The following is a 54,687-nucleotide window of genomic DNA, read 5'->3' on the forward strand; positions in this document are numbered from 1 at the left end:
GCCACGCAGCAGGCCAGCAGCACGGCGATGGGCAGGCCTTCGGCCACACGCAACGAGGGCGAGTTCTGCTCCTCGGTCGCCCAGAAATGGCGTATGCCGGCGCGCACCAGCGACAGCAGGGCGAGCAGTCCCGTGGCGATCATCAGCGCCACCAGCACCCAGCCGGCCCAGCCGGCCTGGAAGCCGCTGGAGTTGCCCAGGCCCAGCGGGTTGAGCAGGGCAGACAGCATGGCGAACTTGCCCACAAAGCCCGAAAGCGGGGGCAGGCCGGTGACCACCAGGGTGGCCAGCATGAAGCTCAGGCCGATGAAGGCGGCCGCTGCGGGAATCGCGCGGCCGATCAGCACCTCTTCGGATTCGTCGAGGTTGAAGCCCTCCGTGGGTAGCAGTTCGGCGTTGAGGAAGGGAGCCTCGTCATCCTCATAGGGCTCGCCCGCATCGTCATCCACGCGCCAGCGGTCCACCACGTCGGCGATCAGAAACAGGGCGCTCACGGCCAGGGTGGAGCTGGGCAGGTAGTACAGCAGCCCCGCCGTCAAGGCGTTCTGGCCAAAGCCCGTGGCGGCCAGCAAGGTGCCCGAAGAGAGAACGGCCGCAAAGCCTGCGATATGCGTCAGGCGCTGCGAGCCCAGCATGCCCAGGCCGCCGAAGGCCATGGTCAGCATGCCGCCGACGATCAGCCAGGTGCTGCCGAACAGGGCGGAGGCGCCGGCCTCGGAGCTGAACAGCAGCGTCCACAGCCGCAGCACCACGTAGACGCCCACCTTGGTCATGAGCGCGAACACGGCGCCCACGGGAGCGGTGGCTGCGCTGTAGGCCGGCACCAGCCAGAAGTTCAGCGGCCACATGGCTGCCTTGGTCAGGAAGGCAATGCCCAGGATGGCAGCGGCCGAATGCAGCAGCCCGCGGTCGTCGCTGCTGACCTGGGGGATGGCACGTGCCAGGTCGGCCATGTTCAGCGTGCCGGTCAGGCCGTAGAGCATGGACACGCCGATCAGGAACAGCGACGAGGCTGCAAGATTGATGGCGATGTAGTGCAGGCCCGCCTGGATGCGCGTCCGCCCGGAACCATGCAGGACCAGTCCATAGGAGGCCGCGAGCATGATCTCGAAGAACACGAACAGGTTGAACAGGTCCGCCGTGAGGAAGGCGCCGCTCAGGCCCATCAGCTGAAACTGGAACAGCGAGTGAAAGTGCATCCCCGCGCGGTGCCAGCGGGCGCTGGAGAAGACCAGCGAGGCCAGGGCCACCGTATAGGTCAGCACCAGCATCATGCCGGTCAGGCGGTCCAGTGCCAGCGAGATGCCGAAGGGCATGGGCCAGTTGCCCGGCATGTAGACGCCCAGGTTGACGGGCGCGCCGGCCTGGTCGGTCCACAGCATCAGCATCACGGCCACGCCCAGCCCCATCAGGGTGGATACCAGTCCAAGAGCGAATTTGAGGCGCTGGCGCTCTTCGCGCAGCAACAGCATCAGCGCTGCCGAAAGCATGGGCAGCACGATGGGCGCCAGCATCAGGTGCGGCATGAGACGGGCGGTCAGCTCGTTCATGGCATCTCCTGCTCGGTGCGGGAATGGGCTCCGTCCACATGGTCGGTGCCCGTGGTGCCGCGCGAGGCCAGCAGCACCACCAGGAACAGTGCCGTCATGGCAAAGCCGATCACGATGGCCGTGAGCACCAGCGCCTGCGGCATGGGATCCGCATAGTGCGCAAGATCCTGCGGCACGCCGGCGCGCAGCACGGGCTCCTTGTCGATGGCCAGGCCCTGGCGGCCCATGCTGAAGATGAACAGGTTGACTGCGTAAGACAGCAGGGCCAGGCCCATGATGACCTGGTAGGTGCGTGGGCGCAGCAGCAGCCACACGCCCGAGCCCGTCAGTACGCCGATGGCAATGGCAAGCACGACTTCCATCAGAAACCTCCTCGTGCAAGCGCTGCAGCGGTGGCCTGCTGCACGGCGGCTTCGGCCTCTTCGGCCTGTTGCTGCTGCTCCTCCAGCAGACGGGCGTGGTAGCGGTGGCTGCGCACCGATTGGTGGGCGATGGCCGTCAGAATGAGCATGGTCGCGCCGACCACCAGCGAGAACACACCGATGTCGAAGAACAGGGCGCTGGCGAGATGCACGTCGCCGACGACTGGCAGGGTCATATGGAAGGTGTGGCTGGTGAGAAAGGGATAGCCGGCCACGATGGAGCCCATGCCGGTACCCAGTGCGAACAGCAGGCCGACACCGATCCATCGGCGCGGGAAGATCGGCAGGTGGGCCTCGACCCACTGCGTGCCGGAGATGATGTACTGCATCAGCAAGGCGACCGAGAACACCAGGCCGGCCACGAAGCCGCCGCCGGGCTCGTTGTGGCCGCGCATGAAGATGTAGACGGAAACCAGGGCGGCAAACGGCAGCAGCAGCCGTACCAGCACGGCGGGCACCATCAGGTAGCCCACGGCCGTATCGCCTGCGTTGCGCGGATTGAACAGATCGGTCTGCAGATCGCCAGGCATGTAGCGCTGCTGCTCGGGCAGGTCCAGCGTCTCGCGGGCCGGGCGAAAGCGCCTGAGCAGCGCATAGACGACCAGGGCCACGATGCCCAGCACCACGATCTCGCCGAAGGTGTCGAAGCCCCGGAAGTCCACCAGCATGACGTTGACCACATTGGTGCCGCCGCCATCGCTGAGCGCATGTTCCAGGAAGAAGGTGGAGGCCCCGTCATAGAAGGGGCGGCTCATCATGGCGAAGGCCAGCCAGGCCATGCCGCCACCTGCAACCAGCGACAGCAGCAGGTCACGCATGCGGCGCGAGCGGGCGCGCAGCTCGGCGGACAGCACGGGAATGTGCAGGCTTTTGTCGCGCTTGGGCATCCAGCGCAGGCCCAGCAGCATCAGCACCGTGGTGGCGACCTCGACGACCAGCTGGGTCAGCGCCAGGTCAGGCGCCGAGAACCACAGGAAGGTCAGGCAGGTGCACAGGCCGGCGCCGCCCAGCATGATCAGCGCCGTCAGCCGGTGGTACTTGGCCTTCCAGGCCGTACCCAGGGCGCAGAGAATGCCCACGGCCCACAGCATCACGAAGGCGGGCGACAGCGGCAGCATGCTCCGGTCTCCAAGCTTGATGCCTTGCAGCCACAGCGGCAGAACGCCCGCCAGCACGGCGGTGCAGACCAGCCACAGCATCTGCCACTGCAGGCGCATGGTGGACAGGCGCCGGCGCGACCAGCGGCCCAGCAGGGACAGGCGGGCCAGCAGGTTCTCGAAAACACGCTGGCCGCTGAGCGTGCCCACCAGCGGCGCGGTATCCATATGGCCGGCCTGGCGCTGCCAGCGCAGCAGCATGTACAGCAGGATGCCGCCAATCAACGCCACAAGGCTCATGATCAAGGGCATGTTCCAGCCGTGCCAGATGGCCAGGCTGTACTCGGGCAGGTCGCCGCCGACCACGGGCGTGGCGGCCGCTGCGAGAAAGCTGCCCACCGCCCACGCCGGCAGCATGCCCACCACCAGGCAGGCCAGCACCAGCAGCTCGACGGGCACGCGCATCCAGTGCGGAGGCTCGTGCGGGTCATGCGGCAGGTCGGTGGCCTTGGGGCCGAAGAAGACGTCGATGGTGAAGCGCAGCGAATAGGCCACGCTGAACATGCCCGCCACCGTGGCTGCCACCGGCAAGGCCGTGCGCACCCAGGGAGCGGCATCCAGGTAGACGGTCTCGGCGAAGAACATCTCCTTGGACAGGAAGCCGTTGAGCAGCGGTACGCCCGCCATGGCCGCGCTGGCCACGCAGGCCAGCGTGGCCGTGATGGGCATCATGTGCCGCAGGCCCGAAAGCCGGCGGATGTCACGCGTGCCGCTTTCATGGTCGACGATGCCCGCGGCCATGAACAGCGAGGCCTTGAAGGTCGCGTGGTTCATGATGTGGAACACCGCAGCCACGGCGGCCAGCTTGCTGTTCAGGCCCAGCAGCAGCGTGATCAGGCCCAGGTGGGAAATCGTCGAATAGGCCAGCAATCCCTTGAGATCGTGCTGGAACATGGCCAGATAGCCGCCGATGAGCAGGGTTGCCGCGCCCGCTCCGCCCACCAGCCAGAACCAGGCATCGGTGTCACCCAGCACGGGCCACATGCGCGCCAGCAGGAACACGCCGGCCTTGACCATGGTGGCGGAATGCAGATAGGCCGACACCGGCGTGGGCGCGGCCATGGCGTGCGGCAGCCAGAAGTGGAAGGGGAACTGCGCACTCTTGGTCAGCGCGCCCAGCAGGATCAGCACCAGGGCGATCAGGTACAGCTGGTGGTCACGCACCTGCTGGCCGGCGATGAGCACGTTGTCCAGGTCATAGCTGCCCACGATGTGGCCCAGCACCAGCATGCCGGCCAGCATGGCCAGGCCGCCTGTGCCCGTCACCGTCAGCGCCATGCGCGCGCCGCGGCGTGCATCCTTGCGATGGTGCCAGTATCCGATCAGAAGAAAGGAGAAGAGGCTGGTCAGCTCCCAGAAGAAGGCAATCTGGATGATGTTGCCCGACAGCACCACGCCAGCCATCGCGCCCATGAAGGCCAGAAAGAACGAGAAAAAGCGCGGCACCGGATCGGCCGGCGACATGTAGTAGCGCGCATACAGCACGACCAGCGAACCTATGCCCAGCACCAGCATGCAGAACATCCAGGCAAAGCCGTCCATGCGGATCACCAGGTTCAGTCCCAGTGCCGGCAGCCACTCGATCTCCTGGCGCAGCACTTCCCCATCGGCGATCTGTGGAAACAGCAATGCGGTCTGTATGGCACAGCCCAATGCGATCACGCCGGCCAGAGTCGACTCCGTATTGCGCGCATTGGCGGGCAGCATTGCGGCAATCAGGCTGCCGATGAAGGGTAGGAGTATGAGGGTGATCAGGGGCATGGGCGGTCCATTTTACGGGCAAGGTTTTTTGCTTCGCTATGAAAACCTGAGCATGTTTCAGGCTATGGCCGCGCATACCCCGAGGGTCGTACGCATGAAAAACCCGCCGAAGCGGGTTGGATAGAGACAGTTCGCGTCTTCAGGAGGCCGAGCCGGCCTTGGCTGGAGTGGCCGGCTTTGCCGCCTGCTCCTTGGTCGGCTTGGTGCCCTGGGCCGCCGTGTCCTTGCCCCCCTTGGCCGCAGTGTCCTTGGCATCAGGCTTGGCGCTGTGGCCTTTGTAGCTGCTGCCGTTGACAGTCAGGCCTTCGCCCGAAAACTTGGTGGCTGTCGGTTCGGCCACACCCTTGACCCGTGCGATGAAGTCGGGCCAGTCCTTGAAGGGGGCGGATTTGCGTTCCTCGAGAATGCGTGCCGACATGGCCGGGCCTATGCCCTTGATGGATGTCAGTTCGGCTTCATTCGCCTTGTTGGCTTCCACAGCGGCCAAAGCCATCACGGACCACAGCAGCGCAATGAAGCCAGCCATCAATTTTCTGAACATACAAACCTCCTGATCCCTCAATGTTGAGGGCCGCAACATTGCGACCCAGAAGCATCTTATGCAGGCCTCTGGCGTGCCGCCAGGCAGTCGCGGGCTCCAGGAGGCCGGCGCAGGCACGGCCGCACGCGCCCAAAGCCAATGGCCACGCGCCCTCCAGGGCGGTTTCTAGGAATACTCTGAAAATACACTGGCCATGCCGTGTTTGCCAATGGGGGTGACGCGGTGCCGGGGATATGGCCGCCTTTCGCCACCCCGGCCCATCACAGCTCCTCGACGCGCCGGGCCGGGTAGCTGTCCCAGCTCTGGCAGCCGGGGCAGTGCCAGAAATGCTGGCGCGCCTCGAAGCCGCAGGCCGCGCAGCGATAGCGGGTCAGCGGTTTGGCGGCGTGGTCCAGCGCGCGTTGCACGGCTGGGTGGTATTGCTCCTCGGACAGTTTCTCGCCAGCCAGCCACTGCGCAGCAGCCACCAGGGAAGGTTCCCGGTCCAGATGCTGGACCAGGCGGGCGCGTCCCGGTGCCTTGGTTTCACCATCGGTGCGCTGTTCTTCAATTTGAGCGTCCAGCGCAACCAACGCCTGCAGCAGGTCCAGCGAAGGTGCCTGGGTGTATTGCTGGCTGAGCAGCTGGTGGACATGCTGGCGTTGGCCTGTGGCGGCGGCGATGTCCACCAGCAACTGGGCTGCCAGCGGCAGCGCGGCGGGGGACTGCTCGGCCAGGCTCTCCAGCGTTTGCAAGGCCTGGGCCGATTGCCCCATGCGATGCTGCAGCTGGGCATGCTCCAGGCGCGGTCGCGCAGCCTGGGGTGCTGTGGTGATGGCTTGCTGCAGCCGCTGCAGCGCCTCGGCCTGCTGGCCCTGCGTGAGCAAGGACTGGGCGTCTTCGCACAGGTAGTGCGCCAGCCGGCCACTGAAGTCCCCCTGGTTGGCATCCTGCATGCGGCGAGCAATGGCGGCGGCCTGTGTCCAGTCGCGCGAGCGCTCGTAAATGGCCAGCAGGGCCAGGCGGGCCTCGGCCTCGAAGGCCGTGCCTTCCAGGCGGCGCAGCGCGTCCTCGGCGCGATCGAGCAGGCCTGCCTTCAGAAAGTCCTGGGCCAGCGCGTGCTGGGCGCGGTCGCGGTCCACGCGGCTGAGGTCGCCGCGCGACAGCAGGTGCTCATGCACGCGCACGGCGCGGTTGTATTCGCCGCGGCGGCGAAAGAGATTGCCCAGGGCGAAGTGCAGCTCCGAGGTGTCGGGGTCGTTCTGCACGGCTTCGATGAAGGCGTCGATGGCCTTGTCCTGCTGCTCGTTGAGCAGGAAGTTCAATCCCTTGAAGTAGGCCTTGGGTGCCTGGCGGTTTTCGGCGCGGATCTGCCGCAGGTCCCAGCGCGAGGCCAGCCAGCCCAGCACGAAGGCCACGGGCAGGCCCAGCAGTATCCAGCTCAGATCAAATTCCATGCACGTCGCCCGGCAGGATGGGGGAGGGGGGCGCCTTGGGCGCCGTGGCTGGCGCCGCTCCTTCGGCTGCAGGCGCGGGGGCCTGGGTCGAGCGCGCGGCATTGCGGTGCTTGAGCCAGCGCGGCACCATGCCCAGCACGCCCACGATCAGGCCCAGTGCAAAGGCGGCCAGCACCACCAGTACCAGCGGCGCAGTCCAGGAGGTGCCGAAGAAGAAGTGCACCGTCGCGTCCTGCTGATTGTTCAGTGCGAAGGCGAACAGCGTAAAAAAAATGGCCGCCTTGAGCAGCCACAGGAAGTACTTCATGTGTTCCCTTGTGTGACGGGAACGATTCTAGAGCCTGGCGGTGACGACGGCTGCAGTGCGAGCAGCCGGCAAGCCGGCTTTCAGGCGGCAGGGCCGGTGCCTGCGGAGCTGGCGGCACCCGTGTCGGGCGCCGCGCCGGGGCGCAGGTCCACGGCTTCGCGCAGGGCCTTGCCGGGCTTGAAGTGCGGCACGCGCTTGGACGGAATGTGGACGGCCTCGCCACTGCGGGGATTGCGGCCCATGCGGGGCGGGCGGTGGTTGACCGAGAAACTTCCAAAGCCGCGGATTTCGATGCGATGGCCGCGCACCAGGGCATCGCTGACGGCGTCAAGAATCGTCTTGACGGCCTGCTCGGCGTCGCGCTGGCTCAGTTGGCCAAAGCGTGCTGCGAGTTCTTCGACGAGATCGGATCGGGTCATCAAGGATAGGAATCAGGGGTTGAAATGGCGACGGGCGCCCGGAGGCACCCGTCGCATCCGACCTTCAGCGGTCAGCAGACTGGCTGCTGATTACTTGTCGGAGTTGTCCAGCTTGGCGCGCAGCAGGGCGCCCAGGCTGGTCGTGCCGGCGTTTTCCTTGGCCGACTGGGCGGACAGGGAAGCCATGGCTTCTTGCTGGTCAACCTGGTCCTTGGCCTTGATCGACAGCTGGATGTTGCGGGTCTTGCGATCCACATTGACCACCACGGCGGTGATCTCGTCGCCTTCCTTCAGCACCGAGCGGGCATCTTCCACGCGGTCAACGGCGATTTCCGAAGCGCGCAGGTAGCCGACGATGTCTTCGCCCAGGTCGATTTCAGCACCGCGTGCGTCCACCGTCTTGACCTTGCCCGACACGATCTGGCCCTTGTCGTTCACGGTCACGAAGGTCGTGAAGGGATCGCTGTCCAGCTGCTTGATGCCCAGGGAGATGCGCTCGCGCTCGACGTCCACGGCCAGCACGATGGCTTCGACTTCCTGGCCCTTCTTGTAGTTGCGCACGGCAGCTTCGCCGGGCTCGTTCCAGGACAGGTCGGACAGGTGCACCAGGCCGTCGATACCGGCAGCCAGGCCCACGAACACGCCGAAGTCGGTGATCGACTTGATCGGGCCCTTGACGCGGTCGCCGCGCTTGGTGTTCTGCGCGAACTCTTGCCAGGGGTTGGCCTTGCACTGCTTCATGCCCAGCGAGATGCGACGCTTGTCTTCGTCGATCTCCAGCACCATGACTTCGACTTCGTCACCCAGGGTCACGAGCTTGGTCGGAGCAATGTTCTTGTTGGTCCAGTCCATTTCGGAGACGTGCACCAGGCCTTCGATGCCGGGTTCCAGCTCGACGAACGCGCCGTAGTCGGCAATGTTCGTGACCTTGCCGAACAGGCGGGTGCTCGAGGGATAGCGGCGCGAAACGCCCATCCACGGGTCGTCGCCCATTTGCTTCAGACCCAGCGAGACACGGTTCTTCTCGGTGTCGAACTTGAGGATCTTGGCGGTGATTTCCTGGCCAGCCTGCACGACTTCCGAGGGATGACGCACGCGGCGCCATGCCATGTCGGTGATGTGCAGCAGGCCGTCGATGCCGCCCAGGTCCACGAACGCACCGTATTCGGTGATGTTCTTGACCACGCCTTGAACGATGGCGCCTTCCTTCAGCGTCTCCATCAGCTTGGCGCGCTCTTCGCCCATCGAGGCTTCGACCACGGCGCGGCGGCTCAGCACCACGTTGTTGCGCTTGCGGTCCAGCTTGATGACCTTGAACTCCATCGTCTTGTTTTCGTACGGAGTCAGGTCCTTGATCGGACGGGTGTCGATCAGCGAACCGGGCAGGAAGGCGCGGATGCCGTTGACCAGCACCGTCAGGCCGCCCTTGACCTTGCCGGAGGTCGTGCCGGTCACGAATTCGCCCGATTCCAGGGCCTTTTCCAGAGCCAGCCACGAGGCCAGGCGCTTGGCGGTGTCGCGCGACAGGATGGTGTCGCCGTAGCCGTTTTCGATCGAGCCGATGGCGACCGACACAAAGTCGCCCACCTGGACTTCGATTTCTCCCTGGTCGTTCTTGAATTCGTCGATCGGCACATAGGCTTCCGACTTCAGGCCAGCGTTCACGACGACGAAGTTGTGCTCGACGCGCACGACTTCAGCGGTGATGACCTCGCCAGGACGCATTTCCGTGCGTTGCAGCGATTCTTCAAACAGGGAGGCAAAAGATTCAGACATGTATTTCCTTGCCCGCAAACAGGTTTCCGTTGGCACCATTGCCAAGCGTTTCTAGGACTGTTTGCGGAGGTGTTGTGGGTTCAACCACGGGGTTGGAGTCTATGAACCTCGGGCCGTTCACGGGGCGGTGCCGCCATGTCTGGGCCCTGAGGGCGGGTTGCCGACCGTGCGGCGCAACTGGCAATCAGTCGCGGCCGAACGGCTGGCGTTCCTGCCACCATGAAAGCACCTGCTCTGCCACCTCTTCGATGGAAAGCTCGGAGCTGTCAAGCAGCATGGAATCCTGGGCGGGCTTGAGGGGTGCAACGCTGCGGTTCATGTCCCGCGCATCGCGTGCTTCAAGGTCTGCCCGAAGGGCGCTTATGTTAGCGGCAATTCCTTTGGAAATCAACTGCTTATGCCGGCGCTCGGCGCGACAGGCGGCGGAGGCCGACAAATAGACCTTGAGGGGAGCATGGGGAAAGATCACCGTGCCCATGTCGCGGCCGTCGGCGACCAGCCCCGGCAGCTGCTGGAAGGACAGCTGCAGGTCCACCAGTGCATCGCGCACGGCCGGCAGGGCCGAGACGCGCGAGGCGTTCATGCCCGACTCCTCGCTGCGCAGGATCAGGGTGACATCCTCGTCGCCCAGCCAGATGCGCTGCTCGGCATCAAAGCGCACGGGCAGCGCGCGCGCCAGCGCGGCAATCTGCGGGGCGTGGGATTCGTCCAGCACCATGCCGGCCCGCGACGCGGCCAGTCCTGTGAGGCGGTACAGCGCGCCCGAGTCCAGCAGGTGGTAGCCCAGGGCCTCGGCCACCTCGGCGGCGATGGTTCCTTTGCCGGAGGCGGTGGGGCCATCGATGCAGATCACGGGGATGCGCGCGCGGGCGGTCTCGCAGACCGAGAACAGGGCCTCGAAGTAGTCGGGGAAGGTCTTGGCGACGCACTTGGGGTCTTCGATGCGCACCGGCAGGGCGGCCGGGTTGAAGGCCGCCAGCGAGAAGCACATGGCCACGCGGTGATCGTCGTAGGTGTGGATGCTGGCCGCGCGCCATGCGGCGGTGGATGCGGGTGGTGTGACGCGGATGAAGTCCGCGCCTTCCTCGACTTCGGCGCCCAGCTTGCGCAGCTCCTTGGTCATGGCCGCGATGCGGTCGGTCTCCTTGACGCGCCAGCTTGCGATGTTGCGCAGCGTGGTCGTGCCATCGGCATACAGGGCCATGACGGCCAGCGTCATGGCGGCATCGGGGATGTGGTTGCAGTCCAGGTCGATGGCCTTGAGCGGCCAGGCGCCGCGGCGGATGCGCAGCCAGTTCGGGCCTCCCTCCACCTCGGCGCCCATGGCGCGCGCGGCTTCGACAAAGCGGATATCGCCCTGGATGGAGTCCAGTCCCACGCCGAGGATGCGGATGCCTTCGGCGCTGTCCGAGGCGATGGCGCCCAGTGCTATGAAGTAGCTCGCCGACGAGGCGTCTGCCTCGACATGGATCTCGCCCGGCGAGCGGTAGCGACTGCCGGCCGGGATGGTGAAGCGCTGCCAGTTCTCGTTGTGCACGGCGATGCCGAAGCGGGCCAGCAACTCCAGCGTGATATGGATGTAGGGCTTGGAGATCAGCTCGCCCACGACTTCGATGGTGATGTCGCGCGTGGTGGCCAGCAGCGGCAGCGCCATCAGCAGCGAGGTCAGGAACTGGCTGGAGACATCGCCACGCACCTGGATGGGGCTGTGCGGCAGCTGCGAGAAATCGGGCTGGCGGATGTGCAGCGGAGGAAAGCCCTCGTTGCCCAGATAGTCGATGCGGCAGCCGAGCTGGCGCAGCGCATCGACCAGATCGCCGATGGGGCGCTCATGCATGCGCGGCACGCCGCTGAGTTGGAAGTCGCCGCCCAGCACGGACAGGGCTGCCGTCAGCGGCCGCATGGCCGTGCCGGCGTTGCCCATGAACAGCTCGGCACTGGCGCCGGAGGGCAGGACGCCGCCCAGGCCGGTGATGCGCACAGGCTGGCCGAGGGTGATGGCGGCGGGCTCCACCGTGCAGCCCAGTTGCTGCAGGGCCCGGAGCATGACGCGCGTGTCGTCCGAGTCAAGCAGGTCGTGGACCACGGTCGTGCCCTGGCTCAGCGCTGCCAGCAGCAGCACGCGGTTCGAGATGCTCTTGGAGCCTGGCAGGCTCACCGTGCCCTGAGCGCGGGAAAGAGGGGGGATATCGAGGAAGGCGGTACTGAACATGGCAATTCGGAGGCAAACAGGCTATCGGAAGGCATTGCGGCCGCGCTGGCCGCAATCCACAGATGCGCTCGGGGCGCTTGGAGCGCGGCCGGCGTTGCGCGTCAGCGGCGCGGTACGCCCATGCGCCAGTGGGCACGCGCCGCGCTGGCCAGGGTCAGGTGGTCTTCCAGGCCTTGGCCGTCGCCGGCCTGGATCAGGCATTCGAGTTGCTGCAGCGCCTGTTGGAACTGGCGCGACTGCGCCAGCACCTGTTCGCTGTTGGCCAGCAGCACATCGCGCCACATCTTGGGGTCGCCTGCTGCAATGCGTGTGAAGTCACGGAAGCCGGGGCCGGCCAGGGACAGCACCTCATCGGAATCGGGCTGGGTGATCACGCTTTGCATCATGGCGAAGGCCAGCAGATGCGGCAGGTGGCTGACCGTGGCAAAGGCGCTGTCGTGGGCTTCTGGCGACATGGCGCGCACGCGGCAGCCCAGCAGCTCCCACAGGGACTGGGCCTTTTGCAGGTGCTCGGTCAGTGTGCGTTCCGTGGGCGTCAGGATGACCTGTGCGCCCTTGTACAGCTGGGGGTCGGAATGCTCGACGCCCGAGACTTCCTTGCCCGCAATGGGGTGGGCCGGCACGAAGGAGCCGAGCTGGTCGCGCAATGCCGAGCGGGCGGCATGCACCACATCGACCTTGGTGGAGCCCACGTCCATGATCATCATCCCGGGCGTGACCAGGTGCTTGATGGACTTGAGCGTGGCCTCGGTGGCCGCCACGGGCACCGCCAGCAGCACCAGGTCTGCGCCGGCGGCGGCCAGCAGGGCCGAGGGTGCCTCCACATCGATGACGCCCATCTGGCGTGCGCGCTCGGTGGTGGACGGGGATTTGCTGTAGCCCACGACACGCTTGACCAGCCCGGCCTGCTTGAGCGCCAGCGCGAACGAGCCGCCCATGAGGCCGCAGCCGATCAACCCCAGTTGTTCGAACGGCTGCATCACTTGGAGACCGGATAGGTGCCCAGCACCTTGTAGAAGGCGCACAGCTCGCGCAGCTCTTGCAGCGCGCTGGCCACGTTGGGCTGGGCCGGGTGACCTTCGAGGTCGATGTAGAAGTAGTACTCCCACTGGCCTGTGCGTGCGGGGCGCGATTCGAAGCGCGTCATGGAGACGCCGTGCCGCTTGAGCGGTACCAGCAGGTCATGCACGGCGCCGGGACGGTTGGGCACGGAGATGATGATGCTGGTGCAATCCTGCCCGCTGGGTGCGGGCGTCGCCAGCGTGTGCGGCAGGCAGATGACGGCGAAGCGCGTGCGGTTGTAGGCATCGTCCTGAATGGCATGCGCCACCACGTGCAGGCCGAATTGCTGGGCCGCGCGTTCGCTGGCCAGGCCGGCGATATCGGGGTGCAGCGCCGCCAGGCGGGCGCCTTCGGCGTTGCTGGACACCGGGCGGCGTTCGGCATGTGGCAGATGCTTGGACAGCCAGCCCTGACATTGGGCCAGGGCCTGGGGGTGAGCCGCAACCACCTTGATGCCTTCGGTCGTGTTGGTGCTGCGCAGCAGGTTGTGGCGCACCAGCAGGCTGACCTCTCCCACCACGTGGCAGGGCGTATGCAGGAACATGTCCAGCGAGCGCGTGACCACGCCTTCGTTGGAGTTCTCCACGCCCACCACTCCGTACTGCGCGCTGCCCGCGGCCGTGGCGTGGAACACCTCGTCGAAGCTGTTGCAGTACATCAGGTCGGCCGCGCCGCCGAAATACTGGATGGCCGCTTCCTCGCAGAACGTGCCCGCCGGGCCCAGCACGGCCACGCGCTGGGGTGACTCCAGCGCCAGGCAGGCCGACATGATCTCGCGCCAGATGGCCGAGACATGGGCGTTCTTGAGCGGGCCGGGGTTGGCGGACTCGATCTTCTGGATGACCTGGGCCACGCGGTCAGGGCGGAAGAAGGGCGTGCCTTCCCGCTTCTTGACCTCGCCGACCTGCTCGGCCACGCGGGCGCGTCGGTTCAGCAGATCCAGCAGTTGCTGGTCGATATCGTCGATCTGCACGCGCAGATGCGCCAGATCGGGAGAGGCTTGGGGTGGGGTGCTCATGGAAGGGGGTGTGGTCGGTCAGGCGTTGCGCTGTTCGAATTCGCGCATGTACTCCACCAGCGCCTGCACGCCAGCGATGGGCATGGCGTTGTAGATGCTGGCACGCATGCCGCCGACGGACTTGTGGCCCTTGAGCTGCAGCAGGCCGCGTTCCCGGGCTCCGGCCAGGAAGGCGTCATTGCGCGACTCGTCGCGCAGGAAGAAAGGGATGTTCATGCGCGAGCGGCAATTGGCAGCGACCTTGTTCACGTAGAACGAGGACTGGTCCACGTACTGGTAGAACAGGTCGGCCTTGGCGATATTGCGCGCCTGCAGGGCCGCCACGCCGGTCAGGCCGCCTTCGGTCTGGCGCTTGATCCACTGGAAGGTCAGGCCCGCGATGTAGATGCCCCAGGTGGGCGGCGTGTTGTACATCGACTGGTTGTCGGCCACGGTCTTGTAGTCGAAGGCCGAAGGGCAGGCGGGCAGGGCGTGGCCCAGCAGGTCCTCGCGCACGATGACCAGGGTCAGGCCGGCCGGGCCCAGGTTCTTTTGCGCACCGCCGAACGCCAGGCCCACGCGGCTCCAATCGACGGGGCGCGAGGCCACGTGCGAGGAGAAATCCACCACCAGCGGAGCATCGCAGCCCAGCGCCTTCAGGTCGGGCAGTTCCTGGAACTCCACGCCATGGATGGTTTCGTTGCTGCAGATGTGTACGTAGCTGGCGCCACGGCTCAGTTGCCAGCTTTCAGGGGCGGGCAGGGTGGTGAATTGGCTGTCCTCGCCGCTGGCTGCGATGTGTGCATCGGCCACGTACTTGCGTGCTTCCTTGGCCGACTTCTGGCTCCAGCTGCCGCTGAGCACGAAGTCCACCGTGCCGGCGCGCGACAGGTTCAGCGGAACGATGGCGTTCTCGGCCAGGCCGCCGCCCTGCATGAACAGAATCTTGAATTCGGGCGGCACGGCCAGCAGCTCGCGCAGATCGGCCTCGGCCTGTTCGTAGATGGAGATGAACTCCTTGCCGCGGTGGCTCATCTCCATCACGCTCATGCCGGACCCGTGCCAGTCGAGCATTTCGGCGGCTGCCTGCTGCAGCACTTCGGCGGGAATGGCGGCAGGGCCGGCGGAGAAGTTGTAAGGGCGGTTCATGGAGTTCAATGTCAAGTCACGCGCAGGCGCCAGGTCGGGCAGGGCCTGCAACTGTCAAAAATCTGGGCCGCCGCTACGGCTGCGCTCCCGGTGTGGGAGGCAGCCCCAGCGGCGGCCGGGTCATCAGGCGGGCTCGCCCGTGCCTTCGGCAGCGGCTTCGTCGCCGCCCGGGGCTTCCTCGCCCGTGGCCTCGCCCTCGACTTCGTTGGCATCGTTTTCGACGATGCGCTGCAGGCCGCCCAGCTTGGCGCCTTCGTCCAGCGAGATCAGCGTCACGCCCTGGGTGGCTCGGCCCAGCTCGCGGATTTCCGACACCCGGGTACGCACCAGCACGCCAGTGTCGGTGATCAGCATGATTTCGTCATCGGCGTGGACCAGGGTGGCGGCGACCACCTTGCCGTTGCGCTCGGACTGCTGGATGGCGATCATGCCCTTGGTGCCTCGGCCATGGCGCGTGTACTCGACGATGGAGGTGCGCTTGCCGTAGCCGTTTTCCGTGGCCGTGAGCACGCTTTGCGATTCGTCCTCGGCCACCAGCATCGCGATCACGCTCTGGCCCTCTTCCAGGGTCATGCCCTTGACGCCACGCGCATTGCGGCCCATGGGGCGCACGTCGTTTTCGTCGAATCGAACGGCCTTGCCGCCGTCGCTGAACAGCATCACGTCATGCTTGCCGTCGGTGAGGGCTGCGCCGATCAGGAAATCGCCCTCGTCCAGGCCCACGGCGATGATGCCGGCCTTGCGCGGGTTGGAGAACTCGTCCAGCGCCGTCTTCTTCACGGTGCCCATGCTGGTGGACATGAACACATAGTGGTCGGCCGGGAAGCTGCGGTACTCGCCCGTCAGCGGCAGCACCACGTTGATCTTCTCGCCATCCTGCAGAGGGAACATGTTGACGATGGGGCGGCCACGCGAACCGCGCGAGCCCGCCGGCACTTCCCAGACCTTGAGCCAGTACAGGCGGCCGCGGTTGGAGAAGCACAGCAGGTAGTCGTGCGTGTTGGCGATGAACAGCTGGTCGATCCAGTCGTCTTCCTTGGTGGCCGTGGCCTGCTTGCCGCGGCCGCCGCGCTTTTGCGAGCGGTACTCGGACAGCGGCTGGCTCTTGATGTAGCCCGTGTGGCTGAGCGTGACCACCATGTCGGTGGGCGTTATCAGGTCCTCGGTGGACAGGTCCTGCGCGCTGTACTCGACCGTGCTGCGGCGGGCGCCGACCTTGCTCTGGCCGAACTCGGCCTTGATCTGCTTGAGCTCGTCGCCAATGATGGCCGACACGCGCTCGGGCTTGGACAGGATGTCCAGCAGGTCCTCGATGACGGACATCACGTCCTTGTACTCGGCGACGATCTTGTCCTGCTCCAGGCCGGTCAGGCGCTGCAGGCGCATCTGCAGGATTTCCTGGGCCTGGGTCTCGGACAGGCGGTACAGGCCATCGGCCTGCATGCCGAATTCGCGCTCCAGGCCATCGGGGCGGTAGTCGTCGGCATTGACCACGCCGCCATCGGTACGGGTGCGCGTCAGCATCTCGCGCACCAGCTTGCTGTCCCAGTTGCGCGTCATCAGCTCGGCCTTGGCCACAGGTGGCGTGGGCGCGTTGCGGATGATGGCGATGAAGTCGTCGATGTTGGCCAGCGCGACCGCCAGGCCTTCCAGCACATGGCCGCGCTCGCGCGCCTTGCGCAGTTCATAGACCGTGCGGCGCGTGACCACTTCGCGGCGGTGCTGCAGGAAGACCTCGACCAGATCCTTCAGATTGCACAGCTTGGGCTGGCCATCGACCAGCGCCACCATGTTCATGCCGAAGGTGTCTTGCAGCTGGGTCAGCTTGTACAGGTTGTTGAGCACGACCTCGGGCACTTCGCCGCGCTTGAGCTCGATCACCAGGCGCATGCCCGACTTGTCGGACTCGTCCTGGATGTGGCTGATGCCCTCGATCTTCTTTTCGTGCACCAGCTCGGCCATGCGCTCCTGCAGCGTCTTCTTGTTGACCTGGTAGGGCAGCTCATCGACGATGATGGCCTGGCGCTGGCCGCGGTCGATGTCCTCGAAGTGGCACTTGGCACGCATCACCACGCGTCCGCGACCCGTGCGATAGCCCTCCTTGACACCGTTGATGCCATAGATGATGCCGGCCGTCGGGAAGTCGGGCGCGGGGATGATCTCCATCAGCTCGTCGATGGTGGCCTGGGGCGTCTGCAGCAGGTGCAGGCAGGCGTCCACCACCTCGTTGAGGTTGTGCGGTGGAATATTGGTGGCCATGCCCACGGCAATGCCCGAGGAACCGTTGACCAGCAGATTGGGCAGCCGCGCAGGCAGCACCAGCGGCTCGCGCTCGCTGCCGTCGTAGTTCGGGCCGTAATCGACCGTTTCCTTGTCGATATCGCCCAGCATTTCATGGGCAATCTTGGACAGGCGGATTTCGGTGTAACGCATCGCCGCCGCGCTGTCCCCGTCCACCGAACCGAAGTTGCCCTGACCGTCCACCAGCATGTGGCGCAGCGAGAAATCCTGCGCCATGCGCACGATGGTGTCGTACACCGCACTGTCGCCGTGCGGGTGGTATTTACCGATCACATCACCGACGATACGCGCCGACTTCTTGTACGGCCGGTTCCAGTCGTTGTTGAGCTCGTGCATGGCAAAAAGCACGCGCCGATGCACAGGCTTGAGACCATCTCGCGCATCGGGCAGCGCCCGGCCCACGATCACGCTCATTGCGTAATCGAGATAGCTGCGACGCATCTCCTCTTCGAGGCTGATGGGCAGGGTTTCTTTAGCAAACTGGGTCATGTGTGGCGATACTCTGACGGCGGGAAAAGGCCCATTTTAGGTCGAATGACGTGTAGCAGCCGAGCAACATAACCCTGGAATTCCGCCGCTGTCCTACTTGTTGGCCCCCGCTTGGCGGTCCGTCTGCATGTGACGTATGGCACAATCAATTCAACGTTTTTGGTGATGGTCACTGATGACGTCCACAGATTCGCAGCCCTGCTGCGGCTTTTTCCCCAAGAGGAGAACCATGAAGAAACTGAACAAAGTGGCGATGTTGTTTGCCTCTGCCGCCCTCGCAACGGCCGCTGGCGCACAAGTGAAGGCTGCTGACGGTGGCAAGACCATCGACAACTGGCAAAACGGCACCAGCGAACTGGTGTGGAAGAACGGCACGAACGAACTGTGCTGGCGCGATGCCAACTGGACGCCCGCCACTGCAGCTGCTGACTGCGACGGCGCTCTGAAGCCTGTGGCCGCCGCTGTGGCTCCCGCCGCAACGCCCGCTCCGGCAACTCCCGCACCCGCACCGGCACCCGCTCCGGCCGTGGCCTCCAAGGTGACCTTCTCTGCCGACGCTTTCTTCGACTTCGACAAGTCGGTTCTGAAGCCCGAAGGCAAGGCCAAGCTGGACGACCTGGCCTCCAAGGTCAAGGGCATCAACCTGGAAGTGGTCATCGCCGTGGGTCACACCGACTCCGTTGGCTCTGACGCCTACAACCAGAAGCTGTCGGTTCGCCGCGCTGAAGCCGTGAAGGCTTACCTGGTGTCCAAGGGCATTGAAAAGAACCGCGTCTACACCGAAGGCAAGGGCGAAAAGCAGCCTATCGCCGACAACAAGACCAAGGAAGGCCGCGCGAAGAACCGTCGCGTGGAAATCGAAGTGGTCGGCACCCGCGCCGCTAAGTAATCTTTCGATTGCTTCTCGCAAAAGCCCCGGCAACGGGGCTTTTTTTATGGCTGAACGGTCGCCGCAATCGCCGACAATCGACGCCATGAGCAACGCAATCAACCTCAACGCCGACCCGGCGGAGCTGGAGAAATTCTCCAGCCTGGCCCATCGCTGGTGGGACCCGGAAAGTGAGTTCAAACCCCTGCATCAGATCAATCCGCTGCGGCTGGACTGGATCGATGCGCAAGTTCCCTTGAAGGGGCGCAGAATTCTGGATGTCGGGTGTGGCGGCGGCATCCTTGCCGACTCCATGGCGCGCAAGGGTGCGCGCGAAGTGGTTGGCATCGATCTGGCCACCAAGGCATTGCGCGTGGCCCAGCTGCATGCACTGGAGACGGGTACGCCCAACATTCACTACCACGAAGTGAGTGTGGAGCGTCTGGCCCAGGAGCAGCCTGGTTCCTTTGATGTGGTGACCTGCATGGAGATGCTGGAGCATGTGCCCGATCCCGCCTCCGTGGTATCGGCCTGTGCTGAGCTGGTCAAGCCTGGCGGCTGGGTGTTCTTCTCCACGATCAACCGCAGTGCAAAGGCCTTCGGTCTGGCCATCGTCGCGGCAGAATACCTGCTCAAGATGATTCCCAAGGGTACGCATGAGTACGCGAAACTGATCCAGCCCAGCGAACTCGCCATGTTCGCCCGTCAGGCTGGCCTTGATCTGCAGGCCAGCAAGGGCCTGCAGCACAACCCCATCACCGGGCGCTACTGGCTCAGTGCAGACACATCTGTGAACTACATGCTGGCCACGCGCCGGGCCGAAGGGTAAGCCGCATGTGGAAAGAAGTCCGAGCCGTGCTGTTCGATCTGGACGGCACCTTGATCGACAGTGCACCAGACCTGGGCGCAGCCGCAGACAGGATGCGTACCGATCGGGGTATGCCTTCAATTCCCTATGAGCGATATCGACCCATGGCGGGCGCGGGGGCGCGGGGCATGCTGGGGGTGGGGTTCGGGCTCACGCCCGACTCGCCCGAGTTTGCGCAGATGCGCGAGGAGTTCTTCCGCAACTACGAGCAATGCATGACAGAGCGCACCTATGCGTTCGAGGGTGTCGAGGAACTGATTGCACGACTCCAGGCTGTGTCCATGCCCTGGGGCGTGGTCACGAACAAGTCCATGCGCTTTACCGATCCGCTGACGCAACAGATGCCGCTGTTCGCAACTGCGTCAGCCGTCGTCAGCGGCGACACCACGCCCCATGCAAAGCCCCATCCTGCACCCTTGCTGGAGGCTGCCGCGCGTATCGGCCTTCCTCCCGAGAGTTTTGTCTATGTCGGTGACGACGAGCGCGACATCGTTGCAGGCAAGGCCGCAGGCATGAAGACCGTGGCGGCTTGCTACGGCTACCTTGGCGCAGCCGGCGATACGCTGCACTGGCAGGCGGATGCGCAAATCAATTCTCCGCTGGAGCTCTTGAAACTGCTGGAAAGAGGCTAAGATAGGAGCCTTGGGGCTGTCCTGGTTTCGACGTGGGTTCGGGACCGGTGTGGTGCATGTCGAGCTTGATTGACGCTCGTAAATCTCCATTCAAAAAACTAACTGCAAACGACGAACGTTTCGCACTCGCCGCTTAAATCCGGTGAGCCTTGCAACAGCACGCTGATGGGCTGGGCAAGGGGGTAGCAATACCTCCCGGCTGCAAGGGAATTCACATCAGCTGGCTGCGTGCTGGGCTTCTTAGTACGTGGCAAGATCCAAGGAAGCTGGCATCCTGGGTAGCGTGCGCCTGCGCGACTCGGGAGGCGAGACTCAAAACAGAACGCTAAACATGTAGATCTGCCCGGCGAAGGCTTGCGGACGCGGGTTCAATTCCCGCCAGCTCCACCATCCAAGACACCGCCACACACTGAAGACCTCAGTGTGTGGCGGTTTTTTCTTGCCTGTTCGTTGCCTCGCGCCCGCCTCAGTGGCTGTTCATGTCGGGCATGGGCTGCTGGGACAGTTCCTGGATCAGCGTCAGGCGGAAATGTGCCAGGGCCTTGGCCCCATGCTGTATGTGGTGCAGGTCTGCCACTCCGCCGATGCCCGACACCAGCAGTTCGGGCTTGGTCGACAAAATGACTTCTATGAAGTGGTCGGCCAGTTCTGCAGCCAACAGCGTGTCCGAGTTCTGTTTGCTCATGTGTGCTTCCTCCTGGTGATGGAAGCACATGGTATGGCATCGCGCCTGAATATGGCTGGCGATCAGATGGCGAGGCTTGCGCGGTCCTTGCCTTCTATCCACTTGGGCGGCTTTCCGCGGCCTGTCCAGGTTGCGCCGGTTTCGGGGTTGCGGAATTTGGGTTCGCCCACGCTGCGCTGTCCGGTCTTGCGAGGTTTGATCCTGGCGGAGGGGAAGACATCCTCTTTCGTCAGGCCATATTGCTGCACCATGGCCTTTGCTTCAGTGATCGCATCCGTTCTTGCGTGCTTGATCAGTGCGTCGATCTTTTTCTCAAGCTCGGCTTTTTGTTGCAGCAGGGCCCTGTAGTCGGATGTCATGGCGATGATGATTTTCAGTGGGAGATGCGCGTGTATATCACGGGAATGAATATTTTGTAAGTTATGAGTAAGAAAAAGAGTGTGGGAGTGTGCGGACGCACGAAAAGCCACCAGCGACGTGGCGCGTTCAAGACGGGTGACGAGGATGGTTGTGGCGACGAGGCGCGCCCAAGAAAAAGGCCAGCGGCTTGCGCTGGCCTGGGAAGAAAGAGCCGGTGCCTTTTTGAAGGCTTCCTGGGGGAATGAGAGGGAGGGAGGAGGAAATGCCCCAGGGCCGGCAATGAAACGATTCAGAAACTGGGTGCAATGATGCATGCCGTATCGAGGTTGGCAGATGGGTGAGCGGCCAGTCTGCGCGTAGGACGCGGGAGCATCCGCCAAGTCACAGGCTGGTCATGTCCATGCGCGATAAACCGGAAGTTGCGCAACCACGGGGGGATGCGCATTATTTTTTATTGCACATCCATGTCCATTGCCCGCACGCTGATTCCGTCTGTATTCAACCCGGCCAATCCGATGAGTCCGCCGCTGCAGCGCCATCATTGGCGTCTGTATGGTGCAGGCCTGCTTCTTTCGGCCTCCGCCGGCGTATGGGCGCAGGTTCCTTTCACCGGCACCTATGCGCAGAATTTCGACACCCTGGCCGCGTCCGGGACGGGGCTGGCCTGGGCCAATGACAGCACCCTGCCGGGCTGGTTTCTCTTCAACAGGAACCTGGCGGGCATCACTGCATATGCGGCAGGCAATGGCGCGTCCAATGCCGGCAGCTTCTACAGCCTGGGGCTGGATGCGGACCGTGCATTGGGTGGCGTGGCATCGGGTGGAGCTTACTTTGGCAGCCCCTCCCAGGGTGCCGTGGCCGGCTGGATTGCGCTGGCGATGCGCAATGACACGGGCGGCGCGGTGGATGGCATCAGCCTGCGATTCAGTGGCGAGCAATGGCGCAATGGCGGCAACACCTCCGAGCAGCCCATGGAGCTGGAGTACGGCATGGGCGCGACCTTTGCCGATGTGCCTGAATGGCTGCCTGCCGGTGCGAATTTCAATTGGAAATCGCCGATCGCTACCGGTACTGCCGCCCCGGTGGATGGCAATGTGGCCGGACGGGTGAATGATGTGGGCGGCGATCTGCGCGGTCTGGGCTGGGCGCCAGGCGCCACGTTGTGGCTGCGTTGGGTCGAACTCAATGATGTGGGCAACGATCACGGCCTGGCCGTTGACGATGTCTCCATCGCCCTGGCACTGCCCGATACCACGCCACCCACAGTGCAGGCCACCATTCCTGCTGCGGCGGCAACCGGGGTGGCGCTGAATCCCGAAATCAAGCTGAGCTTTGATGAGGCGGTGAAACCCGGTAGCGGCAGCTTCGAACTGCGCCAGGGCAGCACCGTGGTGGCAATGCTGCAGGCTGGCGATGCGGCGCAGGTGAAATTCAGTGGCTCGACCATCACGCTCAACGCCGGTGTGCGGCTGGCGGTCAATACGTCCTACAGCCTGGTTCCCGTGGGCGAGCCGGTGTTGGATACCTCGGGCAATGTGTGGACCGGCACGGCGCTGGGCTTCACGACGGGGGGCGAGCCGCCCATCACCAGAATTTCTGCACTCCAGGGTTCCGGCGACCAGTCTCCCCTGGTGGGGCAGAAGGTGACAGTGAGCGCCGTGGTAACGGCCTATATGCCAGGGTTGAGCGGCTTCTTCGTGCAGGAGGAGGAGGCGGATTCCGATGGCGATGCTGCCACCTCGGAGGGCGTCTTTGTCTATTACGGCAATGCGAATCCCGGGGTGGATGAGGGCACGGTAGGCAAGCTGGTGCAGGTCTCCGCCTCGGTGAGCGAGTTTCGCAACCAGACCCAGCTCAGCGCCGTCACGGACTTCGTGGTCCGTGGCGCGGCCGCCTTGCCGGAGCCCGTGCGCGTCACGCTGCCTGTCAGCGACATGGGGCAGTGGGAGCGTCTGGAGGGGATGCGTGTGGAGGTCGCGTCCGCCACTGCGGGCGGCAAGCTGGTGGTGAGCGACAACCGCACGCTGGGCCGCTACGGCAATGTCACGCTGTCTGCCGACGCGCCGCTGGCGCAGTACACCGAACTCAATGCGCCCAGCGTGACGGGCTATGCCGCCTATGTGCAGACATTGCAGCGCAGCCAGATCATTCTGGATGATCGCTCTGGCGCACAGAATCCCGCCTCTGTGCCGGGCCGCGGCGGACAGTCTCTGTCGGCCTCCAACACGCTGCGTGCCGGCGATGGCGTGGACCGTGTCATCGGCGTGCTCGATCAGTTCTCGGATGCAGCTGCCAGCGAGCCGTATCTGACCAGCTACCGCGTACAGCCCACGCAGACGCCGCAGTTCTCGGGGGCGGCGCGTCCCTCGGCTGCTCAGTTGCAGCAGGCTGTGGGGGCGGCATCGCTCAAGATTGCCTCGGCCAACGTGCTCAATTTCTTCAACCTGACGGGCGCCACCAGCGGCTCTTCCCAGGTGATGTTCAGCACGCCCCTGGGCAATCAGCAGGGCATTCGTGGTGCCAACAGCATTGCCGAGCTGGACAGGCAGCGCGCCAAGATCGTGGCCAATCTGCTGGGGCTGGGCGCCGATGTGTATGGCCTGATGGAGGTGCAGAACAACGGCTTTGGCCCGGGCAGCGCCATCCAGGATCTGGCCGACGCCTTGAACGCGAGTGCGGACAAGCCTGCCGGCGCCGTGTATGCGGTGGTCAAGGCGCCTTTCAGCGAGGCTTCAGGTACGGTGGCGGGTGCTGGCACGGATGCGATCACCGTTGCCATCCTCTATCGCAGCGATCGTGTCACGCCGGTGGGCAGCGCAGCGGCACCCAGCGTCACCACCTACGACGCCTTCAACCCAGGCGTAGGCGGCGCACGCGTACCGATTGCACAGACTTTTGCGGTAGGCGGCAGCACGGAGCAGTTCACGCTGGTGGTGAATCACTTCAAATCCAAGGGCAGTGTGCTCAGCAGCCCGGGCAATGCAGACGCGCTTGACGGCCAGGGCGCCAACAACGCCGCGCGTGTGAAGACGTCCGAGCAACTGGCCAGCTGGCTGGCAACCCGGCCCACAGGCACGACCAGCCCGCATGTGGTGCTGGTCGGGGATTTCAATGCGTACTCTAAGGAGGACCCCATCAAGGCGCTGGAGGATGGCGGCTACGCCAAGGTGTCTCAGGGCCTGTCCTATGCGTTCGATGGAATGTGGGGCTCGCTGGACCATGTGCTGGTAAGTGCCAGCCTGCAGCCGAGCGTGGGGCGCGCGGTCAAGTGGGCCATCAATGCCGAGGAGCCTGAAGTCCTGGACTACAACCTCGAGTACAAGTCGCTGGACCAGCAGGCCAGCTTCTATGCGCCGACGGCCTATCGTTCCAGCGACCACAATCCGATTTTGCTGGGTCTGAATTTAGGTGGGCAGGCGCCATCGCTCAGTGGCTTGCCCGCCAATGCGCAATCCGTGGTGGTTGGCCAGGCGGCCGATCTGGCCGATGTGCAGGTGGCAGATGCCGACAGTCCTGTCGTGACGCTGTCCATTGTTGCCAGCAACGGGCAGGTGCTTGGACTCGAAGACGCCGATGCCGCGCAGCCGGGCATACAGTTGCGCGGCAGCCCCGCTCAGGTGTCGGAGCAATTTCGCTCCGCCGTCTATCTGGCATCGGTGGCCGGTTCGGCCAGCTTGCAACTGAGCGTGAGCGATGGGGTCCATGCGCCTGTGACTGCCAGCTATCCGTTGCTGGCGGCTGCTGCAGGTCCTGTGGACCAGGCCAACCGCTTCAACATCACCGGGTCGGGCCAGATGGCGGTATCGGGCGAAGTCGCCGGCGGCGGTATCAACTGCCGCCTGGCCGAGCCGCCTCAGGTCATGGCGGCGCCTGGCACACCGCGTCCGGGGGCTGTGGTGCCCCACGGACTGCTGAAGCTGAATACCGATGGCTGTGATGCGGGTGCGCTCGTGACTGTCAAGCTGACCTATCCCAGTGATCTGCCCAGCGGTGCCGAGTACTGGAAGTGGGGGCGCACAAGCGACAACGCCACGCAGCACTGGTATCGGATACCGGCAACGCTGCAGGGGCGCGTCGTCTCCTTCGTGCTGCGCGATGGTGGCCTGGGTGATGACGATCTGGTGGCCAACGGCCGGGTGGAAGATCCCTCTGCACTGGTTGTGCCTGCTGCGGCGGTCGGCGGCGGCACGCCAGCGGCGATTCCTTCACTGAGCGAATGGGCTGTGGCTCTGCTGAGTCTGATGATGGGCGGGCTGGCCATCCGTTTGCGCCGTCGCGGCTCCTGATCCGGCAATAGAAAAGGCCCGGCTTGCGCTTGGCGCGGGCCGGGCCTGTTGCATTGCGCGAAGGAAATCTGCAGTCAGGGCATTGCCTGGATGCGATGGAGTTCAGAGAAATTTGGCGTGCAGTCGCAGGCCGGTGCGCGATGGATGCGCGATGGCAGTGTTGAGGCGAAGAAAAAGCGCCTGCTGTGGACGCCGCCTCAGTGCAACTGATGCATTGAATATCCAGAAATGATCGTGCTTTAAAAAAAGAGCCTGGCTAACCGGCATACCGCTGGCTGGCAAAAACGACTGCAGGCTGAACTGGCCTGACGAGTCGCCCCACGATGAAACTGAACTGCTGCAACACCATGAATGCTGCAGCATGGGTTGAATCATACACGCAAACAAGAATCATTCTCAAATAAACCTGTGCTTTTCTCTGGAATTGAGAAAAAACTTGCCTTTGTGCCCGTTTCGGTTGTTGCCAGGGCGCCTGAGCGATCGTCGTCAAGAAAAAACGCCCCGGCTGCGGAGGCGGCCGGGGCGCTGAATGGAGCGTTCCATGCGATCAATCCAGGAAGGACACATGCTAAGAGTTTGAAATGAGAGCGCTGGCGTCTGGCGCCTCCGGTCCTTCCTGGTTGTCAAGTGTAAATTGAAACAAGGTGCTTGACGGAGCTAACTCGGGTGAAGTTGCATGCAACTGAGTCGTAAATCCTGTTTTTCACACGCCATCGTGAGACCAGCCAGGCAGTGGGAATGCAAAAAGCCCGCTTGAAAGCGGGCTTTTTACGGGTGATGTGGACGATGGCTCTTACGCGACCATCGTTTTACGGCAGAACGTCTCTGCGGCTGTCACCGTTGTTTTTTTCGTCGTAGTGCACGACGCGCCGGCGTGAGATACAGCATTGTCTGCGCAGACAACCGCGAGATTGTAGCATGACCGCAATTTCAGCTGGATCGAGAACATGCATTGCCACCAAAGGATGAAACCATGAACGAAATGACGCAAAGGCTCGAGGGCCTCCTGGCGTCCGGCAAGGACTCGGCTTTGATGCGCTGCACGTTGGGCAAGGCGTATCTTGATGACGATGCGCCTGCTGTGGCGCACTCGCACCTGCAGCGCGCCACTGAACTCGATCCCGGCTATTCGGTGGCATGGAAGCTTCTGGGCCGGGCATTGCTGGCGCTGGACGATGCTTCGGGGGCTCGGCAGGCGTGGAGCACGGGGTTGGCCTGTGCGCAGGAAAAGGGAGATGCCCAGGTCGTCAAGGAGATTGGTGTGTTCCTCATGCGGCTGGACAGGCAGCAGTCCGCCTGAGTGCGGCTAAGCGCAGGGTCACGGCTGCAAAAGGGCCGCTCTGGCCAGCGCGTCGGCCTCGGTGTTGCGGTGACGAGGAATCCAGCGCAGTTGCACATGCTCGAACTCGGCCAGCATGGCGCGGGCCTGATCGAAAAGGTCGGCCAGCCGCACGATGGGCCTGGTGGGGCGGGGCGATGGCGCCAACTGCTCTACCAGGACGCTGCTGTCCGTGAAGATGGCCAGCCGGCGAGCCTGCAGGCCTAGCAGGGTCTGCAGCACAGCCATCAAGGCCCGCAGCTCGGCTTCGTTGTTGCAGCCTTGGTCGGGGCAGACCTGGGACAGAAGCTGCCGTGTTCCGTCGGGCGCCGTGATGACGGCTCCCAAGGCCATGCGACCCGGGTTGGGCAGTGCGCTTGCATCGATGTATGCAGTCCACAGGTCTGTGTCGGTCGGAGAAGGGCCAGAGTGGTTTCGGCGGGATGACGGCTGTTCCAGAGGCATGTCTGCATCATGCGGCAGCAGTGGGAATCTGACCGCATTCCTCATCGGATTGGACGGGACAATGCAGGATTGCAAATCACCGAAACCGAAGAAGGCTGCGAATGATCAGGATTCTGGGAAAGTCATCGTCCATCAATGTGCGCAAGGTGCTGTGGCTTTGCGTGGAGCTGGGAGTCTCGTTCGAACAGGAAGAGTGGGGTTCGGGCCATCGGTCAACGCAGGAGCCGGGATTTCTTGCACTCAACCCGAATGCCATGGTTCCCGTGCTGCTTGATGGGGCGCTGGTGCTGTGGGAGTCCAACACCATTTGCCGCTATCTTGCCGCGCGCCAGGCTCGGCATGACCTGCTGCCTGCAGCACCCGCAGAGCGTGCACGCGTCGAGCAATGGATGGACTGGCAGGCGACCGAACTGAACAACTCCTGGCGCTATGCCTTCATGGGATTGGTGAGAAACAGTCCGGAGCATCAGGATCCTGCGCTGCTGGCCAGCAGCATGGCGAACTGGCATTGCCACATGCGCATACTGGAGGAGCAACTGTCGCGCACAGGCGCCTTTGCTGCAGGCGCGCAACTCACCCTTGCCGACATCGTGCTGGGCCTGTCTGCCCACCGCTGGCTGTCTGCCCCGATGGAGCGCCCTGACTTGCCCGCAGTCCGTGCGTACTATGAGCGGCTTTGCGAGCGCCCAGGCTTTCGCAAGCATGGTGCCAACGGCATGCCTTGATGGCCGCCTGGTGCCCTCTGCGCGAAAAAGCCCGCCGGAATGTCCTGCGGGCTTTGTCTTTTTAGGGAAGGTCAGGGGGCAACCCGCACCAGCACCATATCGGCCTTCGGGCCTGCTCCACGGGTCAGGACCGGGTGGACGGTGTCATTGGTGAAGATGAGCTGGTTGCCCTGGGTGATGCGTGAGGTCACCGTATATTGCGCCGCAGGATTGAGGCGATTGGGCTCCACGGGCAGCTTGTAGCTGAACGGGGGCTTGAGGCCTTCAAGCCGCACGGATTGCTGAGATATCACGGAGGCGGCGGCATCGGCGCGAGAGGTGTCCTGCAGCTCCACAACCAGCACGGCATCGGACGGGAGCGGCATGCGCTCTCTCAGATCGACCGTGCCCATGACGGCGGTGACCGGCGCGTTGGGTGAGGGCTGGGACTGGGCACATGCGCCCAAAAGTGCGGCGGTCATCACGATGGCGAGAGAGGTTCGGCGCTGGAGGATGTTGGGATTCATGGGAATTCCTTCTTGATTGGAAAGGTCCCAGTCTGGCTTGGCGCATTCTGGAGGGCTGTAGGAACGGGTTCCACAGAGGCTGCTGCCATTTCCCAAAGTCGCATACGCCGATCTGCGGTCGGGTTGCCAGCCAGGGCGACGGGCGTGTGAAAGATCAGGTCGCGCCGGCGCATGAAGGACGCTGCCAGACAGTCCACAGGGTTTCGGAGGGGGCTGCATCGTTCGAGGCCTGCGCCATGCCAAGAGCGATGGGTCAAGCGTCCCGATCTATTTGCTTTACTTCTCATCAATCCGCCGCTCCTCTTTGGGCGGTGAATCGTTCTTGCTTTTGCCATCGCTCGCCGCAGGCGAGAGCACCGTTTCTTTTGACGTGTCGGGGCAACTCTCCCCACATCGCGGCTGCCGAGGGCAAGTCATTGCAGCCCAAGGGGCTGACTCCTTGGCGCGAAGAGGTGTGCGCAAGTGTGCAGAGGTGCGGCAGCGATCGATCTGGGCAGCCGCCGCGTCGGCCACGGAGCCTCGCCCACGGGTGTGGCGTGCCGCGCGGAAGGGCTTCTCTGTCCCAGCACACGGCTGTGGAAAGCTTGTGCCTTGGGGTGCGGAGCATTTTTTGAATAGAATGCGTTTTTGCTAGCATGCATCCAAAGAAAAAGCCATGACATCTGATTACAAGACTCTCCTTCAGCAAAAGGCCGAGATCGAGGCTCGCATTGCCGAGGTCCTCAAAGCCGAAAAAGGCGGTGCCATCGCCAAGGTCCGTGAACTGGTCCAGCAGTTCCAGTTGACCCAGGAAGACGTGTTTGCTACCGGTAAGCGCAAGTCTCCTGCTGGCACAGGTGTGGCCAAGTACCGTGATCCGTCTACTGGCGCAACATGGACCGGCCGGGGCAAGCCTCCCGGCTGGATCAAGGACGCAGTGGACCGAACCGCTTTCGAGATCTGATCAAGGGCCCGCAGTCGCGGGCCTTTTCTTTTGTGGGTCCCCGTGTGGGTTCGATCGGCCGGCAGCTGTCCGGGAAAGTGCGACTGAGCGCTGTCTTGCCCGAAGGTCTCCCAGATCGAGGTGGACATGTGGAAGAGCGCGGTAAAGGTATCTCTCGCGGACCATGCCGCTGGCGCTGGCAGTGCGTCCACCGCGCATTACTGCGCAGCATCTGCTGCCATGCGGGCCTGCAGGCCAGGCCTCCAAGGAAATCCTGTACGTCCTGCCTGGCTTTCACTGCATATCCTTCGCAGTCGTAGCCGGACTTATCAAGGTCTCCAGCATGGACAAGGATGGACAAGGCTCTTGCATTCCAGCTTCCGAAATGGTCAGGGTTGTGCTTATCTCATCTGGCAGAGCTTTCGACCCATCGTTGAATTTCATATGGCTGCCTTGTCTCTTGTATCTGGCGGTGATTTCCCATGCCTTTCGAGGCAGCTTGACTCCATGCAGGCAAAAAAGGGCCCTGGGGGCCCTTTTTCTGTCCTGGCCAGCCCATTTATTGCTGAGCCTGCTCTTCCGGAGTAATGGGCCCATGCTCAACCATTCCTAACCCTTGTGAGCCTTTGAAATCATGTGGTTGGCGAATGCGAGCAGCGGCGCCGAATCAGCAGTTGCGCGCACGCTGGTGCGAAAGGAAAAAGCGCAGCATCTCGGCGCTGGCGTCGATTCCTCCCGGCGCGGTGTAGCTGCCCGCTGCGCTGCCGCCGGACCAGGCGTGGCCTGCGCCATGCAGTTGCCAGTGCTCGATGGCGGTACTGCCATCGGCTGCGATATAGGCAGAGCGGGTGAACCGTTGGCGGTTCGGCGCATGGCCCTGGCTGACGCGAGGTGCGCCTGTGGGGCTTTGCGCGCTGCGTGCAGCATGCACGACGGCCGCGCCGTTGTCGTGATGTACCGTGGTGTCCGCGTCACCATGAAACACGATCACTGGACACACGCTGGGGCCGCTGGCCGAGCCAGATGCTGCGCCTCTTCGCATCGCCTCGAGGGCTGAGGGCAGATTGGACGCGGCACCGGCGGCCAGGCCCGAATGCACGCCCACGGCGGCGAACAGCTCGGGATAGGTGCGTCCCAATATGTCCGCCATTGCACCTCCGGCCGAAAGTCCGGCGACATAGACCCGCGATGCGTCCGCGCCATGGTCGGCCATCACCTGGCGCGTGAGGCCTGCCAGCAGTGCGGGCTCGCCCCGGCCCCGTTGCTGGTGCTGGGCCTTGAACCAGTTCCAGCACTTTTGCGAGTTTGCATGCTGTGTTTGTTCGGGATAGAGCACCAGTACGCCAGCGCTGCGCGCCTGGTCATTCATGCGCGTGCCGGCGGCGAAGTCTTGCGGCCCTTGGGTGCAGCCGTGCAGCATGAGGATGAGCGGGCGAGGTCCCGCTTCGAGGGCACTGCCTGGCGGCACGTACAGCCGATAGGCCAGCTGCCGGCCTCCGTGAGAGTAGCTGCCGAGCAGCCATTGCTCGTCGCTGGAGGTGCCTGCCTGCGATGAGCCCGCAGGCACGGCGAGTTCGGGAGCATCGTCGATGAAGCGGGCTTCGGCATCGACGATCCAGCCTGCATCCCGATGACTGGTTGCGGCTGGCTTGTCGTGGGGTGTGGGCGCACTTTGGCCTCGCAGCGTGCGCTGAATCAGCTCGGTGGCTTCCAGCAGATTGCCGGTGCGCGTCAGGCGTGTCGCCTCGCCCAGCATGTCTTGAAAAAGCTGTTTCATGGAATGGTTCTCAGGTAATGCGGCCGGCCAGAGCGGCACGAACGGCGGGGCTGGCCTGGAGCGCTCCCAGCACCGTGATGGATTCGATGGTTTCGGCGGCAAGCTGCGCAGACACGTCCTGCGCGATGCTGGCCAGGCCCAACACGCGGATCTGCAGCTTTTCCCCGGCAGCCTGCACCCGCATGAGATCGGCCTGGGAGAAATGCTGCATCCCAAGGACCAGCATCTTGCGGGCGACGACCTGTTGCACCGCGTCCGCATGGCTGCGCAGGTGATTGCGTATCGCTGTGCGGATGAAATCGCTGCGGTTGGCGTAGAAGCCTTCGGCGACCAGCAGGTCGATCTGGCCCAGGTCTACATAGCCCAGATTGATGGTGAGCTTCTCGGATTCGCTCACGCGAGGGTTGGAGGTGGTTGTGTTTGCGGCCATGGAACATCCTTGTGCCATCCATATGGATGGTTTAGGGATGGTTTCAAGGCTTGGCGTTGCAATTTGACGCGGCACGTCGTGGGGTATCCGGCGGACGGCGCTGCAGCGTGTGAGTTGCAATCATTGCCCTGTCACGTCTGAGTCGTAAGGTGGCGGAGCCGGGCACGGCGTCCGGCGTTCCTTGGTCATGCGACAGGAGGCTTCATGCCAGACTTGCAGGCAGGCTTGCCGAGCGGCACGAGCGTTTGGTGCCAGCCCGGCGAGCGGTTCAATACCTGGAGTCATCTGGCAGCCCTGCTCGTGGGCGTGGTGGCCAGTGTGGGCCTCATCTGCGAAACGGTGGCCGGCGGCGATGCGCGCAAGATTGCGGGCTCTGTGGTGTTTGGCCTCTCTCTGGCGGCGCTGTTCGGTGCCTCGGCCCTCTTTCATGGCTGCACCGGGGCACGCAAGCGTTTTTGGCAGCGCGTCGACCACGCCTGCATCTACCTGCTGATTGCCGGCAGCCACACGCCTTTTGCCTTGATGGCGCCCTCTGGCTTGTGGGCTTGGTCCTTGCTTGCCGGTGTATGGGCGCTCGCATTGCAGGGCGCGATACGTGCACTTGGTTTCGATTCGCCGCCGCGCCTGTCCCTGTACATCAGCCTCGGCTGGCTCAGCTTAGGGGGCGCGGTGCCGATGGCCTTGCGCCACGGTGCGCAGACCCTGGCCTGGCTGCTCGCGGGCGGACTGCTCTATTCGGCAGGAACGGTGTTCTACCAAAGCCTTTCGAGCATGCGCCATTCGCATGGCATCTGGCACCTGTTCGTGGTTGCCGGCAGCGCCTGCCATACCGTCGCGGTGGTCGGTTTGCTGGCCTGAAACGAGGGCTTGTGCTGGCGGCGCTGCGTTAGACGCTTTGGATTCTGTTAGACAAAAGCCCCTGGCTCTTTCGAACCAGGGGCTTGAATCATTTGGTCGGAGCGGCGGGATTCGAACTCGCGACCCTCTGCTCCCAAAGCAGCCGCGCGAATTATTGAAATCAATGGCTTGGACCGTTTTCTTCTAACGCGCGCATCTGCAAACGGTGCTGTCCGCCATAGGCAGCGCAGAGGCGCGTTAGAAGAAATTCAGCGTGTCGCGTCCACCTTCAGCGCGCGTTTGTGGCGCACATAGTCGGCGGTCTGGGACTGGGTGGAGTGGGCGCCCATGCGCTGCGCCTCCATGATCCCGCGCCCACGGTCCACATCGGTCAGGGCCTTGCCGCGGAGGTCGTGGAAATGGCAATCCTTCACGCCGGCCCGCTTCACTGCCCGCTTCCAGGCGGTGGATGCGCCCGAGTAGGTGTAAGGCTGGCCCTGCAGCGTGCAGAACACGAAATCGGGGCTCTGGTTGGGCAGGGCCCGCAGGCGGTCCACCACATCGCGCAGGCGCTGCGTCCATGCGATCAGGACCTGGGCGCCGGTCGAGCCCTCGGTTTTGGCCGGCTGGAACGTGATGCCCTGCTTGCCCACATCGCTCCACCGCAGGGACAGAAGGTCGCCAATGCGCTGCCCGGTCAGGTAGGCCATGTCGATCAGCGCGCAGATCGTGTGGCCGGAGCGCGTGCGCTTGCCATCGTCCCCGTACATCACGGCCACCTTGATGCGGCGCACCTCGGAATCCGTGATGTACCGCGTGCGCGCTTTCACGGACATGGTCTTGAGGCTGTCCACCGGGTTCGTGCCTGGCGCACGGTAGCCTTTCTCTTCGGCGAACCGCATCAACTCGCGCAGCATGGATCGGTAGGCGTTGTAGGTGCGCGGCTTGTCGCTGAAGTGTTTCAGGAACTCCACGATGGCCGGCGCGGTGACATCCTGCGCGCGAAACTCCTGGAACGATTCGGAGATCGTGCGCGTTTGGTAGGCGTCGTTGGCCTGCGTTTTCACGCTGTGCCTACTGCCGACCTCCGCGAGCCAGTCCGCGATCAGCGCGGCCATGCTGTCCCGGGCCAGGTCTGCCTGCTCCATATCGGCCAGGGCGCGGTATAGAGCAGGTAGGCCGTCGCGGATGGAGGATAGGCGCGTCCAGATCCGCTTTTTCCCTTCGGCGCGGACATGCCAATAGGCGCCCCCCTTTTCGTAGACACGCTTCGGTAGGTCGCTGCGGCGCTTGCTCATGCTGGCCTCCGCATCTGCGGCGGCCGCACGCGCGGCGCGGTGGACGGAGCTGGCCCAGCGCAGACGGCTAGATAGTGGTCGCGCTCCAGCAGCACTTTGCCCGTGCGCTCGCTGAGCCGTGCACGGAAGAATCCGCGCTTGTGCAGCGCCTTGAGCTGCATGGAGGGAAATTGGTAGTGGGTGAGCTCCCTGATTTCGTCTTCAGAGAGGGTCAGGCTGATGCTCATGGTGGGCACCTTTCTGGAAATAGAGCGGCCCGCGTGAGGCGGGCCGGGGTTGTAGGTGGAATCGTTTGGTCAAGCCGCGCGGCGCAGTTGCCAGGCCGTGGACTCGGGCGAGTTGAGCGAGACGATTTGCCGCATGGGCACGGGGCTCACGGAGTTACCGACCATGCGGACCTGGGCTGTTTTGGTCAGCACCTTTCCGGCAGCCGTGCGGTCAATCACATAGTTTTCAGGGAAGTCCTGGGCGTTGTAGAGCTCGCGCGGCACCAGCATGCGCAGCGTGATGTCCACGATCACCCAGGGCTCGCCCTTGAGCCACACGGTCACGAGCGCCAGGCGGTCGCGCGTGGTGATCGTGGTCATGGGGTCGCGCAGGTCCGCCCACTGGCCGCCGCTGGCGTGGTAGCGCATCAGGAAGGCTGCGCAGCGCAAGGCGCCGGCCTCCTGCTCGGGCGACAGGTGGTACTGGATCAGGGCATGGTGCTCGGCCCCGGCTGTGACCGTGGGCACGGGCTCGCGCATGTCGCGGCCCACGCTGTTCCTGCGCAGCGTGCACAGGTGCGCGGCTATCAGCTGCTGCTGGCTGCCGCTGGTGGTCACGGTCGATACAGGGTCGCGCAGGTCGCGGGCCGGTGTGCTGTTGAACCCACCGTTGGCCTGGACCATGAACGCGGATGCCAGGCTTTGCCCGCCGCCGCTGGCCGTCACGGTGCCCAGCGGCCCCCGGATGTCGTTGGCGCCGTGGCTCCAGCGCTTGCCACCGTCCTTGCCCTCGCCGTGCCCGGCCTGCACCAGGTATGCCGAGCTGATGGCGTGCTTGATGCCGCCGGCCACGGCCGTGCCCAGCGGCTGGGACAGGTCGAGCGCGCGCGGGGCCTGGCCCTTGGCTTCGCCGTAGCCCATCTGGATCAGGGTGGGCGACACCAGTGCACGGCAGCCGCCTTTTTCCGTGGCGATGGTGCTCATGGGGCGGTCGAGCATTTCGATCTTCCCGCCGTGGGCCATGTTCACGATGAACGGCTGTGGGCTGTTCAGCACGAACTTATCCAGGCCGTGGGCGATTCGCCGCATGGTGGCCGGCGCCAGTTCCTTCTTGCGCCCGAAGATGCTCTGCCCGGGGATGCTCCAGTCGATGCACTCGGCTGCCTGGCGGAATGGCTTCTGGCCCGCCTTGGGATTCTTCCAGTGCGTCTGCGCTGGCCACACGATGGGCAGGCCGTCGCGGCGCGCGATCAGGTAGAGCCGTGTGCGGGTGCTGCGCGAGCCCAGCGTTGCATTGCAGATCACCCGCCATTCCACCTTGTAGCCCAGGTCGCGCAGGGCCTGGATGAAGTGGCGCCAGTTGCGGCCCTTGTGCTTGGGGTCCGGCACCAGGAACTGATTGCCACGCGGCACCACCTCGCCGGGTTCGGCGACGCGGAAGGTGGCTTTCCCCGTGGCGGGGTCCGTGATGCGGTCCAGCGTGATGGCGCGGCCTGTGGCTGGATCGCGCTTCGCAATCAGCGGGGACCACTGCATCATCTGCTCGACGTTCTCCAGCGTGATGACATCGGGCTGAGTCTTGCCAGCCCAGCGGATGACAATCCAGGCAAGCGAGCGGATTTCCCCGTTGCGCGGCTGGCCGCCCAGGGCCTGGCTGTGGTGCGTGCAGTCCGGGGATGCATGCAGCAGGCCCACCAGCTCACCCTTGGTCACGGCCAGCGGATCCACCTCGCGGATGTCGGCGCGGTAGTGGCGTGTCTGCGGGTGGTTGACTTCGTGCATGCCGATGGCGTCGGCATCGTGGTTGATGGCCGCGTCCACGGGCCGGCCGATGGCCTGCTCGATGCCGGTGGATGCGCCGCCGCCGCCGGCAAACAGGTCGATCACCAGCTTGGCCGCGAGGGGCAGGAGAAATTGAGGGGTGAGCATGCGGTTCCTCAGAATGAGAAAAGCCCGCGTTGTGCGGGCTCTGGGTTTGTGTTCACTCGCACAGGCCGTAGGCCGATGCGCATGCTGTGGGTTCGTCCAGGCCGGCGAGGAGGTCGTACTGCCGGCCGCCGCGCGTGGTCTTGGCCCACTCGATGCGGGACCAGACATTGAGGTCTGCGAAGACCTGGCGCCGGTCGGGCGCTGAATGCGCGTCGGTGAAGAAGGTGGAGAAGCCGCGCTTGCTGCACTGGCCCACCAGTTGCTCCCAATCGCTGATGCGCTGGGGGTGCTCGGGCCAGCGCATAGAGATCTGCTGCAGCTCGTCTTTGCGGCAGTTGATGCATGGCATGCAGCCGACGCGACTGGCGCCCTGCAAGTAGAGCGGGTTCGGCTGGATCCGCCGCGCTGCACAAAAGGCGAAGACATCGGCGGTCGTCCACGCCACCAGAGGGCGAAAGGCCCGCAGGCCTGGCCCAATGCGCTCGGCCAGCTTGGCTTGGCGCCGTGCTTCGGACTCGTCGCGGCGCACGCCTTGCCAACTGATGACCCGGTGCCCCTGCTCCTGCAGGCCCAGCTGGAACTCGACCGCGATGTTTCTCTTCAATTCCTCGGTACAGAACTGGGCCTTTCGGCTGGGAAAGCGGCCTTTCAGCATGCACAGGTCCAGGAATGGATTACCGGACGGGTGCAAGGCCGCCAGGGCGCGGCGCTTGGCCTTGTTGGTCCAGCGCACCTTGCGCCCGCGCCTGTCTCGCCGGGTGCGGCAGTCGCGGGCGATGAACATGCGGCGCACCGCAAAGCGCTCGGTGAAGTCGGCGCGCAGTCGGTGGATGATCACTCCCAAGGCCTGCTCCAGATAGGCCAGGTAGTCATAGACGGCCTGGTGCTCGTTCCCGGTGTCGCAGAAGATCGGAACGACACTGCCGGGCGGGCAGCGCTCCAGGGAGAGCAGCAGCACGGCTGTGCTGTCTTTGCCGCCAGATACGGAAATGACGTGCTTTGTCGCCATGGGGTTGGGTTCCTCGGGACGAAAAAAAGCCAGCTCGGTGGCTGGCTTTGGAAAGGTAGAGAGTGGGCACCAGAACAGCGCCCAGGAGCTGTGCTCATGCCCCTCGCGTGCAGACGTAAAAAAACCGGCACGGGGCCGGTTCTTCAGTCAGTGTCGAGTTGCGGTATCAAGTCCTGAAGCTTTTGCAGAGCAAGCTCTCCAGGGCGGGAGCCTATCCCTTCCAGAACCTCGGCGTCATCTACCAAGTGATAGGCCATGGTCCATTTTCTGAATTTGCGGTGCGGCTGCTGATGGAGGTGTAGCAGAGGGGTGAAGTCGATATGCCGGGGATCACTGGCCAGCAGCGAGATCAAGTCTTGGACTTGATTGCTGGGCCCTTCGATGTACTGGCAGAAAAACTCGCCGTCGAACACCAGGATTCCTGTGATCTGGGCAGTTTCGTTGAAGGCCCGGGCCTTTTTGACGATCTGCGCAACGCAGGTTGCATCGACACCAGGAGCGAGTTTGCTCTGGTATAGAAAGCATTCGAGCAGATTGGTGCCCATGCTTCTCTCTCTCTTTCATTAGGTTGAAAGAAATAGTAGTTGCAAAATATTCCCCTTTGTGGGTGATTTGTGGAATTACAGATTTAAATTTTTTTGGCATGGGTTGGGCACGGTCTTTGCCCTTGACCCGGTTTGGAAGCGTCAGTCTTCAAAGAAAAAGCCCCTGGCGTGCGCTTCCAGGGGCTTGAGGAGCCGCCTAGACTTGGCGCGCACCTCCTTGCTTGGTGTATCGACAGCCCGTTGCCTAACTTTTGTCTGCTTCGATCAGGAATTGCCCGCGGTCCGCTGCGTCCTTGATCCAGTTCGGAGGCTTGCCCCGGCCGGTCCAAGTGGCCCCGGTGCCGGGGTCGCGGTACTTCGGCATGCCTACGCTGCCCTTGGGCTTACCCTGGGGGAAGACATCGGCGGAGGTCAGGCCGTGCTCTGCGATCAGCGCGCGGGCCTGGGCGATGCCCTCGGCTTTGCGCTCGGCCTGGGCCTTGGCGATCTGGGCTTCGAGTTCGGCCTTGCGGGCCAACAGGTTCTGGTATTCAGACATCGGGTTTCCTTTCGTGGCGCCGCGCGGGCGCCGTGGGTGGTTCAGTGGATGGTTCAGGCCGGTTCGCCGGTCACGGCCGCCGCGAAGGCGTCTTCGGGCGTCTGGTTCACAGGGTGGTTCGGGTCGGTGGGCGGCTCGTCCTCGCCTTCCTCGCGCAGCTCCTGCTGGTCCTCGTTTTCAGGCTGGCTGGCGGGCGTGTCGGGCTTGCTGCAGCTCGGCCGGGGCCAGCAGCTTGATGTAGATCTCGCCCTCGGCTGCCAAGCCGGACAGTTCGCCGAAGACATTGTTGTCCTGCAGCTCGTCGCCGTTGTATTGGATGGTGCCCTTGATGGTGACGCTGCCGCCTTCGCTCAGCTCGTAGTGCAGGCCGGTCAGCACGGCATCCATGAAGTCCACGTGCGCGCCTTCGATGCCCCAGTCCCAGATGAAGCGGTAGCCGCACCATTTCTGCTAGTAGGCGAAGCTGTACTTGGTGGGTAGCAGCAGCCTGCACTGCAGGCGGATCACCACGGTCCTCTGTGTTGGTGCGAGCACGGGCTGGAGCCGATGCCGCGAAAGCGAACGGTTGTCGAAGGCCTTTTGCTTCTCTTGCTCGTAAACGCTCTACTCGGTAATTGCGTATCGCTGGGCTACCCGGCTGGTGTCTGGTTGCCAGCTGCAATTTCAACCAGCATGGAGGGGGAGGGTGGGCGTATTGCGTTCTGCTTTCAACATGGCCTCGCTCCCATGAGCGATAGCATGGATGGCCAATCACTACGTAGTACTCCTGCGGCAATGAAGAGGAGAGGGCGTTGAGCTTCTATGGATGCAACCAGGGATACTGTCTCTAGAAGTCATTGAAAAAAATTTGAAGTGCCAGGAGTATTTAATGTGAATTTAGTGTAACATTTAAGTTACTTCTATGGGTGAATGTAATGGGTTTCTATATGGGTATCACCGTTTGGATATTTATTTCAGTACTGATTGGAACATTGATTGTTATGCCAATTATTCGAGAAAAAATATATTCAAAAATTGCAAAGGCGTTTGATTATTTATTTCATGAAAAGGGTGAAAATGATCTAAATAAACTAATGCATGGTATGACAGCATTGGCAGTGAATGTTATTTTTTTTGGTAATTTTTGTATTCCTTATCTCATTGCTGTTTTCTGTAATTTTGGTTGATGATGAGAATAAAAAGACAGGACCATTGGGTGATTTATTTAATGGATTGCTAACCCCTTTACTAACATTCCTCACTTTTTGTGGTTTGTTGGTGACAATTATTGTTCAGCAAAATCAACTAAAAGCTACTCTTGCCGAGCTAAAAGCTAATCGCACTGAGGCCGCTGAAGGAAACATCGTCCTTGGAAATCAATTGAAAAACTCCGCTGCACAGAAATTTGACAGTAATTTTTTCTCTCTGTTACAGAAGCAGGATAAAATAGTTTTTGATATAAATAGCTCGCGCAGTGGAGGTAAGTATTTCTCGGAGACTATAAAAAATATTTATGAGGGTTATGACGTAAATTTGAAATCATGGGAGGGTGAGAGAGATAAATACCTAATGTTTTTCTTAGTTAATTATCAGATTCTTGATTATGTGGAGGCGTCTGTAGAGGCTGGTGTAATTGGGGGGGATGATGCTCGAAGATATAGAAACATAGTTCGAGCTGTTACCCCGAATGAGTTCTTGATGCTTTTGCTTATAAATTGCAGGGGTGATAATTTCCCAGAATACAAAGCGTACTTGGTTAACGCAAAATTCTTCGAGCACTTCTCCTATGAAAATCTCAAATTAAAATGGATGATTCTTTTGTTTGGTACTTGGAGTGTTGAATCGTTCGGAAATAAGGATAGAGTTCGAAAATACTTGGTTGAACGAACTTGGGATGTTAAGGGGCACATCCCAAAAATTCCAAGAGAGATTGAAAATGATTTTTATCATCTGAAAGATTTATTAAATGGCAAAGATCATGGATACGACTTGCTTGAACCGTATAAAGCAAGTCACGAAAAAACTTTCGAATACATGAAAAATACTTTTGATTCGCTATTTGATATTACTTCAATAGTTGCGAATGATGATATTTTTTTTGCTTACGTTCGGCAAGATGTGTATTATTTTCTAAGTTTGTTTGGGAAGGATTCCAAGATATTGGAGGATTTTCACCAAATTGTTATTCAAGCTTTGGAGAAGTTCAGCCGTTGATCATTCGATAATGTATCTGTTTCTGAGTAATGTGTATCTTTTTTTGATGTGAAATACATCTAATTTTTCATCCAACAGAATGGTCTCCTCTTGACCATCAGATGCGTCTTGCTACGGTGTCTCCAAAATATCGGCAAGGAGGCTAATTTCACCCCGGTGTTAGTCTATTGAACGTCTTCTATTATCTACCCATGTCGCAAAAAGTAGTTTGCATGTGCAGAATAAATGGTAATTTCTATCATTGTGAAGAATCTAGTTTCAAGGGACTTTGCCTTTTGGTTTGGCATAGCTGGGCAGGGGCATGCAGAGGTTGTAGGTGGCCAGCCAGTGCATAGCGCGGTGGCTGTGGAACGGGTAGCGGCAGCCTTCATTCGGCGTAAGTCCCGCCGCATGGGCTTCGCGCGCTTCGCGTTCAATGACGGCTTTTGGAACGCTGGTTACCCATGTGCCGCATTGGTCAACGATGGGGTCAGCCATGAGCCTCCTCCCCGGAGCGCGGGGGAACCAGCGCTGCACAGACCATATGGGCGTGCACCTCGCTCCTGGGCGGCCTGCAGTGCAGGGTGTGCACCTGTGCGCGGTCCAGTTCCACAACGAGCGCAACGCCCGGAACCAACCGCGCCCTGTTCTCATTCCAAAAGCGCTGGGCGGCGTTGCCTGTCCAGGTGACGCGCCAGGGCTCAACGCGGTGTGGCCCGAGGCGGTCATACAGCAGGAGCTGTAGCTGGAAGGCGCCGCATGCCGCCTGGGTCGCCTGGGGCGGCGTGCGGCTCAAAAAGACGGTGCCGGTGTGCTTCATCATTGCCTCCTTTCGGCTGGTTGCCCAGTGCGCGGTTTGGCTTCAGGTGTTGGTAGGCGATCCAGGCGGACGGAACAATCAGCGCAGACGTGGCAGGCGCGGAAGCGACGCGAGCCGGCGACGGGCTTTTCTTGTTCGCACTGGATGCAGAAGATGGCTTCGGCCAGGTCATGGAGCCGCATGGGCTCTCGGCCTTTTTTGGGACTGCGCATGGCCGGGCACCTCATGCGCTGCGCTGCAGGGCCCGGGCGCTTATGGAGCGTGCGCCCGGGTGGCGCTCCATGGCATCGCACACAGCCGCGCAGCTGCTGCGTGCGAGCGCGATGTGCGTGAGGGCGCCGATGGTGATCAGGAACGGGCGCATGGAAGAACTCCTGTGGGGTACTGAGGCATGGCCGGCGCGCCAGCGCGCACGCGGCGGCGGGGCAGGGTCGCCAGCACCAGGTCGGTGTCGCCTTGATCGGTGGGCACCATGCAGCGCTGCTGGTGCGCGCGTGCAATGGTTGCGGCGACATCGGTGCAGCGGCTGTCGCGGTATGCGAATGCGCTGCTGGTGAGCGGGATGCTGGGCATGGTGACGCGGGCGGCTGTCATGGCGGCTCTCCTGGTTGAGTATGGAAAAGCCGCCTCATGGGCGGCCTGAAGTGCACTGCGGCAGGGCGGTGACAATGGCGCCTTCAACAAAGGAGGAGCCGCAGATGCTGGACGTGACGATGACGAACGGGAAGGCGATGGACCAGGCCATCAACTGGATGCGCACAGCGTCGCGCGAGCTGGATGAGCGCTATGGCGAGGGGTATGCGAAGGCCAATCCGCAACTGGTCGCGGCCATGGTCCAGGCTGCGGCAACGGACCAGCACTTTCAGGGCGTCAATGCGCTGTCCGAGGCGGTGGTCGAGGCTGCCGATGCGATGCGAGGGACGTAGTGCAGAGCCTGCGGGCCGCAGCGGTTCCCAAACTTGAACGGGTCGCGCTCGAATTCGCATGCCTTGTCCAATGGCCTGCCATTGACCGGGTCAGTACCTTGGTGGGGCGCTTGGCAACGGTCGTCGAATCTGCCGGTGCTGGTGCGGTGGTAGTGGATGCAGTCCTTGCAATGCTGCTGCGGTCTGTGGCTCATGGTGCTTCCTGGTGCAAAAGAAGCGGCCCGCTCAGTGGCGGGCCGGGTTGGTCGAAATAGGTGGTTCCTGGCCAAGCGTAGAGCAGCTTCCCGTCGTCCCAGGTTCGTTCTGCAGACGCCGTCGTCTGATCTATCTGTTTGCCGAGCGCGTCGTAGAGGGCAAGCTTTGAACGTTGTCCGTGCCGGGGCCGCGGCTTGCATGGCTGTGCATGCAGAGCTGTTTCAAGGCTACGGTTTCCGCCAGATCCCGAAAATGCGCGGCAAGCCAGAAAGCTGAGTGATGTGTGCCAGGGGATTCTGGATACTTCATGCTCAGGTGTTCCGCCTTCGGCTTGGTGCACATTTCAGTGATGATGACCGGCTAGTCCAGCGCCCTGAAAACTCGCAGCTGATATCCTCAAGCAGCGGCCGCAATGGCCCCACAACTGCCCTGAACGTCACTAAACGAAAGACCGATATGGATGAGAGCAACAGCCGACTGATCAGTGAAACGCTCTGGGATGAGGTGAAATCATTGCAACGCTCAGGTGCCCCCACCTCTGCGGCGATTGCCTATTACAGCCGGGATCTTCTGTACCTCAAAGAAGGAGACATCCTGGTGTGCGACGCATCATTTGATTCGATTTCTTCAGGAAAAAGTAGCGGCAATCTGCTACTCGAGCTTCATAAGAAAGGTGTGAAGATCTACAGCCAGCCTGCGCTGCATGCTAAGGTCGCCTGTATTGGTAGCAATGTTCTGGTTGGGTCAGCCAATGCATCCTCGAACTCAGAAAACAGGTTAGTGGAGGCCGCAGTTTTGAGCCAAGACAGCGGCCTGTACGCGCAAGTGCTGGCTTTTGTTAACCAACTCGCGACACCGGAGGCATTGCAAACTACTGCTCAACTGAAGATTTTGGCCGAGATCCCTGTACTACAAGAAAGGGGAGAGCCGAGTACGCCAAGGCCGCCAGTAACAATCGAGGGTACGTCGGTGGCTTGGTGGCTGTCGACCGGCCCAATTGCTGAAAAGCTTGAGAATGACCTAGCCCTCCAACAGGAAAATGGACTTCACGTCGCAAAGAAATTGGCACCTGAGGTCGAGGCCTCGGAGCTGGATTTTATTAGCTGGCCAATGAGGTTTCGGGTCGCAAAGGAAGCAAAGCCCGGTGACCGTGTTATCCAGGCGCACGCCTCCACAAAAAGGGGCGATGAAAGCAATTGTGCGGTCAATGCAGCGGCTGCAATCGTTCACGTGGAGAGGGGCCCGACACATGCCCTTATTTACCTAAAGAGCCTCCGCCCGACGCCTGGTCAATTGGAATTGGCCGAGGTTCAAAAAGTCACGAATACCTGGGGGCGAAAACTCACCGCTATGAGCGCAAGAATACTGAGTGAAGACGAATATCTAAAGATCGAATCACTCTTTCCAGGCGACAATACATAGGCAGGCCAGCTCACAGACTGCCGCGCTCCGGAAGTGGCGGGAATGCTGTTGGTCCGTTGGGCACGAGAAGATGGCTTTAGTGGTCACTACATTTGGTGCTCGCAGCTTGCGTGGTGTTCGGCGCTAAGGTGCTCCATGGCCCATGGTCGTGCTCATTATGTGCTGTCTCCTGTGAAATAAAAAGGACCGCAGGTGCGCATCACTACGTTTCCGCATCTCCTGGATACGCGCTGCCGGGAAAAGAAAAGGCCCGCGTTTTGCGGGCCTTGAGGGTATTCAGTGCGTTGTCTATCGAGGTGCCGAGAGTTTTTCGCCACCCTCAAAAATTACTTCCCATGGGGTGAACATGACTTTGTATTTGCCTTCTTCCAGATTCCACATTGCGCGCTGATCCTTGTCGAATTGGTTGTAGCTCCGCACGCCAGTCCATTTGATGGTACTGCCCGGGCGGATTTCCTCACTCGCAGCAAAATTCATGGAGCCTACAACCTTGTCAAAGACGTCAATAAACGTCATTTCACCGGAGACACCCATAATTCGTTTGTGAGTTTTATTTTCAATGCCGACAATAAATATCTGCTGATCTTCAAAGCGTCCTGCATGAAAATCTCTTGGTCTTTGATTCTTGGAAAGGAGGGCGACTGTCACAGACTCGTTGATCAACCTTTTGGCAGCTTCGGCCTCCTTAGCAAGCTTTTCCTTCAAGGCTTTTTCCTCTTCAGCCTTGATGCGTTGATCCTCCGTCCACTTCTTCTGCAAAGATATGGCGTCGCCGACAGTTGTACCGAAGGGGATGCCCTCACCCTTGCCAAGTAGCTCCCCGGTCTTTGCTCGAGCTACAAATGCCGCCAAAAGCTTGCGATCCTCTTCGGGTAGCTTTTTTACAGCAGGGGCCAAGACTGAATCCCACTGGCTCATGTCGCTTGGAATGACGGTCTCTGTTGGTTTGCTGCAGCCGGTAATGAGCACCATGGCCGCGAAAAATGGGATCAAATACTTTGTCACTGCCTCTCTCCTTTGAACGAATTGCCCCAATCGTAACTGGTATGGGCGAATGTTTCAAAGTGTGAGTGATCGGTGAATCCCCGCTGCTTTCCCGAGGTGGTCAGGCAGGCTGCATCAGCCCGATGCACCCAAAGCCGCCTGCAGTTACCGCGCCAATGCAGGTGGGCGCCGCTCTGGTGAGCGATCAGGCCCTGTAGTGTCAACACGCACCACGCGATGCGCTCGGCCAGGGAGGGCTAGGTTTCGCGCTCTTCCTGGTCTGCAGGCGCGGGGTCGGGTGCAGGGCGCTTTCTACGAAGTGGCGCCTTGGGTATCCAGCAACAGGGAGAAAGACCAGGGGCTGATCCCCGGTCGATGCCGTGGTGCCCGCCGATACTTGATCGGCAGGCGAATATTAGCTCTAGGCTAATATTTGTGTCAATAGCCCTGTGCTAACAATTAGCTCTTGGCTGGCTACTTGAAGTAACGGCGGTGTTCGACCATCGTTCCGATGATGGTGATGGTGGTCTCGTCCGAGCGCAGGGTTGGGTAGTCGTTGTTGAGTGGAACGAGCTCGAAAACCTCGTTGCCCAGAATGTCGATGGAGCGCGGCCGGTACTTCTTGAACGTGGCCTCCTCGCGCCCATTTTTCGCCGCAACGAATGAGCCGGGTCGGGGCCTGGCGCATGGGTCAATGAGCACGCGGTCGCCTTCCTTGAAGTCTGGTTCCATGGAGTTGCCACGGATGGTCAGGGCGAACGTCGTGTTGGAGTGCTTTCGGTCCGTGAAGAGCCACTCCTCGGCATCGCCTGGTTGAAATGTGTCTGCAATCTCTTTCCACGCGCCTGCTTGGATGTGCGAGATCAGGGGAACCCGGCGCACCTCCGGCATTGCAATCTCCACATTGGGAGCGCCGCGTGGGTCCGTGCTCCGCTCTGCCGGTTGATCCATCCAGCCCGTTGGCTTTCCTGTCTTCTGTTCGATCTCCCGCGCGATGGCGTTGCTCATCACCCTAGGCTTTCCAGTCTTGGAATTTGTGGATGCGTTCAGCCATTGGCTGATCTGCGCGGGGGCTTTGCCTATTTTTTCTGACAAGGCTGCTTGGCTGCCTGCCTCCTTGATCAGCAGGCTTAGTTTCACTCGGCGGGTGGCTTCTACGGGTTGCATCGGATGAGTATTTAGCGTTTGGCTAACTTGGACAACGTGCCAGGGGCTATTCAATGTGATTAGCTTTAGGCTAAACTTGCTGCCATGAAGCTATCGAACTACCTTCAAACCAAGGGGCGGGGCAGCAAGGCAAAGCTCGCCAGGGACATCCGAGCGCATGCCTCTGACCTGTCCGATTGGCTGGCAGGTAAGCGCCCGGTGCCCCTCCATCGCTGTACCGCGATCGAGATGGCCACGGCTGGGGCGGTGAGCCGTAAGGATTTGCGCCCAACCGATTGGCACATCCACTGGCCCGAACTGGCTCCACAGGTCTCCGAAGCTGGGGTGGCTTGCCGTGTCTGATGACCTTAGTGTGGCCGGCGGTCATGGCGCAACCCGATCTGCCATCCGGCGCAACTGCAACACGACTGCAGGCGGCACGCTACCCGTTTCCTCCATCCGCTCCGTGCAGAGCTGGCTCCAGCGGCGCAGCTTGGCGATGGTGAAGCCCCGGCCCTCGCATTCCAGCACAAAGGCCATCTGCCCCATCAGGAGCTCCATGGCCTCCATCCAGTCTTGGATGCCTGTGGCTTGGGGGGTGGTGCTGTGTTGGCTCATCGCTTCCGTTCCTTTCGAGGGTGAGTGCTGATGTCCATGACTTTCTCAATTTCCGGTCCTGCCGGATATGGCGGCGTGGGCCCAGCGGCCGACACTCGCCCGGGGATGGACGAGATCCTGGCCGCGCAACAGGCCGCCCAGGCGTTCAAGGGCGGGGTGCCTGCGTTAGCCAAGGCCATGGCCATTTCACCCAACACGCTCCAGCACAAGCTCAACCCGGGCAACACCCGCCACCACCTGACCCTGCGTGAGTCCATCGAGCTGCAGCGCATCACGCGTGACGTGGGCGTGCTGCGCGCCATGGCCAAGGCCCTTGGGTATGTCTGCGTCCTGGCCACGCCCGACCAGAGCGATGGCGACCCGGTCCAGGCGTTCGCCAACCTGCATGGCGAGGTGGCCGACTTCTCCCGCGCAGTGGCAGATGCCTTAGCCCAGCAGCCGCCCAGCCCCAACGCCCAGCGCCGCATTGACTACCACGCGCAACAGTTGATAGCGGCCGCATGCCACATGGTCAGCACCACGGCGGCCATGGTTCCAAAGCGGGCGGGCTGACATGTTTCCAGCGACCACCCTCATCAACAACCACCACGGCCTGGCCTTGTCCGCCATTCGGGCCTGCACCTCTATCTCCCTGCTGATTCGTGGTGGTCAGGGTGGTCGCTCCTTTCTTACCGCACTCGCGGCTCATCGCACGCATGGGGGTGACAGCCCGCGCGCACGCACAACAGCAGGCACCAGCATGCACACAACTCCCTCTCGCCGCGCCGCTCCCGCGCGCCCTCTGTTCCCCGCTCCCCTTTGCTTTCAGGAAGGCGCGCGCACGCGCCTGTCAGTTGGGGGGTGTGCGGTGCTATCGTTTTTTTGCAAGGGCTGCTTAAAAATTAAGCAAACCGATCGCGGGTCCTTTCTGGCGAGCTTCAAAGCGGGTAATTCGAACCCCTTCTGCCGGGTAGTCAGTGGCGCTGGGAGTTACTGACTGATGTCCTCGAACTATGACGACGTCCTGGGCCAGCTCATCCAGGCCGGCCTGGAGGTGGATCGGCTCGAAGTGGGGCGTCTGCGCCGCTGCCGGGTCGAGGGCCGGGGCAAGGAAAAGCCCGGCTGGTATCTGCTGCACGAGATGCGGCTGGACAACGGCAATGACCTGATCGTCGGCAGCTTCGGCGTCTGGAGCGGCGCGGAGAACAATGCCCGCAAGTTCGAGATCCGCAAGTCGGAGCTCAGCCGCGAGCAGTTCGAGGCGCTGCGCAAACGCTTGGCCGAGGACAAGCGCCGTGCTGAGGCCGAGCGCAAGGCCGAGGCTGAACGCGCAGCAGCCAGGGCCACGGCCGCATGGAAAAAATGCCAGCCCACCGGCGACAGCGACTACCTTGCCCGCAAGGGCGTGGGCGGTTACGGCGTGCGCTACTCGCCCAGCGGCGCCATGGTCATCCCGCTGCTGGACGCCATGGGCCACATCCACGGCCTGCAGATCATCCGTGGCAAGGACCGCAAGCCTGGCGCGCGCGAGAAGGAATACTGGCCGCTGGGCCTGGTGAAGAAAGGGCGCTTCCACCTAATCGGCATGCCGGTGCCTGGCAGCGTGGTGCTGGTCGCCGAGGGCTATGCCACTGCGGCCAGCCTGCACATGGCCACCAGCCTGCCGGTGGCCGTGGCCTTCGACGCCAACAATGTGCCGGTGGTGGCCGAGGCTCTGCGCGCTCGCTACAAGGGCGTGCGCCTGCTGATGTGCGCTGACGATGACAACACGCAGCGTTGCCACGCCAAGGACGAGGCCGAGAGCCAGCGCCTGGGCAAGCATGTGGAGTGCCGGGCCCGGGTATGGCTGCCCGATGGCCGGACCTGCCCGAAGTGCGGCCAGGACCACAACGCGGGCAATGCCGGCATGACCATGGCCAGCACGGCCGCCATGCAGGTGGACGGCCAGTGGGTGGCGCCCGCCTTTGCCGACCCGATGGCGTTGCGCGCCGGCTGGCTGGACAGCGGCACCAAGCTCAACGACTTTAACGACCTGCACATATCCGAAGGGCTGCATGTGGTGCGCGCCCAGGTCGAGGCCCGCCTCCTGGAGTTGGGCTGGCGTACGCGGAGCGGGGCACAGCGCCTGCAGCCCAGCCGGGGGGAGGGGGGTGGCACGGTGCTGGAGCAGCTGCGGCCCATCGACAGCCTGGACGAACTGCTGGAGCGTTTTGCCCTGGTGTACGGCCAGGGCGGCGCGGTGTTCGACCACGATGAGCACCGGCTGGTGACCCTCACAGATATGGGCCACATCTGCCTGAGCCGCGATCTCTACCGGACCTGGAGCGAGCATCCAGACCGCCAGATCGTGCGTCCCGAGCAGGTGGGCTTCGACCCGGCCTGCACTGACGAATCCATCACCTGCAATCTGTGGGACGGCTGGCCCACCCGGCCCAAGCCCGGCAGCTGCGAGAAGCTGCTGGAACTGCTGTGGCACATGTGCAGTGGCGACGGCAACGCGGATGCGCTCTACAACTGGGCGATCAACTGGCTGGCCTACCCGCTGCAGCACCCTGGCGCCAAGATGAAATCCACCATCGTCGTGCACGGGCCTCAGGGCACGGGCAAGAACATGTTCTTTGAGGCCTACATGGCCATCTTCGGCAAGTACGGCTGGACGATCGACCAGTCCGCCATCGAGGACAAGTTCAATGACTGGGCCAGCCGCAAGCTGTTCCTGATTGCCGATGAAGTGGTGGCCCGCTCGGACCTGTACCACGTCAAGAACAAGCTCAAGGCCTTCATCACCGGGGACCAGATCCGAATCAACCCGAAGAACATGGCGGCCTACTACGAGGCCAACCACGTCAACATGGTGTTCCTGTCCAACGAGGCCATGCCCGTGGTGCTCGAAGAGGACGACCGGCGGCACGCCATCATCTGGACGCCAGCCAAGCTGGATGCCGAGTTCTACCGGGCCGTCAAGGCCGAGATCAATGCCGGCGGAATTGCCGCGCTGCATGACTTTCTGCTGGGGTGGGATGTGGGCGACTTCGATAACGCCACTCAGCCGCCCATGACGGAGGCCAAGCAGGAGCTCATCGCGCTGAGCCTGGACAGTCCCAGCAAGTTCGTGCGTGCATTCGAGGCGGGGGACGTGTCCGGCTTTCCTGGGAAGGGCAGCCCCGGCCTGCTGACGCCGTGCCTGACCACCGACATCTACGAGCTCTACAAATGGTGGTGCGGCAACACGAACGAGAAGGCGTTGACCCTGCCCAGGTTCTCCAACGCCCTCAAGCGCAAGCACCAGGCCGGCATCGAGCGCAAACGCTACGTGCTGGATTTCAACAGAACGGTGGGCCCTGCAAGCGTCTGCTACTTGCCCGGTGGCCAGGAGCTGCCGCCCGGTAGACCCGAGACCGAGTGGCTGGGCGAGCGCATCGAAGTCTTCAAGCGGACTCTCAAGGACGCCCGTGGAGGTGTGCTTTGACCTGCTGCACCCTCGTGCGACCTGTCATGTGCGCTATGTGCGCTATCCCGTGCGCCATCGTGTGCGCCGCTAAGTTGTTGATTAATAAGGTATGTGCGCCATGTGCGGCATCCCCTCTTACGGGTGTGCGCAGGCGTGTGCGTAGGCGTGCGCAGGCGTGTGCGCAGGCATGTGCGTGTGCATGGCGCACATGGCGCACATACCGCACACATCAAACGCGACAAGCACTTACGTGAATTTCATGGCGCACGTCTTGCCGCACTGCATACCGCACAACCCTTTTTGAAAGGAAAAGAGATGGTGAGAGAAGAGAAAAGGGTGATTGGCTGCACGGAGGAAAACGCGGCCCAGGTCCGGGCCGTGGTCAAGTCCTGGCCGCAGCTGCATGACCTGGTCCTGCATCTGCAGGCCGGCGGGATCTTTCCCGGCCTGCGTGCCCTGGAATTCACTTTGCGCGGCAGCCATGAATTCCTGGCGCGAGGCCTGGACGCCCTCGTGGCAGATGGCGCGGCGGGCGTGGGCGACGAAGGGGGGCGGTGATGGTCAGTCTCAACATTCAACTCAATGCCCGCATTCAGGGACAGGCTGAAATGCTGGCTCAGCTGCATGGCTTGACGGGTTCGCAGGTGGCAGGTGCCTATGCGAAGGCCATCAACGACACCGCCTTCGAGCTGCGCCGTGCCATGCAAGCGGAGATGAACCTGCGTTTCGACAGGCCCACGGATTACATCCTGCGCTCTCCGCGCGTGAAGATGGCCACGGCGACCAGGCTGACGGCCACCATTGCGCCGGAATACATGGGCGGGAAGGGTATCGACCCCCAGAAGATCCTGCAGGCCCAGGCCGAGGGGGGCACGCGGCGCGACAAGCGCAGCGAGGTGGCGCTGCGCCGTGTGGGCATCCTGCCCAATGGCATGCAGACCGCAATTCCTGCGACGCCCTACCCAGGCAGCGACGACGGCCGCGGCAACCTGAAGGGCAGCTTCCTTGTGCAGTTGCTGGCGTATTTCAAGGCCTTCGGCGAGCAAGGCTACAAGGCCAACATGTCCGACAAGGGCTACAAGCGTGTGCACAAGGGCACCAAGAAGGCGGCAGGCCGTCGCTACTTCGTGGCATACGGCACAACGCGCGGAGGGGCTCGCGTCACCGCGCGAGGCGAAGCTGATGCGCGCACGGCGCATCTGGCCCCGGGCATCTGGGCCGCCAGCGGTACAGGCGGCGCCGATGTGCGGCCCGTGCTGATGTTCGTGAAGCGTGGCAACTACAGCGTGCGGCTGGATGGGGAGGCCATCTCCAAGCGTGCAGATGCACAGAACTACCTGGAGCGGCGCGTGCGTTTTCGCGTCAGGGAGGCTGCTGGCGTATGACCGAGAAGCGCGTGCACCCTGAGGAACTGACCCTCAGCAAGTTCAACGAATACATGGGCTACAAGGGCCGCTACGTTTACCAGCTCAGGGAAGAGGGGCGTCTGGTCCTGACGGACGATGGCAAGCGCGTCCGGGTGACCGAATCCATCCAGCGGGTGGCTGAAACCAAGGACCCCAGCCGCGCCGCCGTGGCCGCGCGCCATGCCGCTGGCCGCGCGCCTGCACCTGTGGCGGGCGACGACGATCCGGGGGCCGATGACGATGCGGAAACCTCCGAACCAGGCCAGGACCTCGCAGGCGGCCGCTTCAAGTTCCAGGATGGCCGCGCCAAGCGTGAGCACTACGCGGCCTTGCGCGAAGAGCACGCCTACCTGCAGGACGTGGGCCAGCTCATGGTTGCGGACGAGGTCCTGAGCGCTTTTGCAGATGCGGGCGCCCGCATTGGCGCGGTGCTGGACACGGTGCCCGCAAGCATCGGCCCCATGCTGGTGGGACAGTCGGCCGAAGAAATCGTGCGCGTGCTCGAGGACCAGATGGACGTGGCCCGTGGCGAGTTTGCCGCCGCCATGGAAAAGCTGGCCAATGAAATCGCCAGGCGCAGAAAGGCGGGTGCTGCATGATCGATTTCGCCACGCAGCCTTTTGCCTGCCCGAGCCAGGCGCTGCATGCCATGGCCAAGACGGTGGGGCCACGCAAGCGCCGCACCGTGAGCGCCTGGGCGGACGCCGAGCGCAAGCTCTCTGCCAAGGGGAGCGCCATCACGGGGCAGTGGCGCACCAGCCGCAACCCGCCCCTGCGCGAGCCCATGGACTGTGCCTCGCCCAAGTCTGGCGTGCATGAAATCGTCCTCATGTTCCCCATCCAGTTCGGAAAAACCGAAGTGGAGGTCAACATCCTGGGCCACACGATGACCGATGATCCGTGCCCGGTCATGGTGGTGCTCCCCGGCGAAGTGTCGATGAATAAATGGGTCAACCAGAAGTTGAATCCCATGATCGAGGAATGCGACGCTGTGCGTGCCTCGCTGCGCAGCGTGGCCAGCCGCGACGCCAGCAACACCCGGGAGTTCAAGGACTTCGTGGGCGGCCAGCTGTACATGGAGCACGCGGGCTCGCCCTCGCGCGCCAAGTCCTCCTCCATCCGCAAGCTGCTGGTGGACGAGCTCGATGAAATCGCGGCGAACTGGAAGGGCGGAGACGACCCCGTGGAAATGTTCGACGGCCGCACCAGTGCGTTCCCGGCCACAGGGCTGCGGGTCTACATCAGCAGCCCACAGGTCAAGGGTCTGAGCCGCATCGAGGGCAAATACCTCAAGTCCGACCAGCGTCGCTACCACGTCCCGTGCCCGCACTGCGGCCACCTGCAGCACCTCAAGTGGTCGGGCCTGCATTGGAGCCCCGACCGTTCCAAAGTCTGGTACGTGTGCGAGGAAAACGGCTGCTGCATCGAGGAGCATCACAAGACGGCCATGATCGCGGCCGGTCGCTGGATCGCCGAGAACCCGGACAGCAAGATCCGCGGCTACCACATCAACTGCCTTTACTACCAGTTCGGCCTCGGGCCCACCTGGGCCACGCTGGTCGAGATGTGGATCGATGTGCAGAACGACCCTGCGAGGCTCAAGACCTTCATCAACGACCGCCTGGCCGAGCCCTGGGAAGACAAGTCCATGCGGCTGGTCCGCCACAACGCCATTCAGGAGCGTGCCGAGCCCTATGCACTGCGCGTGGCGCCGCGGGGCGTGCTGTACGTCACGGCGGGCGTGGACACACAGGACGACCGTCTGGCCGTCCACCTTACCGGGTGGGGCCGGGGCATGGCCTTCTGGACGCTGGACTATTTCGAGCTGCCCGGCGACCCCGCCGAGGGTGCTGTGTGGGCCGCGTTGACAGAGGAGCTCAACCGTGCCATCCAGCGCGTGGACGGCGTGCTGCTGCGCGTCGAGGCCATGGCGCAGGACCAGGCCGGCCACCGTACCGACGAGGTGAAGAACTTCATTCGCCAGGCCCTGGTGCGCCGGCCCATGTCTATTCATGGCGCCATCCCCAACAACGCGCCTGTGCTCAGCAAGCCCAAGCTGATGGACGTCACCCACAAGGGCAAGACGGACAAGCGCGGCGTGCGCGTCTATACCGTGGGCACTGTCGCCTGCAAGGACTGGCTGTTCGGGCGGCTCAGCGTCGATGCGGAGCGCGAGGCCCACGACCGGGTCACCCACTTCAGCGAAGAGCTCGATGCCTTCTATTTCGCGGGCCTCGTCTCCGAGACCTACGACCCGGCCAAGAACCGCTACGTGAAAAAGAAGGGCGCTCGAAACGAGCCGCTCGATACCTGGTGCTACAGCTACGCCGCTGCCCACCACCCGGAACTGCGCCTGCACCGTCACAAGGAAGCGGACTGGGCCGCGCGAGATCAATACCTCCTCCAGCAACTGGTGCGGCAGCCCGACGGCAGCTTTCAGGCGCAGGAGCCGGACTCTCCCGAGGCTCAGCAACCGGCCATGCCCAACCCTGGAAAGCCCAAGGCCAAAGCCGCCAATCTATTTGCACCCATCAGCATGCAATAGCGCACAAATTCACATACGAGAGCTACAAAAAAATGAGCAAAAAGACTTTGGAACTTATCGACGTTTTGCGCGAAGAACTGAATGCAGCCGGCATGTGCTTCGGCGTGGACCGTGTGCGCGATCTCACTGAAAGCGTTTTGCGCCGGGTTGTGTCACGTACCGGTGGCCAGACGGTCTACATCCGTACCAACATCAGCAGCCGGTCGGAGCGGATGCAGTCGGTATTGTCCGATTTTGATGGCAAGAACGCTCACGAAGTTGCGCGTAAGCACCATATGTCTGTTCGATCGGTTTATAGATTGCTTGAGAAGAAACGATTGAAGAAAGATTGAAATGCGTATTTTGTTGATCAAGGCTTATATATCTTTTTTTTCTTACTGTCCACTTACTGTGGCATGCAGGAGATTTTGAGATGATTTGATTGGTGTTGCAATACAATTCATTTTTCTGTTGAATGTGGCATTTCAATCTTCAGCTGGAGCTAATTTCATGGGTAATAGAGAGAGGGTTTCACGGCGGTGTTATTATTGTGGAGAACTCGCAACCTCAAGAGAGCATGCTCCGCCGCAGTCTTTTTTTCCTAAGAATTTTAAACTTAACTTAATCACTGTCCCGTCATGTGAAAAACACAATAATTCAAAATCAAAAAATGATGAATATGTTTTTCATCTAATATCATCTTCGCCGGGGTTTAGGGGTGATAACGAAATAGATCGATACTTAGTGAAAAAATGCTCGGCTTCATTAACAAATATGAAACTTGGCAATAGACCAAGAACTATTCATCATCTCTTAGAGAGAATGCATGAAGATGTGAGAATGGAGGCGGTTAAAGAGGATACGTCGCACCGTCACTTTACACTCACCTACTCTGCTCGTATTGACTACGACGCTGTGAATGATTTTTTCCAATCACTCGGAAGGGCTTTGGTTTTTCATGAAAAGCAAATTGTCTTTAGTTCAAATGATATTGTCATGCCTCATCAATTTGGTCAAGTTGCGGGGAGCGCAGCTGCAAAGCTCTCCGAAGGTTTGAAAAAAACGTCAGTGCCATTAAATAAATGGCTGGGGGAAAATCGAGAAATATTTATCTACAATATAGATTGTGTAAGTGATAATATATTTGTAGACATGTGTTTTTATAGCAGATTCTTTGTCTCTGTAATTTTTAGAAAAATAGTGCTGATACCTTAAATTAAGGACATATCAATTCAACTCATTTTTTGACAAAAACAATGAA

General features: G+C 62.2%; 55 protein-coding genes and 1 other RNA gene (1 of these 56 running past the window's edge). 22 read left to right on the top strand and 34 right to left on the bottom strand.

Annotated elements, in window-relative coordinates; translation table 11 throughout:
- From ACF8ME_RS23120 to gyrA, 13 genes are all read right to left on the bottom strand, one after another.
- Positions 1-1,550 carry the 5' portion of a monovalent cation/H+ antiporter subunit D gene (locus ACF8ME_RS23120; protein WP_392418331.1) on the bottom strand. It extends 247 nt beyond the left edge of the window, so only the first 1,550 of its 1,797 coding nucleotides appear in the window; it begins with the start codon at positions 1,548-1,550; the stop codon falls past the left edge of the window.
- Positions 1,547-1,912, bottom strand: a complete 366-nt coding sequence (locus ACF8ME_RS23125; protein WP_016450499.1) for a Na+/H+ antiporter subunit C — start codon at positions 1,910-1,912, stop codon at positions 1,547-1,549. The genes ACF8ME_RS23120 and ACF8ME_RS23125 overlap by 4 nt, the downstream gene beginning before the upstream one ends.
- Entirely contained in the window at positions 1,912-4,890 is a 2,979-nt protein-coding gene (locus tag ACF8ME_RS23130; protein WP_016450500.1) for a monovalent cation/H+ antiporter subunit A, read from the bottom strand. Before ACF8ME_RS23130 ends, ACF8ME_RS23125 begins: the two co-directional genes overlap by 1 nt.
- Positions 4,891-5,029: 139 nt before the next feature.
- Positions 5,030-5,431, bottom strand: a complete 402-nt coding sequence (locus ACF8ME_RS23135; protein ID WP_034363686.1) for a helix-hairpin-helix domain-containing protein — start codon at positions 5,429-5,431, stop codon at positions 5,030-5,032.
- Positions 5,432-5,691: 260 nt separating this feature from the next.
- Positions 5,692-6,867, bottom strand: a complete 1,176-nt coding sequence (lapB, locus tag ACF8ME_RS23140) for a lipopolysaccharide assembly protein LapB (RefSeq protein ID WP_392418333.1) — start codon at positions 6,865-6,867, stop codon at positions 5,692-5,694.
- A complete protein-coding gene (locus ACF8ME_RS23145) occupies positions 6,857-7,174 on the bottom strand; it encodes a lipopolysaccharide assembly LapA domain-containing protein (RefSeq protein WP_209672293.1) in 318 nt (105 codons plus the stop codon). The genes lapB and ACF8ME_RS23145 overlap by 11 nt, the downstream gene beginning before the upstream one ends.
- Before the next feature lie 80 nt (positions 7,175-7,254).
- On the bottom strand, positions 7,255-7,593 hold the full coding sequence (locus tag ACF8ME_RS23150) for an integration host factor subunit beta (RefSeq protein ID WP_392418335.1): 339 nt from the start codon (positions 7,591-7,593) through the stop codon (positions 7,255-7,257).
- A gap of 90 nt (positions 7,594-7,683) precedes the next feature.
- Positions 7,684-9,408, bottom strand: a complete 1,725-nt coding sequence (gene rpsA, locus ACF8ME_RS23155; RefSeq protein WP_255247313.1) for a 30S ribosomal protein S1 — start codon at positions 9,406-9,408, stop codon at positions 7,684-7,686.
- A 145-nt stretch (positions 9,409-9,553) separates the two neighbouring features.
- The gene (locus tag ACF8ME_RS23160; RefSeq protein ID WP_392418337.1) at positions 9,554-11,581 is read right to left on the bottom strand and encodes a bifunctional 3-phosphoshikimate 1-carboxyvinyltransferase/cytidylate kinase; all 2,028 of its coding nucleotides are present in this window, start codon (positions 11,579-11,581) and stop codon (positions 9,554-9,556) included.
- Between the two features lie 101 nt (positions 11,582-11,682).
- On the bottom strand, positions 11,683-12,561 hold the full coding sequence (locus tag ACF8ME_RS23165) for a prephenate dehydrogenase/arogenate dehydrogenase family protein (protein ID WP_016449514.1): 879 nt from the start codon (positions 12,559-12,561) through the stop codon (positions 11,683-11,685).
- Complete coding sequence (gene pheA, locus ACF8ME_RS23170; protein ID WP_016454364.1) at positions 12,561-13,661, bottom strand: prephenate dehydratase; 1,101 nt, start codon at positions 13,659-13,661, stop codon at positions 12,561-12,563. Before pheA ends, ACF8ME_RS23165 begins: the two co-directional genes overlap by 1 nt.
- A gap of 18 nt (positions 13,662-13,679) precedes the next feature.
- Positions 13,680-14,789 carry a 3-phosphoserine/phosphohydroxythreonine transaminase gene (gene serC / locus ACF8ME_RS23175; RefSeq protein ID WP_016454363.1) on the bottom strand — a complete coding sequence of 370 codons (1,110 nt, stop codon included), beginning with the start codon at positions 14,787-14,789 and terminating at the stop codon, positions 13,680-13,682.
- Positions 14,790-14,912: 123 nt separating this feature from the next.
- Positions 14,913-17,579, bottom strand: coding sequence for a DNA gyrase subunit A (gene gyrA, locus ACF8ME_RS23180; protein WP_046238042.1), 2,667 nt, complete (start codon positions 17,577-17,579; stop codon positions 14,913-14,915).
- Positions 17,580-17,808: 229 nt separating this feature from the next.
- Between gyrA and ompA the strand changes: the two genes are divergently transcribed.
- The 4 genes from ompA (at position 17,809) to ssrA (ending at position 20,337) form a co-directional block, all read left to right on the top strand.
- A complete protein-coding gene (gene ompA / locus ACF8ME_RS23185; protein ID WP_160852244.1) occupies positions 17,809-18,468 on the top strand; it encodes an outer membrane protein OmpA in 660 nt (219 codons plus the stop codon).
- Positions 18,469-18,553: 85 nt separating this feature from the next.
- Positions 18,554-19,276 carry a bifunctional 2-polyprenyl-6-hydroxyphenol methylase/3-demethylubiquinol 3-O-methyltransferase UbiG gene (gene ubiG / locus ACF8ME_RS23190; RefSeq protein WP_017406940.1) on the top strand — a complete coding sequence of 241 codons (723 nt, stop codon included), beginning with the start codon at positions 18,554-18,556 and terminating at the stop codon, positions 19,274-19,276.
- 5 nt (positions 19,277-19,281) lie between these two features.
- Positions 19,282-19,947 carry an HAD-IA family hydrolase gene (locus tag ACF8ME_RS23195; protein ID WP_016449508.1) on the top strand — a complete coding sequence of 222 codons (666 nt, stop codon included), beginning with the start codon at positions 19,282-19,284 and terminating at the stop codon, positions 19,945-19,947.
- 12 nt (positions 19,948-19,959) lie between these two features.
- Positions 19,960-20,337, top strand: a transfer-messenger RNA (tmRNA) gene (gene ssrA, locus ACF8ME_RS23200).
- Positions 20,338-20,413: 76 nt separating this feature from the next.
- Here the strand turns inward: ssrA and ACF8ME_RS23205 are convergent.
- The gene (locus ACF8ME_RS23205) at positions 20,414-20,632 is read right to left on the bottom strand and encodes a hypothetical protein (protein ID WP_047326836.1); all 219 of its coding nucleotides are present in this window, start codon (positions 20,630-20,632) and stop codon (positions 20,414-20,416) included.
- 62 nt (positions 20,633-20,694) lie between these two features.
- Positions 20,695-20,991, bottom strand: coding sequence for an H-NS family nucleoid-associated regulatory protein (locus ACF8ME_RS23210; protein WP_017406943.1), 297 nt, complete (start codon positions 20,989-20,991; stop codon positions 20,695-20,697).
- Positions 20,992-21,456: 465 nt separating this feature from the next.
- Between ACF8ME_RS23210 and ACF8ME_RS23215 the strand changes: the two genes are divergently transcribed.
- On the top strand, positions 21,457-25,278 hold the full coding sequence (locus ACF8ME_RS23215) for an ExeM/NucH family extracellular endonuclease (protein WP_392418339.1): 3,822 nt from the start codon (positions 21,457-21,459) through the stop codon (positions 25,276-25,278).
- A 102-nt stretch (positions 25,279-25,380) separates the two neighbouring features.
- Here the strand turns inward: ACF8ME_RS23215 and ACF8ME_RS23220 are convergent, their stop codons facing one another.
- Complete coding sequence (locus ACF8ME_RS23220) at positions 25,381-25,641, bottom strand: hypothetical protein (protein WP_392418341.1); 261 nt, start codon at positions 25,639-25,641, stop codon at positions 25,381-25,383.
- Positions 25,642-26,251: 610 nt separating this feature from the next.
- Between ACF8ME_RS23220 and ACF8ME_RS23225 the strand changes: the two genes are divergently transcribed.
- The gene (locus ACF8ME_RS23225; protein WP_392418343.1) at positions 26,252-26,578 is read left to right on the top strand and encodes a tetratricopeptide repeat protein; all 327 of its coding nucleotides are present in this window, start codon (positions 26,252-26,254) and stop codon (positions 26,576-26,578) included.
- An 18-nt stretch (positions 26,579-26,596) separates the two neighbouring features.
- On the opposite strand, the gene ACF8ME_RS23230 is transcribed toward ACF8ME_RS23225, so the two are convergent.
- On the bottom strand, positions 26,597-27,061 hold the full coding sequence (locus ACF8ME_RS23230) for a ribonuclease HI family protein (protein ID WP_074931549.1): 465 nt from the start codon (positions 27,059-27,061) through the stop codon (positions 26,597-26,599).
- A 101-nt stretch (positions 27,062-27,162) separates the two neighbouring features.
- Between ACF8ME_RS23230 and ACF8ME_RS23235 the strand changes: the two genes are divergently transcribed.
- On the top strand, positions 27,163-27,786 hold the full coding sequence (locus ACF8ME_RS23235; protein WP_209802854.1) for a glutathione S-transferase: 624 nt from the start codon (positions 27,163-27,165) through the stop codon (positions 27,784-27,786).
- A 71-nt stretch (positions 27,787-27,857) separates the two neighbouring features.
- Here the strand turns inward: ACF8ME_RS23235 and ACF8ME_RS23240 are convergent, their stop codons facing one another.
- Positions 27,858-28,292, bottom strand: a complete 435-nt coding sequence (locus ACF8ME_RS23240; RefSeq protein ID WP_209802853.1) for a YbaY family lipoprotein — start codon at positions 28,290-28,292, stop codon at positions 27,858-27,860.
- Positions 28,293-28,947: 655 nt separating this feature from the next.
- On the opposite strand from ACF8ME_RS23240, the gene ACF8ME_RS23245 reads away from it, so the two are divergent.
- Positions 28,948-29,235, top strand: coding sequence for an H-NS histone family protein (locus ACF8ME_RS23245; protein ID WP_392418345.1), 288 nt, complete (start codon positions 28,948-28,950; stop codon positions 29,233-29,235).
- A 646-nt stretch (positions 29,236-29,881) separates the two neighbouring features.
- Here the strand turns inward: ACF8ME_RS23245 and ACF8ME_RS23250 are convergent.
- Both ACF8ME_RS23250 and ACF8ME_RS23255 read right to left on the bottom strand, forming a co-directional pair.
- Positions 29,882-30,991, bottom strand: a complete 1,110-nt coding sequence (locus ACF8ME_RS23250) for a PHB depolymerase family esterase (RefSeq protein ID WP_313281093.1) — start codon at positions 30,989-30,991, stop codon at positions 29,882-29,884.
- A 10-nt stretch (positions 30,992-31,001) separates the two neighbouring features.
- On the bottom strand, positions 31,002-31,421 hold the full coding sequence (locus ACF8ME_RS23255; RefSeq protein WP_126312026.1) for a CopG family transcriptional regulator: 420 nt from the start codon (positions 31,419-31,421) through the stop codon (positions 31,002-31,004).
- A gap of 204 nt (positions 31,422-31,625) precedes the next feature.
- On the opposite strand from ACF8ME_RS23255, the gene ACF8ME_RS23260 reads away from it, so the two are divergent.
- Entirely contained in the window at positions 31,626-32,279 is a 654-nt protein-coding gene (locus ACF8ME_RS23260) for a hemolysin III family protein (protein ID WP_046985788.1), read from the top strand.
- Between the two features lie 248 nt (positions 32,280-32,527).
- Here ACF8ME_RS23260 and ACF8ME_RS23265 read toward each other — a convergent pair whose 3' ends face one another.
- The 7 genes from ACF8ME_RS23265 to ACF8ME_RS23295 form a co-directional block, all read right to left on the bottom strand.
- Positions 32,528-33,556, bottom strand: a complete 1,029-nt coding sequence (locus ACF8ME_RS23265) for a tyrosine-type recombinase/integrase (protein WP_392418347.1) — start codon at positions 33,554-33,556, stop codon at positions 32,528-32,530.
- On the bottom strand, positions 33,553-33,783 hold the full coding sequence (locus tag ACF8ME_RS23270; RefSeq protein WP_123695802.1) for a DUF4224 domain-containing protein: 231 nt from the start codon (positions 33,781-33,783) through the stop codon (positions 33,553-33,555). The genes ACF8ME_RS23265 and ACF8ME_RS23270 overlap by 4 nt, the downstream gene beginning before the upstream one ends.
- A 69-nt stretch (positions 33,784-33,852) precedes the next feature.
- Positions 33,853-35,691: a DNA cytosine methyltransferase gene (locus ACF8ME_RS23275; RefSeq protein WP_392418349.1), complete on the bottom strand. Its 1,839-nt coding sequence runs from the start codon at positions 35,689-35,691 to the stop codon at positions 33,853-33,855.
- Between the two features lie 52 nt (positions 35,692-35,743).
- Positions 35,744-36,700 (bottom strand): phosphoadenosine phosphosulfate reductase family protein, encoded by a 957-nt coding sequence (locus ACF8ME_RS23280; protein ID WP_392418350.1) that lies wholly within the window; start codon positions 36,698-36,700, stop codon positions 35,744-35,746.
- Positions 36,701-36,843: 143 nt separating this feature from the next.
- Positions 36,844-37,245, bottom strand: coding sequence for a BLUF domain-containing protein (locus ACF8ME_RS23285; RefSeq protein ID WP_392418351.1), 402 nt, complete (start codon positions 37,243-37,245; stop codon positions 36,844-36,846).
- 244 nt (positions 37,246-37,489) lie between these two features.
- Positions 37,490-37,783, bottom strand: coding sequence for an H-NS histone family protein (locus ACF8ME_RS23290; protein ID WP_392418352.1), 294 nt, complete (start codon positions 37,781-37,783; stop codon positions 37,490-37,492).
- 177 nt (positions 37,784-37,960) lie between these two features.
- On the bottom strand, positions 37,961-38,179 hold the full coding sequence (locus tag ACF8ME_RS23295) for a hypothetical protein (protein WP_392418354.1): 219 nt from the start codon (positions 38,177-38,179) through the stop codon (positions 37,961-37,963).
- A gap of 530 nt (positions 38,180-38,709) precedes the next feature.
- Between ACF8ME_RS23295 and ACF8ME_RS23300 the strand changes: the two genes are divergently transcribed.
- Both ACF8ME_RS23300 and ACF8ME_RS23305 read left to right on the top strand, forming a co-directional pair.
- Positions 38,710-38,949, top strand: coding sequence for a hypothetical protein (locus tag ACF8ME_RS23300; protein WP_392418355.1), 240 nt, complete (start codon positions 38,710-38,712; stop codon positions 38,947-38,949).
- Positions 38,942-39,976, top strand: coding sequence for a putative phage abortive infection protein (locus ACF8ME_RS23305; RefSeq protein WP_392418357.1), 1,035 nt, complete (start codon positions 38,942-38,944; stop codon positions 39,974-39,976). The genes ACF8ME_RS23300 and ACF8ME_RS23305 overlap by 8 nt, the downstream gene beginning before the upstream one ends.
- A 258-nt stretch (positions 39,977-40,234) precedes the next feature.
- Here the strand turns inward: ACF8ME_RS23305 and ACF8ME_RS23310 are convergent, their stop codons facing one another.
- From ACF8ME_RS23310 to ACF8ME_RS23325, 4 genes are all read right to left on the bottom strand, one after another.
- Positions 40,235-40,453: a hypothetical protein gene (locus tag ACF8ME_RS23310; protein ID WP_392418359.1), complete on the bottom strand. Its 219-nt coding sequence runs from the start codon at positions 40,451-40,453 to the stop codon at positions 40,235-40,237.
- Positions 40,446-40,778 carry a hypothetical protein gene (locus ACF8ME_RS23315; RefSeq protein WP_392418361.1) on the bottom strand — a complete coding sequence of 111 codons (333 nt, stop codon included), beginning with the start codon at positions 40,776-40,778 and terminating at the stop codon, positions 40,446-40,448. Before ACF8ME_RS23315 ends, ACF8ME_RS23310 begins: the two co-directional genes overlap by 8 nt.
- A 220-nt stretch (positions 40,779-40,998) precedes the next feature.
- The gene (locus tag ACF8ME_RS23320) at positions 40,999-41,139 is read right to left on the bottom strand and encodes a hypothetical protein (protein ID WP_016452992.1); all 141 of its coding nucleotides are present in this window, start codon (positions 41,137-41,139) and stop codon (positions 40,999-41,001) included.
- The gene (locus tag ACF8ME_RS23325; protein ID WP_392418363.1) at positions 41,124-41,369 is read right to left on the bottom strand and encodes a hypothetical protein; all 246 of its coding nucleotides are present in this window, start codon (positions 41,367-41,369) and stop codon (positions 41,124-41,126) included. The genes ACF8ME_RS23320 and ACF8ME_RS23325 overlap by 16 nt, the downstream gene beginning before the upstream one ends.
- Before the next feature lie 104 nt (positions 41,370-41,473).
- Between ACF8ME_RS23325 and ACF8ME_RS23330 the strand changes: the two genes are divergently transcribed.
- Positions 41,474-41,701: a hypothetical protein gene (locus ACF8ME_RS23330; protein WP_070080284.1), complete on the top strand. Its 228-nt coding sequence runs from the start codon at positions 41,474-41,476 to the stop codon at positions 41,699-41,701.
- A gap of 651 nt (positions 41,702-42,352) precedes the next feature.
- Entirely contained in the window at positions 42,353-43,318 is a 966-nt protein-coding gene (locus ACF8ME_RS23335) for a phospholipase D family protein (RefSeq protein WP_128422600.1), read from the top strand.
- 288 nt (positions 43,319-43,606) lie between these two features.
- On the opposite strand, the gene ACF8ME_RS23340 is transcribed toward ACF8ME_RS23335, so the two are convergent.
- Together ACF8ME_RS23340 and ACF8ME_RS23345 are read right to left on the bottom strand one after the other, a co-directional pair.
- Positions 43,607-44,323, bottom strand: a complete 717-nt coding sequence (locus ACF8ME_RS23340; protein WP_392418365.1) for a hypothetical protein — start codon at positions 44,321-44,323, stop codon at positions 43,607-43,609.
- Positions 44,324-44,776: 453 nt separating this feature from the next.
- Positions 44,777-45,469, bottom strand: a complete 693-nt coding sequence (locus ACF8ME_RS23345) for a LexA family protein (RefSeq protein WP_392418367.1) — start codon at positions 45,467-45,469, stop codon at positions 44,777-44,779.
- Positions 45,470-45,553: 84 nt separating this feature from the next.
- Between ACF8ME_RS23345 and ACF8ME_RS23350 the strand changes: the two genes are divergently transcribed.
- On the top strand, positions 45,554-45,811 hold the full coding sequence (locus ACF8ME_RS23350; RefSeq protein ID WP_392418369.1) for a transcriptional regulator: 258 nt from the start codon (positions 45,554-45,556) through the stop codon (positions 45,809-45,811).
- A gap of 21 nt (positions 45,812-45,832) precedes the next feature.
- On the opposite strand, the gene ACF8ME_RS23355 is transcribed toward ACF8ME_RS23350, so the two are convergent.
- Positions 45,833-46,066 carry a hypothetical protein gene (locus tag ACF8ME_RS23355; protein WP_392418371.1) on the bottom strand — a complete coding sequence of 78 codons (234 nt, stop codon included), beginning with the start codon at positions 46,064-46,066 and terminating at the stop codon, positions 45,833-45,835.
- A 36-nt stretch (positions 46,067-46,102) separates the two neighbouring features.
- On the opposite strand from ACF8ME_RS23355, the gene ACF8ME_RS23360 reads away from it, so the two are divergent.
- From ACF8ME_RS23360 to ACF8ME_RS23395, 8 genes are all read left to right on the top strand, one after another.
- Entirely contained in the window at positions 46,103-46,618 is a 516-nt protein-coding gene (locus tag ACF8ME_RS23360) for a phage regulatory CII family protein (protein ID WP_236884569.1), read from the top strand.
- A gap of 427 nt (positions 46,619-47,045) precedes the next feature.
- Positions 47,046-49,514 carry a DUF5906 domain-containing protein gene (locus tag ACF8ME_RS23365; RefSeq protein WP_392418373.1) on the top strand — a complete coding sequence of 823 codons (2,469 nt, stop codon included), beginning with the start codon at positions 47,046-47,048 and terminating at the stop codon, positions 49,512-49,514.
- Between the two features lie 177 nt (positions 49,515-49,691).
- Complete coding sequence (locus tag ACF8ME_RS23370; protein ID WP_392418375.1) at positions 49,692-50,054, top strand: hypothetical protein; 363 nt, start codon at positions 49,692-49,694, stop codon at positions 50,052-50,054.
- 50 nt (positions 50,055-50,104) lie between these two features.
- A complete protein-coding gene (locus ACF8ME_RS23375; protein WP_392418377.1) occupies positions 50,105-50,881 on the top strand; it encodes a hypothetical protein in 777 nt (258 codons plus the stop codon).
- A complete protein-coding gene (locus ACF8ME_RS23380) occupies positions 50,878-51,501 on the top strand; it encodes a hypothetical protein (protein ID WP_392418379.1) in 624 nt (207 codons plus the stop codon). Before ACF8ME_RS23375 ends, ACF8ME_RS23380 begins: the two co-directional genes overlap by 4 nt.
- Positions 51,498-53,447 (top strand): phage terminase large subunit family protein, encoded by a 1,950-nt coding sequence (locus ACF8ME_RS23385; protein WP_392418381.1) that lies wholly within the window; start codon positions 51,498-51,500, stop codon positions 53,445-53,447. The genes ACF8ME_RS23380 and ACF8ME_RS23385 overlap by 4 nt, the downstream gene beginning before the upstream one ends.
- A 32-nt stretch (positions 53,448-53,479) precedes the next feature.
- Positions 53,480-53,779 (top strand): Mor transcription activator family protein, encoded by a 300-nt coding sequence (locus tag ACF8ME_RS23390; RefSeq protein WP_392418383.1) that lies wholly within the window; start codon positions 53,480-53,482, stop codon positions 53,777-53,779.
- 157 nt (positions 53,780-53,936) lie between these two features.
- Positions 53,937-54,641, top strand: a complete 705-nt coding sequence (locus ACF8ME_RS23395; protein WP_392418385.1) for a hypothetical protein — start codon at positions 53,937-53,939, stop codon at positions 54,639-54,641.
- Positions 54,642-54,687: the final 46 nt, after the last annotated feature.

The sequence above is a fragment of the Delftia sp. WSY_7 genome, assembly GCF_043104845.1.
In the GTDB taxonomy this organism is placed as follows: domain Bacteria; phylum Pseudomonadota; class Gammaproteobacteria; order Burkholderiales; family Burkholderiaceae_C; genus Comamonas; species Comamonas tsuruhatensis.

Bases quoted from the DNA above. Each gene is read 5' to 3' on its own strand.
- ACF8ME_RS23390 (WP_392418383.1), top strand. From the start codon at position 53,480: ATGAGCAAAAAGACTTTGGAACTTATCGACGTTTTGCGCGAAGAACTG.
- ACF8ME_RS23300 (WP_392418355.1), top strand. From the start codon at position 38,710: ATGGGTATCACCGTTTGGATATTTATTTCAGTACTGATTGGAACATTG.
- ACF8ME_RS23145 (WP_209672293.1), bottom strand. From the start codon at position 7,174: ATGAAGTACTTCCTGTGGCTGCTCAAGGCGGCCATTTTTTTTACGCTG.
- ACF8ME_RS23225 (WP_392418343.1), top strand. From the start codon at position 26,252: ATGAACGAAATGACGCAAAGGCTCGAGGGCCTCCTGGCGTCCGGCAAG.
- ACF8ME_RS23380 (WP_392418379.1), top strand. From the start codon at position 50,878: ATGACCGAGAAGCGCGTGCACCCTGAGGAACTGACCCTCAGCAAGTTC.
- ACF8ME_RS23205 (WP_047326836.1), bottom strand. From the start codon at position 20,632: ATGAGCAAACAGAACTCGGACACGCTGTTGGCTGCAGAACTGGCCGAC.
- ACF8ME_RS23350 (WP_392418369.1), top strand. From the start codon at position 45,554: ATGAAGCTATCGAACTACCTTCAAACCAAGGGGCGGGGCAGCAAGGCA.
- ACF8ME_RS23320 (WP_016452992.1), bottom strand. From the start codon at position 41,139: ATGCGCCCGTTCCTGATCACCATCGGCGCCCTCACGCACATCGCGCTC.
- ACF8ME_RS23270 (WP_123695802.1), bottom strand. From the start codon at position 33,783: ATGAGCATCAGCCTGACCCTCTCTGAAGACGAAATCAGGGAGCTCACC.
- ACF8ME_RS23160 (WP_392418337.1), bottom strand. From the start codon at position 11,581: ATGTTCAGTACCGCCTTCCTCGATATCCCCCCTCTTTCCCGCGCTCAG.
- ACF8ME_RS23395 (WP_392418385.1), top strand. From the start codon at position 53,937: ATGGGTAATAGAGAGAGGGTTTCACGGCGGTGTTATTATTGTGGAGAA.
- ACF8ME_RS23165 (WP_016449514.1), bottom strand. From the start codon at position 12,561: ATGCAGCCGTTCGAACAACTGGGGTTGATCGGCTGCGGCCTCATGGGC.
- ACF8ME_RS23210 (WP_017406943.1), bottom strand. From the start codon at position 20,991: ATGACATCCGACTACAGGGCCCTGCTGCAACAAAAAGCCGAGCTTGAG.
- ACF8ME_RS23330 (WP_070080284.1), top strand. From the start codon at position 41,474: ATGCTGGACGTGACGATGACGAACGGGAAGGCGATGGACCAGGCCATC.
- ACF8ME_RS23280 (WP_392418350.1), bottom strand. From the start codon at position 36,700: ATGGCGACAAAGCACGTCATTTCCGTATCTGGCGGCAAAGACAGCACA.
- ACF8ME_RS23150 (WP_392418335.1), bottom strand. From the start codon at position 7,593: ATGACCCGATCCGATCTCGTCGAAGAACTCGCAGCACGCTTTGGCCAA.
- ACF8ME_RS23265 (WP_392418347.1), bottom strand. From the start codon at position 33,556: ATGAGCAAGCGCCGCAGCGACCTACCGAAGCGTGTCTACGAAAAGGGG.
- ACF8ME_RS23255 (WP_126312026.1), bottom strand. From the start codon at position 31,421: ATGGCCGCAAACACAACCACCTCCAACCCTCGCGTGAGCGAATCCGAG.
- ACF8ME_RS23385 (WP_392418381.1), top strand. From the start codon at position 51,498: ATGATCGATTTCGCCACGCAGCCTTTTGCCTGCCCGAGCCAGGCGCTG.
- ACF8ME_RS23240 (WP_209802853.1), bottom strand. From the start codon at position 28,292: ATGAATCCCAACATCCTCCAGCGCCGAACCTCTCTCGCCATCGTGATG.
- pheA (WP_016454364.1), bottom strand. From the start codon at position 13,661: ATGAGCACCCCACCCCAAGCCTCTCCCGATCTGGCGCATCTGCGCGTG.
- ACF8ME_RS23285 (WP_392418351.1), bottom strand. From the start codon at position 37,245: ATGGGCACCAATCTGCTCGAATGCTTTCTATACCAGAGCAAACTCGCT.
- ACF8ME_RS23375 (WP_392418377.1), top strand. From the start codon at position 50,105: ATGCTGGCTCAGCTGCATGGCTTGACGGGTTCGCAGGTGGCAGGTGCC.
- ACF8ME_RS23125 (WP_016450499.1), bottom strand. From the start codon at position 1,912: ATGGAAGTCGTGCTTGCCATTGCCATCGGCGTACTGACGGGCTCGGGC.
- ACF8ME_RS23220 (WP_392418341.1), bottom strand. From the start codon at position 25,641: ATGCTGCAGCATTCATGGTGTTGCAGCAGTTCAGTTTCATCGTGGGGC.
- ACF8ME_RS23215 (WP_392418339.1), top strand. From the start codon at position 21,457: ATGTCCATTGCCCGCACGCTGATTCCGTCTGTATTCAACCCGGCCAAT.
- ACF8ME_RS23230 (WP_074931549.1), bottom strand. From the start codon at position 27,061: ATGCCTCTGGAACAGCCGTCATCCCGCCGAAACCACTCTGGCCCTTCT.
- lapB (WP_392418333.1), bottom strand. From the start codon at position 6,867: ATGGAATTTGATCTGAGCTGGATACTGCTGGGCCTGCCCGTGGCCTTC.
- ACF8ME_RS23235 (WP_209802854.1), top strand. From the start codon at position 27,163: ATGATCAGGATTCTGGGAAAGTCATCGTCCATCAATGTGCGCAAGGTG.
- ACF8ME_RS23195 (WP_016449508.1), top strand. From the start codon at position 19,282: ATGTGGAAAGAAGTCCGAGCCGTGCTGTTCGATCTGGACGGCACCTTG.
- ACF8ME_RS23315 (WP_392418361.1), bottom strand. From the start codon at position 40,778: ATGATGAAGCACACCGGCACCGTCTTTTTGAGCCGCACGCCGCCCCAG.
- ACF8ME_RS23310 (WP_392418359.1), bottom strand. From the start codon at position 40,453: ATGGCTGACCCCATCGTTGACCAATGCGGCACATGGGTAACCAGCGTT.
- ACF8ME_RS23130 (WP_016450500.1), bottom strand. From the start codon at position 4,890: ATGCCCCTGATCACCCTCATACTCCTACCCTTCATCGGCAGCCTGATT.
- ACF8ME_RS23290 (WP_392418352.1), bottom strand. From the start codon at position 37,783: ATGTCTGAATACCAGAACCTGTTGGCCCGCAAGGCCGAACTCGAAGCC.
- serC (WP_016454363.1), bottom strand. From the start codon at position 14,789: ATGAACCGCCCTTACAACTTCTCCGCCGGCCCTGCCGCCATTCCCGCC.
- ACF8ME_RS23355 (WP_392418371.1), bottom strand. From the start codon at position 46,066: ATGAGCCAACACAGCACCACCCCCCAAGCCACAGGCATCCAAGACTGG.
- ACF8ME_RS23275 (WP_392418349.1), bottom strand. From the start codon at position 35,691: ATGCTCACCCCTCAATTTCTCCTGCCCCTCGCGGCCAAGCTGGTGATC.
- ACF8ME_RS23360 (WP_236884569.1), top strand. From the start codon at position 46,103: ATGACTTTCTCAATTTCCGGTCCTGCCGGATATGGCGGCGTGGGCCCA.
- ACF8ME_RS23365 (WP_392418373.1), top strand. From the start codon at position 47,046: ATGTCCTCGAACTATGACGACGTCCTGGGCCAGCTCATCCAGGCCGGC.
- ACF8ME_RS23245 (WP_392418345.1), top strand. From the start codon at position 28,948: ATGACATCTGATTACAAGACTCTCCTTCAGCAAAAGGCCGAGATCGAG.
- rpsA (WP_255247313.1), bottom strand. From the start codon at position 9,408: ATGGTGCCAACGGAAACCTGTTTGCGGGCAAGGAAATACATGTCTGAA.
- ACF8ME_RS23335 (WP_128422600.1), top strand. From the start codon at position 42,353: ATGGATGAGAGCAACAGCCGACTGATCAGTGAAACGCTCTGGGATGAG.
- ACF8ME_RS23250 (WP_313281093.1), bottom strand. From the start codon at position 30,991: ATGAAACAGCTTTTTCAAGACATGCTGGGCGAGGCGACACGCCTGACG.
- ompA (WP_160852244.1), top strand. From the start codon at position 17,809: ATGAAGAAACTGAACAAAGTGGCGATGTTGTTTGCCTCTGCCGCCCTC.
- ACF8ME_RS23135 (WP_034363686.1), bottom strand. From the start codon at position 5,431: ATGTTCAGAAAATTGATGGCTGGCTTCATTGCGCTGCTGTGGTCCGTG.
- ACF8ME_RS23345 (WP_392418367.1), bottom strand. From the start codon at position 45,469: ATGCAACCCGTAGAAGCCACCCGCCGAGTGAAACTAAGCCTGCTGATC.
- ACF8ME_RS23325 (WP_392418363.1), bottom strand. From the start codon at position 41,369: ATGACAGCCGCCCGCGTCACCATGCCCAGCATCCCGCTCACCAGCAGC.
- gyrA (WP_046238042.1), bottom strand. From the start codon at position 17,579: ATGACCCAGTTTGCTAAAGAAACCCTGCCCATCAGCCTCGAAGAGGAG.
- ubiG (WP_017406940.1), top strand. From the start codon at position 18,554: ATGAGCAACGCAATCAACCTCAACGCCGACCCGGCGGAGCTGGAGAAA.
- ACF8ME_RS23260 (WP_046985788.1), top strand. From the start codon at position 31,626: ATGCCAGACTTGCAGGCAGGCTTGCCGAGCGGCACGAGCGTTTGGTGC.